The following is a 57,671-nucleotide window of genomic DNA, read 5'->3' as shown; positions in this document are numbered from 1 at the left end:
ACGTTTACGTAAACTGGAGATTGGTAGTTGTTAAATATAAGTAAAAAACATTATTTATCATTGTGTTAACTATTTTCGCTAGGTTATTTTCGGTATTCACCTAAGCTATGTTGCAGATCTGCGACATTAGTCTAATAGATCAGCAACTTATTAAATTTCACTTACTAATCAAGAAGATAACATTAGCGGTGAAATAACTATAAAAATTGACAGCTCAAAACAAGGAAAACTTCTGGTATGGTGTGCAATAACAAAATAAAAATTGAATATATACATGACTGCTGCACTTATTTTTGTCGCTTTGGCGTACATTGGCATCTTATTTTGGTTAGCAAACTGGGGCGATAAGACCACCCCCTTAGCCAAGCGAATTAGCCACCACCCTTTTGTTTACTCTTTCTCCTTAGGTATTTATTGCACCTCGTGGACTTACTACGGCTCTGTGGGCACAGCAGCCACCAGCAGCTGGAGTTACTTGCCAATTTTACTAGGGCCTGCACTGTTGTTTTTTTTCGGACAAGGGTTTTTACGTAAACTAGTACTCGTGAGTAAAAAACAAAATATCACCACCATTGCTGACTTTATCTCAGCCCGCTATGGCAAGCGGCAAACCACCGCCATAATGGTGACTGTAATTGCCTTGCTGGCAACTATTCCCTATATCGCCTTGCAACTAAAAGCACTCAGTAACAGCTTTTTACTACTGCAAAGCGACAACAAAATATCCGGTTCAATGGTGGCGTTATCTGCCACTTTGATCATGGCCATGTTTGCGATTTTCTTTGGTACTCGCAAAGTGGATGTAACCGAATACCGCTCAGGATTAATGCTTGCGGTAGCGTTTGAATCGATGATAAAACTACTGGCTTTAGTGGCTGTAGCTGGTTTAGCTGTGTTCACTTTATATAACTTACCCAGTACCAGCGAACTACAAATTAAAGAATCGTTGTGGCAACACTGGAACAACTTTAACTTTTTGAGCTTTAACTTTATTGGTCAGTCATTAATGGCCGCCGCGGCCATTATCTGTTTACCACGTCAGTTTCACGTTACCGTGGTTGATAACCAAGACAAACGCCATTTATTTACCGCTCGCTGGGCCTTCCCGCTGTATTTATTGCTGACTGCGGCAATGATTTTACCCATAGCTACTGCAGCTATTCACCCTGAAATTGGCAATGGTTTCTCACCCGATAGTTTTGTACTGGCACTGCCACTCATGCATGACAATGTGCTTCTTACCACCTTTGTTTTTATTGGCGGTATATCCGCTGCAACTGCCATGATTGTTGTTGCAACGCTCACCCTCAGTACCATGATCTCAAATGATGTGGTATTGCCATTAATGTTGCGCCGTAAATTCAAACGTAACCTGATCACTAGCAGCTACAAACCACAAATACTCTTGGTGAGACGTTTTACAATTGCCGGTATTTTGATCTTGTCTTACTTTTACCAACAATGGTTTGGTCATGGTAAAGCATTGGCGAGCATGGGCTTAGTCGCTTTCTCACTTGTAACACAATTACTGCCTGCTATTGTGGGCGGTTTATACTGGCGTAAAGGCCATGCTTACGGTGTGTATGCAGGATTATTAGCAGGTTTGATCTGTTGGATACTGTTTTTAATGCTGCCAATACTCGATGCAGGTAACACCCTTGATACAGAGCTACAACAAACGCTGATCACCCGCGGTACTTTAATCGCTTTATTTGCCAATATAGGTTGTTACATTAGCTTTTCATTAGGGGCTGATGAGCGCTTAATCGATAAAATTCAAGCAGCCGCTTTTGTAAACCCTAAAGAGCAAGCGGTACTGGCAAGGCGTTTAAACAAAAATGTAAAAGCCACTGTCTACGATTTTAAAGTGCTGCTGCAAACCTTTTTAGGGATTCAACGTAGTCAACAAGTTCTCGCGCATTTTTCGCTTACCCATCAACTTGATGATAATAATACACACCCTGATCCTGAGTTTATCGCCTACTGCGAACGTGCTTTAACTGGCGTATTGGGTGCCTCCTCGGCGCAAGCACTTATTCACACGGTGGCCTCGGGTAAACGCATGGCATTTGAAGAGGTGGTTAACTTTTTTGATGAAACCACTCAAGCTCTGCAATTTAACCAGAACCTACTCTACACCTCACTAGAAAACCTTAGTCATGGTATTTCTGTTGTCGATAAAGAGCTAAACCTCGTAGCATGGAATAAGCGCTACGCAGAAATGTTTAGCTATCCCGCGGGATTTTTAGAGGTAGGCCAACCAATTGAAGATATTATTCGTTATAACGCAGAGCGCGGTGAATGTGGCCCAGGTGAAATAGAACGCCAAGTAGAAAAACGCGTACAACATTTAAAAAATGGCAGTTCGCATCACTTTATTCGTCATCGTCGTAATGGCTTAGTGTACGAAATGATAGGTAATCCACTGCCCGACGGCGGCTTTGTAACCAGCTTTTCAGATATCACTACTCACATTGCCACACAAAATGCGCTTGAAGAGGTCAATATGGATCTGGAAAACCGCATTGAAGCCCGTACCCAAGAAATTCGTACCATCAATAAAGATCTTGAAGCGCAAATAGAAAGCCGCGTCCAAACGGAGCAAGCACTCACTTTAGCAAAACGTGAGGCAGAACAAGCAAATGACAGTAAAACCCGCTTTTTAGCCTTAGCCAGTCACGATATTTTACAACCCCTCAATGCCGCTCGTTTATACCTTGCTGCCATTGATGAAAAGTCGCTGACTGATAACAATATTAATAACTTTGAAAAGCTCGGCGCCAGTCTCGATTCAACGGTACATTTAATGTCAGCATTATTAGAAATAGCCAAATTAGAGCAAGGTGCAATGGCTCCTACCCCACGTCACTTTAGTATTGATGATATTCTGGCACCACTGCGCAACGAGTACGCTATTTTATCCAGTGAAAAAGGCCTAAAGCTCACGGTTCGCAGTGCACAACATATTGTCCACAGTGATATCACCTATCTGCGACGAATTGTACAGAACTTAGTATCAAATGCGGTTAAATATACCAATTCAGGTAAGGTGTTAGTGGCGTGTCGTAAACGCAAACATCACCTTCGTATTGAGGTTTGGGACACAGGTCCCGGTATTAGCGAGGTAGAGCAAGCAAAAATATTCAACGACTTTTACCGCGTGGAAGCCTCTGACAATAAAGGTGTTGGTCTTGGTTTAAGTGTGGTTAAGCGCATGGTTGATTTACTCTCAATTCGTTTAGATGTGCGCTCAACACCACAAAAAGGCAGCTGTTTTAGTATCGAAATACCTTATGGTGAGAGTCAGTTTGTACAACAAAAACTGGCAACTAACAGTTTGTTTGAACATCGCTCTGCGATGAATATCATCGCCGTTGATGATGACCCTGAAAACCTCAATGCCATGGCAAGCTTATTACAAAAGTGGCAGGCTGATTATCAGTTATTTGATCAAGTAGAAAGCGTGCTGGAATACGCACAAACGCACAGTGCACCGGATGTTATATTAATGGACTATCAGCTTGGTCACGCACATGACGGTATTAGCTTAATAAAAGCCTTACGGGAGATTTGGCAAGCCAATGTGCCCGCTATCTTGATCACCGCAGTGCGTGACGTAGAGCTAAAACAGGCCACAAAAGCTGAGGATATTCATTACTTATCCAAACCAATAAAACCAGGGAAATTAAAAGCACTGCTGAATCACAGTACGTGAAGTGAAAATTTTCAAAGGGATATATACCCAAGCCACCTCAAGATGCGAGCGTCATTGGAATTAAAAGCGGTTTAGGCAAGGCATTGATTGCAAAGAATGGTGATTCCCTTGTTAAAATCAATAACGCAGTATAAATCGCTTTTAAACCAACCCGCTGGGCGTTTCACAGGCACTTACTCTCATCGTTGTTCCTTCTTAAAAGGGACTGATTCTTGCAAAGTAACGCCTTGATATTAAGCACCTGTGAAACGCTGAATTCTGCATATTGAGGTGGTTTGGGTATAAACGCCTCTTAAGTATTTATAAATACTTAAGAGGAATAAGATCATCACTAATCGCATTATAAAAATCAGGCTTTATGGCGTTTAGATCTATCACATCAACTAGGTAGGGTAAGTTTGATTCACTAAACGCATTTTTAAGTTTAAAAATAACGGTGTGTTCAATTACTTTGTTTTTAGCTTTTAAGGCCAAATCTAGATCAGAATAAGTTCTAGCAGTATTTTTAGCTCGAGAGCCAAATATATATACATCTATTCCTTTATCACTTAAATTTTGCTTTTGTAAACAATCTTCTATGATTTTTAAGTGTTGCTGTTCAATCTGCATTTCTACGCTCAAGCTCTGCTAACAGGTGACTGGCATCGATAAAAAAAGCTTTTGCAGCTTGATAGACCTTTTCAGCAACCGCTTCATCATAGGTATGGGAAGTTGTGTTTCGCGCAATATGGTATTCAAACCAAGGAAGAGGGTCATTTATTAGTTGCTTATCAGCGGCTAATCTAAATAAATCTTTACGACTTAGTGGCGCGAGTGTTTCAGCGCCCATGTCTTCAACTAAGTAACGGCGGAGCATCTTCCAAGCAAGCTCATAACTGTATTCAAAACGCTGAATAACACTATCTCGAATAAATTCATTTTTGGGTTGCTGCAACGCCAGTTCTAATGACGAAAGTGCTTTACCAAATGGTGTTAAAATTAACATATCAGCCTCAATTATTTTTTACTAGTTTAATACAGCCAAGCAATTTACCCAAGCACATCTCTATGGTTAGTCTTACTCCTGAGCTTTTGGAACAACCAGCTCAAGCCCACAAGCGATAGCCCTAACCCAATAAATGATACCGCTTTGAGTAAACCAGTTAGGCTTGCCATATCAATTAAAAACACTTTCACTATCACCGCGCCAAGAATGCCTAAACCAACTTTTTGTAACAGCAGCTGCTGTTTCAAATGTCCTGCGACCACGACCAACGCCCCCAGTATTAACCAAATGATCGAGTAACTGTATAGCTCGGCGTCACTGGTTGCTTTATCAAGGTAAATAAAGCCACCCTGCCAGTATTGGCGGATCAATGTATTGATTGCCAATACAGCTAATAAACCAGACCCAAGTAGCACTATTTGGTTCAATTTAACATTTAAAGGTTTAACTAAACTTGCTAACCACGCTACCAGCAGGCTCGGGGCTAACCAGGTGAAAAGCAGCCAGTTAAATAACGGCGTTTCCCCTACATATAGACGTACTAATAACGGATTATCATGCAGTGTTGTGTTTATTAACAATAAGCCCGCTAACCCAGATAAGCTCAGGCCGGCTGTGCGGTATAGCTTACCCAACTGCCCAGCAGTTCGTGCACGATATAAATAAACGCAACCCAGTGCAAGCCAGTTACAGCTAAGTAATACTTGCTCATAAAAGCTTAGAGAAAAAAGCTGAGGATAATGCCCAACCAATTGATAGCTCGTTTCGGTAGTGATAAATAATGCCAAACAATGCAGTGCAGCGCCTTCTAGCCATATTTTCATCTCTGTTTGTTGCCATTGTTTGGCAGCAAACCAAAACAATCCAATAGCAATGGGGTAAACCACTATGCTCCAGTGTAATGCTAAAAAGGTTAAATCGGTATCGTATACCCATGGCGCAAAGGTTAGCCTTGTAAGCACCACGGCGACTAATACTTTAATTGGCCAGTGCGGCATTGGCACTTTGTGACGTTTAACGAGAAAACTAATAACCAACACTTGAATAGCCAACGCAAGCGTTAAACCACTATCGGCAAGTAACATAGTTAAACACAGCGTAATGTTGGCATTAGTACCAAGCCAATAACTAAACTGTTGCCATTGTGTGCGAGCAGCTTGCGCACGCTTAATGAGTACGCCACTGCCCAGAAGCAGTATTACAGTCCATAATGAGTAGGCTACCGCTAAATCTTGCGCTGGGGTTAAAGTGTAAAGCGTAGCAATGAAGGTAAACATACTAAAGGCGGCCACTAAGTGAAAACTTAAACGTTTGTAGTAACGCGCGCCAAAATACAGCCCGTATAAACAAAAACCAATGCCAAGCAATAAACCAAGTCCATAGATATTTTTGAATATGAATAAATGGTCGTGGCTATCAATGTGATAAGCGTGTTGGCTGACTACCAGCAATACGGCAATTAACAGCGCTAGACCTTGCCATAGATCCCAACGGCTATTTTGCAGCACTAAAAATAGCAGCATAACAATTAAACACAGCAGCACAATTTGCCATTGTACACTTGCCATAGAGATTACTATGGTGATCAATAATGGCACCACAATCGCTAACAATAATGGATGATCTGGCTGTAATTTTAATAACCGCTTTAAACTATGTGGCCGATACTCCAATAAACGCAGGGTTAACCCTAAACGCATCATCGCGATTAAACCAATAATTGATAGCAGTGCAAAACCACCTACTAACCAATATTGAGTCGGCTTTATGACACTCAGCGCTACCCAATACCAGCCAATATGCCCTGCCCAAAGTAAATACCACAACCATGACCGTTTTACCTTTTGTGCCACTAACACTGCTGACAAAGTCACCAAGCCAATATACATCAATAATGCCACTAAGTTACCGCTACCAGTATTCACCCAGATTGGCACGCTGTAAGCACCAACAATACCTAACACAGCGAGCAATGGTCCTAAGCGCAGTGCCATAGAACTTGCAGCCAGAGCAATAATAGCCAGCATCACAAAAGCAACTGTTGGGCTTAACATCGCATAACTTGAATAGGCAAGCAGGGTTAAAGCAAAGCAGCTAATAAACCCACCACCTGCCAACGCTGCAGGAACGTAGTTATTAAACCCTTCAAAAACAATACCTTTTCGATGTAAGTATTCAGCCCCTGCAATTAACGTAACACCAAATAAACCACCCAATGTGAGTCGTAATGTTGGCGATAATAACCCCGCATCTAAGCTATATTTCGCTAAAAAAATCCCACCAAAGGCCAACGCGACACCGCCAATCCAGGTCATCCAGTTTTGTTGAAACTGAGTTTTTAATTTATTAACAAAAAGATCAATAGCGGAAGGAGAAGATGGTTTTTCGCGGCCAGTGACTGTTGTTTGCGTTATGACTGCATCTTGTTGTTTAACGACATTGACATGCTGTGATTGTACTGGCTCAACGTGCGATTGTACTGTTTGTGTTGCACTGTGAGCTTGTTGTTGACTGCTCTTGTGAGCTATAACTGCCTGTAGTTGTTTTTTTAAAAGTACAACCTCTTGCTTTAACGTACTGACTTTAGTTAAAGCAACTAAACCTGCAATCGAGCCTGCAACCACAACTAACGATAAAATGACTATGAGCCCTATGACATCATCCATTTTTCAATCCTTGACTACTTTTAATAGTTCCTTATAGCGTAAAGTGTATTGAAAATATACCCAAAAAATCTCAGCCTCACCGCGACAAGGCTGAGATTAATATCAGGCTATTCTACCGAATCAGTAACGGTACGTTCTAGCGTCATTTTATAACCTGTGCTACTTGTTTCATCATGCTCAAGAATTAAGATGTAATTACCTTCTTGGCTAAAGTCCATATCACCCTGTTGCATCAACACAATTTGCTGGCCATTATCTTCATAAAGCACATAGGTAGTATAAATTTCATTATCAACAACTTGGTCTTCTTGGTCGTATTGATCAATGCCATCAATAATATTTTTCGCATCATCAACCGTTTCACCATTGAGAGTAAATACTACATCAACGTTACTAATTTCTTGTCCTGCGTAACTATCTAATAAGTTAACAACTGTTACTTTATGACTGTAGCTACTCGGGGTTAAGCTTTCTTTCACCGTCATCATCCGTGGACCGTAATCTTTGTCATTATAAAAAATGCCAACATTGCTTTGTTCACGCTCAAGAGTCAGTAAAAAGTTATCGACAATTTTGCTACCTGTTTCATCTAACATCGCAATACTGTAGCTGTTAGGATCAAGCTCAATATAGTTAGAATACGTATCGTTAGTTGTTACATCTGTGGTACTGGCTTGTGAGCCTCGCGTTGCACTAAAGCTAACTTGTGAATAATCATCAATGGTATTGATAAAGCGTAATTGCCCCTGCGCATTCTGGTGCTTAAGTGCAGTAACACTATTGCTTGAAGTAACAACATCAAGGGTAATACCGTTTTCTTCGGTGGCGTAACTTGGGCGGATCATCACTACATAGCTTGCCTCGTCATTCAAATACACGGTGGCTGACTCAAACAACACATCTGTGCTACCACTTTGCGTTAAATACAAGGTGTAATAACCCTCGTCAAAGCTTTGTAACGCTAACTCATTTAAATAAGTGGGAGAAGCAATAAGTTCTGCAGTCTCAAATAAGCCATCATCATTTGCTAAATACACGTCGAAACTCAAGTTTTCGCCAACGATATTAAAAAAGCCTAAGTTAGCTGACCCCTCATCACCGCCTGTAGGCACACTTAGTTCACTGAATGTCGGCTCTGAAAAATCGCCATTCATTACCCACAGCTGGGTCATATCATCTTTGACCGTCACTGTTTGCTCGCTGATCGTAATATAGCTGTCATTTGCATCTACATATTCAAAGCTTACATCGTAGCTATTAGTGCTGTAATTATGGCGCGTCGTTACATCACCAAAATCAGTACCCGAACGCTCAGCATCATCAATGAATAAACGCGTGTATGGGCTATTATAAGAGCCATTATATAATTGAATGTAACCACTTTGACTCGAGCTTGAATCGTCACCCGAACACGCAGTTAGAGTTGCAATTAGAGAAGTTGTTAGTGCAGTTTTAAATAAAGGGCCTTGCATGGAATCAATTCCTTATTGTTAATAGTTTGAATTCGACCCTTAACAAAAAGAATAATTCCATGATTTACAAAGCATTACCTCTGCTTACAGTTATTTACGAATTCGTAAATAACTGTACAAATGTGCAAACAATGCACACGTTTAAAGTCCATAAAACAAACAAAACCCTGTACTAGCAGACTGAATTATTGTGACATTTAACGAGTACGTTTAGCGAAGCTAAAATGGCCTTCTTCTATAACTTTACCACTTAAATCTCGCGGCGTAGTATAAAAGCTTACACCCAAATTATTTGCTTGATTATCAAGATTAATATGGCTAAACCCCCAGACAAAACTTTTTGACCACAGCAAATCATACTCAGGGTATTGGCGCTCTTGATACTGTGCAAATGGCGTATGTGTGCCACGCATTTTTGATGCAGCTCCTGAGATGATCAGCGGTAATTTACCAATACTATTACCTGAATCGAACTTTGAGCAATCATCGGTAAGTAACTCTAAATCATGCTCGTGGCCAGCAATATAGCCGTCAGCATACTTACATAAGGTTGGCATCAATAATTTACGAAGCACATGACCTTCGCTGTATTTAGTGCCACCTATAGACCATAAAATATGGTGGCCATAAACCAACTTCCATTTCGCTGTCGAACTTGCAATACCTTGTTCAAGCCACGTAAGTTGGGCTAAATCTTCACCATTTTGAGGCCCTTCATGTTCATCATGAATTTCAAGTTCAGCTGTGCCATTTTCTATCGCTTGTTGTAAATCGCCTTCGCTGCCATCAGGGTTAAGCGGTACTTCATAAAAGGTTTGTCCTGCTAACAACATATTGGTATCAAGTACAAAAAATTCAACGTCGTTGCCCGGTTCACCCATTTTGTAGCTGTAATAACCATTTTCGCCCATAAAAAAATTCGGCTGCTGTGCCATCCACTGGGTTTGCAATGCCACGCCTTTACGCGAGCTTTTCCAATCGTGATTACCTAATGCTGAATACACCACCAAGTTAGGGTCTGCTAGAAATAACGGCTCTAATGGCACATAAACAAGATCATATAAGCGCTTCTGATCGTCTTTACCATCATCGGCATCGGCGCCATCTGGGTAAACGTTATCACCCAACTGAATTGCAAATTGGCAATTTTTGCTTTCACATAACTTAGCCATTGCGATACCAACAGCCTGCGCACCACCTTGCTCCGTAGCAATATCAGTATCTGGGTAAATATAAATAGGCGCATGATCAAATTCATCGCGCGGGCGATAATCTTCTAACCAATCAGCCAGCTCTGCTGCTATAAACTGCTGTTCATTTTTAGGATTGCTGATGTGCTTGGTTTTGGGATAGTCAACATGGTAACCACCATCTCCAAACGCTAAAAATTCAATATTACTCACAGCAGCTGTTGGTGTTGCATCTGTTGTTTTAGACGTACAGCCAACTGTGCCAAGGCAGGCGCTAAGAGCAATGCATAACGTACTTAATTTATTCATAATTCACTCAACAAAAGTAAGCCTGCAATATCAAGCAGGCTCACTGTAATAATATTTAACTAACTGATGCTATAAAGAAGAAAAGGTAAAACCTAGCTCAAAGGTACGTCCATAAGACTCATACTGATAGTTGTAAAGCTTATCACCATGATACAAGTACATAGGCTCATCGGTTAAGTTAGTAGCATTAAAGTACACATTCATAGTGTCGTTGAAATAGTATTTACTGCTAAAGTCCAACTGCATGTGACTATCTTCATAAACCGCCATATCCGCATCATCAAATTGGTAGCTTTCACTTTTATATGATGCGCTTAAACGCGTACTAATGGCATTATTTTCATAACCAACAATGATATTAGCCACGGTATCAGCTTGATTAGGTAGCTTATCATCAGCATCAATAAAGGTACCATTTGCACCAAGCACAAAGCCTGACTTAAAGGTTTTATTCCAGTTAAGCTCTATACCCGTTAATGACGCTTTGCCACCATTCACCATTTGTACTACTTCATCAAAACCATCCCAGTCACCGTTATCTTGTACTTCTTGTTGAATGATGAAGTTGTCGATATCTTTATAGAAAATGCCCGCCGATAACACGCCTATGGTGCCTGGGTAATATTCGATTGAGGCATCTAAATTCATTGATTCGTAAGGGTCTAAGTCAGGGTTACCAACCTCAGCTTTACGCTCGGTTACTTGTACGCCATCCTCTTCACTGGTTTCTGTTTCAATTAGTTGATATGCCGCTGAATCACTAAACGTGGGACGCGCTATGGTGTTGGTATAGGCAAAGCGCGTGACCAATTTATCACTCATGTTATAGCGTAAATTTAGGCTAGGTAAAAAATAGTCGTAATCTTTGCTTACTTGCCAAGGTGTGGTGGTAACCGTTTCAGTATCGTTAATATCATCAACCACTAACTCAACCTGATTGGCGCGAGTCTCAAATTGTGTACCTTCATAACGTACACCCGCAACAACATGTAACTTATCGATATCCATGCTGATCATTGCATAAGCGGCGGTAATATCTTCATTACTAACGTAGCTTTGACCATCTGATTCAACTTGTGACTCGTTACTATTGAAAGCAAATGATTGTTTATTTTCAGCTACAAATTTTTGCAGCGCAGTGCGGTTTAAACCCGGGCCAAAGTCACCTAAGTCATAATCTGGTACAGGTGCGGAGAAATCACTTGCTAATGCTCCTGAAAAATCACCGTCATAAATAGCAACGCGCGCATCATTGCGCTTTTCTCTGTTTTGCTGTTTAAAACCAAATTTAAACTGACCATTATTATTTTGCCAAACAAAATCACGGCTGAAGTCAACTTTAAAACTGATTTCTTGATCATCACTAACGTTATTCATCGCCTCTATTGTATCTAACTCAAATAGGCTTAAGTCATGAGCATCCGCTGATTGGCTAAGTAACGGAACATCAACTTGAGCGACATAACCTAAATCAAACCCAGAACCTGTAAACGCGGCATCAAGTCGATTTGGTTCTTTTTCTTCAGATTTTGAATAGCCGACATTATATTCGATAAACCAATCACTTAATTGATTCTCACCACCTAACACCATACTTAAAATGCTTTGCTCTTCATAACGATCTTTGGTGTTACGTGACATTTCCGCATCAGTGAAGCTAGCACTGCTCACCGTGCTTGCTAATTGCTTACCATCGCTAAATTTATACTCGTTTGATAGGCGATACTCATCATCCGAAAAGTCACTATACAAGGTGCGTAAGTAATATTTATCTGTTGCACCACTGTGCAGGTCTAAATTAAGGGCTGCACCTAAACGCTCGCGTGTAATTTGGTAATGGCGTTGTTCAATTTCTTCTGCACCAAACATGTCAAAATCATCACCAGTCGCAGCGTCTTCAACTTCGAAGGTACTCCAGCCACTTCCAGTTTCAATATTACGCGAACCAAATTCACGTTTAGACCATGAAACCGCTGTAGCAACACCTAAATCAAGGCCGTTATCTAACTGGTAAATATTGGTGTAACTGCCCGATAACTTAGGACTCGTTTTAGATTCTAGCTCGTTATATGAACCCTGCGCGGTAAAGCTATAGCTTTCACCCGCTCTGTCAAAAGCACTCAAGCTTTTCACTTCAATCGAGCCACCAACAGCACTAGCATCCATGTCTGGGGTAACTGTTTTGCTCACTTCTAAACTTTGAATAAGTTCACTTGGTAATACATCCATCGCCACTGAGCGAACACCTGCCTCAGGAGAAGGTACATTTAAACCGTTGACGGTGACGTTATTGAGATTAGGATCAATACCACGAATACCCACAAAACGTCCTTCACCTTGGTCGCGAGCAATAAAGATCCCAGGTAGACGTTGTAGTGCTTCGGCCGCATTTTGATCTGGGAATTGACCAATCGAATCGGCACTGACTACTGACTTTAAATTATCAGCATTTTTTTGTCGGTTAATTGCCCCAGCTTGCCCTGCACTTTGGCCATAAACAATAATGTTATCGATGGCCTCTTGTTGCTCACCAATAATAATTTGCTGTGTAAACACCTGCGAATCCACCACCGTTATTTTTTGTTCTACTGATGGTGCGCCAATGTAGTCAACCACTAAGGTGTACTCACCCGCTGGCAATTTATTAAAAGAAAAAGAACCATCGCGGTTACTCACTGTATTGAGGTTTAACTCTTTCACCGATACTTTCGCACCACCAAAATACACACTTTGGCTGGCATCTGTAATACGACCTTGCACACGACCATCAGCTAATGCAGGTGTTGCATATAAAATTCCACAACACGCTAATGCAATACTCGACTTAATAAAAGGTGACGTTTTAAACGGGTTCATAATTGTTCTCTTGGTTGCTGCTATTGATTATGGTTTTTGTTTGCCAATACGTGGCTGGAGCAACACCCTAAGGGGCAATCATGAAAGAAATATGTCAGTCCCTAACGCAACACTGTAAATTCGTTGCTATTAGGTTTTTTTCAACACTAAAATAATCCCAAATGAGCTAATTCGACCCCCTGCCAAGCTGCATTATTTGACTAAAAGACACGGTGTTTAGCTAAATAAATCACCCATGGTAAAAAATATGTCATCACTGTGAGCTAATCTGACCCTAGTGGTAATAAAGCAGTTTGCTTATTCTGCCAATCAGACATGACCTATCGAGCTCAACATGAATTTATCGTTTTTAAAATTACACCGCTCATTACTACTTATCTTTGTTGTAATGCAAACCAGCGTATTAATCCTAACGCTCAGCTTTGGCCAATATAAAGGCCACAGTGAAGTTGATTGGTTTGATGTCGCAGGTGAAGGTGGCATTACTGCCATGACCCTAGTGTGGATATTTTTTATTCTACTTAGCAGGCCTAAAGGACGAGTTACCAACTTACTATTCGCAGGCCTTGCGATTATGAACCTATCTATGACATTAGATTTTATTGACGAATTTGTCAGCTACAGTGATGAGCAAGCTTGGCTTAGCACTATTGAATCAATTCCCGCCCCTTTTGGCATGATTTTAATGACTATCGCGCTCTATCATTGGCATCAAGAGCAAATGAGTATAAATCAACAGCTGCGCAACCGAGAGCGCTTCTACCGGGAGCACCAACTCAGCGATGCCATAAGCGGCCTTGCCAGTGCCGATTATATGAAAAGCCAAATCAACCGCGAGCTGAATTTATTGCATCATAGTCAACATGGCTTTTCATTACTGATGCTGGATATTGCCCAATTTGATCGCTTTAATCGCCAATTTGGCGATGCCGAAGGCGATAAACTGCTACAAGAGTTTGCGCAAGTGATCACCCTCAATGTCCGCGAACAAGATTTAGTCTGTCGTTACGCCAGTGACTGTTTTATCGTTATGCTGCCTAATACACAACTTGCGATAGCTGAACAACTGAGTTCATCTATTGTCGGCGCATTAGAAGCATTTTCGTTTAACAGCAGCGATAGCACCCTAACTTATAAACAAAAAGTACATACGAGCTTAGTGGCTGCGACAAGCGCAGATTCTACTTCTGGGTTATTAAGTAAGTTACATCAAGGGCTGCTAAAAAATAAGCACTTGCACGAATATTGTCATGAGCAAACTGCGTGAGTACAAACGTGAGTACAAAACTAACTGATGTCAGTTATATCGATACCCCTTGCCAAGGCTTGCAGTCGTGGGCAGCACAGCTGGCTGATTTAGCAAAACACCGTGGCATACACCCAGATAAATTACTCAAAGGCACTAAGTTATTTTATCAAGACTTTGCCGCTGGAACCGCCATAATTAGTGTTGCGCAGTTTTATCAATTGCAAGAAAACTGCCGCCAATTTGATAACCAACACCAGCTTAGTTTTTTACTCGGACGAAAATTGCTCAATAACAACCCGCTATATAGCGCATTTTCGCAGGCGGAAAGTTTATGCTCATTACAAAAAATCCTGATACGTGCTCCTTTGCATGGCTTCAATTTATTTAATGCAACACATAAACATCATCAAGGCCGCCATTACTTTATTATTAACCTCAGCTTTGGGGCAATCAATACCCTAGTTGAGCAGTTTTGCTGTGAATTATTTGCCAGCTTTATAGCCGCAACCTGTAAATGGCGAATAGGTAATAACAGTGACTTAAGTTTTTCGTTTCCCTACCCTGAACCCAAACATATAGAGCAGTATCAAACGAACCTGCAAGCCAATTGCAAGTTCTCGCAACAGTTATTTATGGTCAGTGTCAGTGATGAATTGTACAACAGGCACTTAATCGACAGCTGCCCAAGCTTACTCCAGCAATCTTTAGCATCCATTGGGCAACAACCCCTGCCCGCGAAACCATGGCTACAGGCTGTGCGAGAGTATATTACCAAACACCCACAGCAAAACCTCGAAACCGTTGCCCACTATTTTGCAATGAGCCCAGCCACATTTAAACGCAAACTCAAGCAGCACCACACTCGCTTTAGCACCTTACAAGATTGCATTAACCGCCAAACAGCAGTGTTTAACCTCACCACTCTTGCCCAAAGTAACGAAACCCTCGCAAGCACACTGAATTTTACTGACCTAACCAATTTTCGCCGCGCATTCAAACGCTGGACTGGGACCACACCTAGCAACTTACGTTGTCAACTTAAATCAATGTGAGTAATACTCTATTAAAAGCCCTTGCATTAGTAGCAAATTAACAAATAATGGGAGCTTAGGTTCACGGGATTTGAATGAGGAAACATGAACACAATACTAACTACGCAATGTGCCGATGATGTAGGCTTAATAGCCAAGATCACCGGACTTTGTCACGAGCATAATTTAAATATTACTCGCAATAATGAATTTGTAGATAAAGACGCACAGCGCTTTTTTATGCGCACTGAGTTAACTGGCGTCCCAGCACCGGACTTTTTAAATCAATTACATGCTTTGCTGCCTGATGGCGCGCAATTAGCGCTGCACACTGACGAAAAAACCAAAGTAGTGCTATTAGCAACTAAAGAAGCGCATTGCTTGGGCGGCGTATTACTTAAGCAGTTTGAGCAAGCACTGAATATTGAAGTACTTGCTGTGATCGCTAATTACCCTGATCTTGCACCGCTGGCGAAGGGTTTTGATGTACCGTTTCATGTAGTCAGCCATGAAGGACTGTCACGCGCTGAACACGACCTGCAAGTGGGTGACTTAATTGCCAGCTACAACCCAGATGTTATTGGCCTTGCTAAATATATGCGAATTTTAAGCCCTGAGTTTGTTGGTCGTTTTGACGGTAAAATCATTAATATCCATCACTCATTTTTACCGGCATTTATCGGCGCTAAACCGTACCATCAAGCATTCGAACGTGGTGTAAAAATCATTGGTGCAACAGCGCACTTTGTTAATAATGAGCTCGATGAAGGGCCTATCATCATGCAAGACGTGACACATGTGAATCATGCAAATACTGCAGAGATGATGGCTAAAATGGGTAAAGACGTTGAAAAAACCGTATTTTGTAAAGCGCTACAATTAGCCTCTGAGCATAAGCTATTTATTAATGGCAACCGTACCGTGGTGTTTAGTTAGGTTTTATTCGCGAGTAAAAATGAAGAGGCCTATAGCCTCTTTATTTTTATTATTCAACGCTCTTACATTGTAATTATTATGCTTGCTCAATCGGTTCGAGTTGTAACTTGGCTGCAATGAGCACTGCTTGAGTACGGTTATACACCCCAAGTTTACGGAATATTGCGGTAATGTGTGCTTTGATTGTTGCTTCTGAAATATGCAGTTCGTAGGCAATCTGCTTATTCAATAAGCCTTCATGTAAATATTGGAGTACTTTGTATTGTTGTGGGGTAAGTGAGGCAACTTGAGCGGCAATTTCTTTATCTTCGTTTGTTATGCTCGCCACTTTATCTTTTAGTTCGCTAGGTAGCCATACATCACCATCGAGTATTTGATTAATTGCACCAGCAATATCATCGGATGATGACGACTTAGGAATAAATCCCATCGCCCCGTAACTCATGACCTTTGAAACAATATTAATATCTTCACTACCCGACACTACGGCAATGGGTAAACTTGGGTAATCTTCGCGAATGCGAATTAAGCCGTATAAGTCGCCACTACCTGGCATATGTAGGTCTAGTAGTAAGATGTCTAAATCTTCTTGTTCGCTTAGCACCTGCAGTGTCGTTTCAAAATTTTCAGACTCGAAAACGTCTAAATCGTCAAACTTTGCAGTTAATGCCCCTTTTAGTGCTTCACGGAATAACGGGTGGTCATCCGCTATTAAAAACTGACTCATGGTTCACTCCTAATGAATTCGGCTGCCACCTATCTAATAGCTGACAGCCGATATACTACGTTTAGAATCAACTTCTAATCAAGTTTTTAACGCATATTTAACGATTTAATCGGTTTTCAATTAATTCATCAACCACACTTGGATCGGCAAGTGTCGAAGTATCTCCTAACTGCTCGTGCTCATTTGCAGCGATTTTACGTAAAATACGGCGCATAATTTTACCAGAGCGCGTCTTAGGTAAACCCGGTGACCATTGGATCATATCAGGCGATGCAATTGGGCTAAGTTCTTTACGCACCCAATTACGTACTTCTTTGGTTAATTCATCACTTACCGTTACACCTTCATTTGGCGTAAGGTATACATAAATGCCCTGACCTTTAATATCGTGCGGGTAACCCACCACAGCGGCTTCAGCTACTGCTTCGTGAGCAACCAATGCGCTTTCGATTTCAGCTGTGCCCAGACGGTGACCAGATACGTTAAGTACGTCATCAACTCGGCCTGTGATCCAGTAGTAACCATCTTCATCGCGACGACAACCATCCCCTGTAAAATAAACACCAGGGTATGCTGAGAAGTAAGTTTGTTCAAAACGTTCATGATCGCCGTAAACTGTGCGTGCTTGTGATGGCCAACTATCAAGAATGACTAAATTGCCGTCAATTGCGCCTTCAAGTGTATTACCTTCTGCATCATAAAGTGCAGGCGCAATACCAAAGAATGGACGTGTTGCTGAGCCTGGTTTCATATCAGTCGCACCTGGTAATGGTGTGATCATAATGCCACCAGTCTCGGTTTGCCACCAGGTATCAACAATTGGGCAATTGCTCTTACCAATATTCTCGTAATACCAAGACCACGCTTCAGGGTTAATTGGCTCACCAACTGAACCAAGTACACGTAAGCTATCACGGTGTGATGTTGCCGTTGGCTCATCGCCTTTAGCCATCAATGCGCGAATTGCAGTAGGTGCAGTGTATAAAATAGTCACTTTATGTTTATCAACTACTTCACCCATACGCCCTGCGGTTGGGTAGGTTGGTACACCTTCGAATAATACTTGTGTACAACCGTTTACTAACGGGCCGTATGCAATATAGCTGTGGCCTGTGATCCAGCCTACATCGGCACTACACCAAAAAATATCATCTTCTTTTAGATCAAATACATATTCATGAGTCATAGATGCGTAAACTAAGTAACCACCCGTGGTATGTACAACACCTTTAGGCTGACCCGTTGAGCCTGACGTATAAAGAATAAACAGTGGATCTTCTGCATTCATCGGCTCTGGTGCACATTCAGCAGCTTGATCAGCGACTAAATCATGCCACCACACATCATGCTCATGCCACTGTACGTCGCCACCTGTTAACTGATGAACAACAACGTGTTCTATCGTTGTTACTGACTCTTGCGCAACCGCTTCATCAACATTGGCTTTTAGTGGCACTGTATTACCTGCACGACGGCCTTCGTCAGAAGTAATAACAATTTTAGCGCCAGAATCTTTAATGCGGTCAGCAATTGCTGATGGTGAAAAACCACCAAATACCACAGAATGAATCGCCCCTAAACGTGCACATGCTTGCATAGCATAAACAGCTTGCGGTGACATAGGCATGTAAATAGCAATACGATCGCCTTTTTTTACACCGAGTTTTTTCAAACCATTGGCAAATTTAGCCACTTCGTCATGTAATTGCTGGTAAGAAATATGTTCGCTTTGTGAAGGGTCATCTCCCTCCCAGATCAGTGCCGTTTTATCAGCTTTGGTAGCAAGGTGACGGTCAATACAATTGTATGACGCATTAAGTTCGCCATCTTCATACCAACGAATATCAATATGACCTTTATCAAAAGAGGTGTTTTTCACTTTGGTATAAGGTGTTGACCAATCGAGACGTTTACCGTGTTCGCGCCAAAAACCTTCTGGATCATCAATAGATTGCTTGTAAAGTGTATTATATTTATCGTTATCAACTAAGGCTGCATTCTTGATATGTGCAGGAACTGGATAGATACTTTGTGACATACTCGTCTCCATTTTAATTACTTGCCTAAGGCCTCCCCCAAGGATCACTCAGCATAGCGAGTGAAAGTATTAGACCTTAGTTGTATTATCTTTGATTTATTTCTATGTACCCATACATACTTTCAAATATTAATATTTTGCACTATTAATACAAGGTGTTAATGATGAAGTTACGTTACAAGATACCTTGCCACCTTAGTCTAATAGACCAATAGGTAATTGAGTAAAAATCATACTTAATCAAAAGTGGTATCACAACATAATTACAATAATGCAACAAGTAGCCCAGAATAGGATTTTGACTATGACAACTAAAGCAACACTATTAAAGACACTTACCGCAACTGCCGTATTGTGCGCACTAACAGCAACAGCTCAAGCCGCAACTATCGGTGGAACTGATGTTACTTATGGCGGTTATGTAAAGCTCGATGCAATGTGGAGTGACTACTCTGACGGAGTGCCCGCAGGTGGTAGTATAGGTCGTGATTTTTATATTCCTAGCACAACACCTGTAGGTGTCGATGTTGATAGTGATCCGGTATTTGATATGCATGCCCGTCAATCACGCTTTTTCTTAGGCACTGCAACTAAACTAGACGATGGAAAAGAAGTAAAAACCAAAATTGAAGTCGACTTCATTGCATCAGCCCCTGGTGGTGATGAGCGTGTAAGTAATTCATACGCACCGCGTATTCGCCAAGCATTTATTACTTATGATGGTTGGTTATTTGGTCAAGCTTGGTCAAACTTCCAAAATGTGGGGGCATTACCAGAAACTTTAGATTTCATTGGTCCTGCTGAGGGCACCGTGTTCGTTCGTCAAGCACAAGTGCGCTATAGCACTGGCAACTGGTCTTTCTCATTAGAGAATCCAGAAAGCACTATCACCACTCAAGGTGGTGCACGAGCAACGATAGATGACTCAACACTCCCTGATTTTACCGCACGATATGGGATGAAAGCTGATTGGGGGGAATTTGTTGTTGCAGGCCTTGCACGCCAACTTACTTATAAACAAAATGGTTTAGATGCCGATGAAACTTCATTTGGTGTCAGTGCGTCAGGTAAAGTTAACTTCGGTGAAAACAACCTCAAATTTATGCTTACTCAAGGTAAAGGACTAGGTCGTTATATTGGTGTTAACGTTGCTCACGGTGCTGTATTAAATGGTGATGAACTTGATGCAATTGATTCGACATCAGGCTTTATTGCATACCAACAAAATTGGAATAGCCAGTGGCGTTCAACATTTGTTTATTCATTCTTTTCAGCGGATAACAACACCGACTTATTGGCCATTACCGGCGACCCAACAAAATCAAGCCAAAGCTACAGTGCTAACATTCTTTACTCCCCGGTTAAAAAGCTTACCTTTGGTGCAGAGCTGAAACACGCTGAGCGTGAAGTAGAAAGCGGAAATGATGGCGATATGGATCGCTTACAGTTCTCTGTAAAATACGCATTCTAAACGAATAGCACATTTTATTACTTCCTTAAGCGGCCTAGGCCGCTTCAGATTGACGATAAACCCTGCTTTTTTGCAGGGTTTATTATTTTTGAGCAGCCGAAGGCTGCGATCGCGATATTTTTCTGTTGTTATTATTATTCTTTGCGTTTTAGTGCTGATGTGACTTTTCTTGAATTTACCGCCGTATGACGGGGTCTTAGAGGGATTTTGAGATTTATTACGCTCATCTTAGGCTAGGCTGCCTTCATTAACGCCATTTTCTTCATATTCTGACAGGCTGCTGCCAATAAGCATTGCGCACTGACATTCTTTATTCCTCTGTATCTACAATAACGGTGCCCATGATGTTGTTTTGCATCCGCGAAACTTCTTTCGACTGTTTCACCTCGTCGTTTGTATCGTTTTTTACCCCATTCACTCAGCCGTATTTCATTTGCTGCCAAGCGGCCTAGGCCGCTTTTTTTTTGCTCCGCAGCCTTTATCTGATGTTCTCCACTTAAGCTACAAACATAACGATTACGACTCACTGAGCAACTTATACCAATCGACTTAAATATTTAACCATTCTAGCGGGCTAAATAAAGCGCTAACTGCGTTATAAATTTTTCATGTAGAACAACTACATATCAAAATTTATGCCTTGTTATCACTCCATTTATCTGTCGCTATAAATGATCAGTAACTTAACACGATTGGTATTAGCGGCCTCTGTAGATTGGCTATTGGTAACAAAAATACACAAAAAAGCCACTAAACATACATTTAGTGGCTTTTTGACAATTAAGCTCGGGTCAAAGCGGGCTTATTTCATGTAGTTAAAGCTCAGCACCATCCGCTAATAAAACATCTTCATTATCATCTGGCTTAATGGTCGCTTTTAGTAACAGCATGTCACGTAACTTGCCTTCAATTTCATCAGAGATCTCAGGGTTTTCTTTCAAAAACTTAATTGAATTTGATTTACCTTGACCAACTTTACTACCATTATAGCTGTACCAAGCACCGGCTTTTTCAACTAGCTTATGCTTAACACCTAAATCAATTAGTTCACCATGTTTAGAGATACCTTCGCCGTACATAATGATAAATTCAGCTTGTTTAAACGGTGGTGCAACTTTATTTTTTACCACTTTAACGCGGGTCTCATTACCCACGACTTCATCGCCCTCTTTCACAGAACCAATACGGCGAATATCTAAACGTACTGAGGCGTAGAATTTAAGAGCATTACCACCCGTTGTGGTTTCTGGGTTACCAAACATAACACCAATTTTCATACGGATTTGGTTAATGAAAATACATAAAGTGTTAGAGCGTTTGATGTTACCGGTTAGCTTACGCAATGCTTGCGACATTAAGCGTGCTTGTAAGCCCATGTGTGAATCACCCATGTCGCCTTCAATTTCTGCTTTTGGTGTAAGTGCTGCAACAGAGTCGACAATAACCACATCAACAGCGCTTGAACGTACTAACATGTCACAAATTTCAAGTGCTTGCTCACCGGTATCTGGTTGCGAAACTAGTAGATCATCAATATTTACACCTAATTTTTGTGCGTAAATTGGATCAAGTGCGTGCTCAGCATCTACGAATGCACAGGTTTTGCCTTCTTTTTGTGCTTCTGCGATAACTTGTAGTGTTAGCGTAGTTTTACCTGATGATTCAGGACCATATACCTCAACAATACGACCCATAGGTAAACCACCTATGCCTAATGCGATATCAATGCCCAGAGAGCCTGTTGATATAGCATCAATATCTAATGCTTTGTTGTCACCCAATTTCATAATTGAGCCTTTACCAAATTGACGTTCAATTTGAGATAAAGCAGCGTCCAACGCTTTTTGTTTGTTATCGTTCATTTTACTCTCCAAATCCGGCTAATGCAGACAAGTATACTGTATGAAATCACAGTATCAAGTTAATTTTATCAATTTATCTTTTCAATAACAGTTTTTAAAGAATAAACAATAGCTTGCAATCTAACCTGCGCTCTATCACCTGCAAATATCTGTTGGCTCGGATACTGTTTATCGCCAATCTGAATACAAAACCACACTAACCCGACGGGTTTTTCTTTACTGCCGCCGCCTGGACCTGCCACCCCCGATACTGCAACGGAAATATCAGCTCCAGCCGCTTTACAGGCACCCGCTGCCATTTGCAAAACTGTTTGCTCGCTCACAGCCCCATATAAAGCTAAGGTTTGCTCATCGACACCTAGTAAATCTTGCTTGGCTTGATTACTATAAGTGACAAATGCGCGATCTATATAAGTTGAGCTGCCTGGGGTATCTGTTAATGCATAACTTACTCCTCCACCAGTACATGATTCAGCACTAGTGATCCACAAGCGTTTATCCGTTAAAATAGCGCCTAATTGCGCAGCAAGTGTTTTAATCTCTTGATGTAATTCCATATTCAGCCTTTGGGTAAATACATGTCGTTCGATCTTTATGCACCACACACTATAAATCAACAAACGCCAATGATGCAGCAGTATCTAAAAATAAAATCGGAGCATCGTGATATTCTACTGTTTTATCGCATGGGCGACTTTTATGAGCTATTTTTTGATGATGCTAAGCGCGCAGCGCAACTGCTCGATATTTCGCAAACGCACCGCGGTAAAGCTGGCGGAGATCCTATTCCAATGGCCGGCGTACCCTATCACGCCGTAGAAAACTATTTAGCCCGCTTGGTACAAATGGGTGAATCAGTCGCAATATGTGAGCAAATAGGCGACCCTGCAACGAGCAAAGGCCCCGTTGAGCGTAAGGTGGTACGCATTGTCACCCCAGGCACAATTTCTGATGAAGCATTATTACAAGAACGCCAAGACAATTTACTAACCAGTGTTTGGCAAAGTAAAAAAGGCGTGTATGGCATCGCTTACTTAGACATTAACTCAGGTCGTTTTAATATTGTTGAAGTACATACTGAGGAAGCGTTTAGTTCTACTTTACAACGCTTAGCACCAGCCGAACTACTTTATAGTGAAGACTTTACTAACTTTCATTTAATTGAACATATTAAAGGTATTCGTCGACGCCCTGAGTGGGAGTTTGATTTAGACACAGCCCAGCATTTGTTATGTGAGCAATTTGGCACTAAAGATTTAATCGGTTTTGGCGTTGATAAAGCAAAAACCGCATTGGTTGCAGCTGGTTGCTTAATGCAATATGTCAAAGATACCCAACGCATTGCTTTACCACATATTCGTGCCATCACTTTAGAGCATAATGAACATGCGGTTATTTTAGATGCCGCCACACGTAAAAACTTAGAGCTGACCGTCAATCTATCCGGCGGATTTGAAAACACCCTAGCACAAATACTTGATAAAACAGCAACGGCAATGGGATCGCGGCTATTAAAGCGCCGTATTCATACTCCAATACGATCCAAGCCTGAGCTAAATGCGCGCCTTAATGCCATTAGTGCCATTATTGATGTACAACTGTGTGGCGAGCTACATGAGTCGCTCAAACAAATAGGCGATATCGAGCGCGTTATTGCTCGCTTAGCCTTGTGGACCGCCCGCCCGCGTGACTTAACCCGCCTGCGCAGTGCACTACAAGCCCTTGCACCATTACACCAATTATTAGCCGATGCTAGCGATCCACGTATTAGCCAAATTATCGCGCAATCACCAGAATTACCTGAGTTACAACAATTACTCGAACAAGCCGTCATTGAAAACCCACCGGTATTAATTCGTGATGGCGGCGTAATCGCCCCTGGATACAATAATGAACTCGATGAGTGGCGATCATTAAGCCAAGGTGCAACTGATATACTCGAGCAGCTTGAACAGCGTGAACGCGAACGTACTGGTATCAGCACGCTCAAAATTGGCTATAACCGTGTACATGGCTTCTTTATTGAAGTTAGCCGTGCCAATGCACACTTAGTACCGGCAGATTATATTCGCAGGCAAACACTTAAAAATAATGAACGCTATATAATTCCAGAGCTTAAAGAACATGAAGACAAAGTATTAGGCAGCCAATCAAAAGCACTCGCACTTGAAAAGCAGCTGTACGAACAATTGTTTGAGTTTATAGCGCCGCACATTGAGCAGCTACAAATTATGGCTGCCGCACTGGCTGATTTAGATGTGCTGAATAACTTAGCTGAGCGCGCTATTGCACTTAATTACGCCAAACCAGAACTTTGTGATAGTGACGATATCAGCATCAAACAGGGGCGCCACCCAGTTGTTGAGCAAGTCATGAAAGACCCATTTATAGCCAACCCTGTAGAACTTAATGCACAACGCAAAATGTTGATTATCACAGGGCCAAATATGGGCGGTAAATCAACTTATATGCGTCAAACGGCTCTCATTGTGCTCATGGCTCACATTGGTAGTTACGTGAGCGCAGACAGCGCTAAAATAGGTAATATTGACCGCATATTTACACGTATTGGTGCCAGTGATGATTTAGCATCAGGGCGCTCAACCTTTATGGTCGAAATGACAGAAACAGCCACCATTTTAAATAATGCCACGGCGCAATCGCTGGTATTAATGGATGAAATAGGCCGTGGCACCAGTACTTACGATGGTCTGTCTCTCGCCTATGCGACAGCTGATCATTTAGCGTCAAAAATATCAGCTAAAACATTGTTTGCAACGCACTATTTTGAACTGACAGAACTTGCCGAGCAACAAGCTGGACTGGTCAATGTTCATCTAGATGCCATAGAGCATAACGACACCATTGCTTTTATGCATACCGTGCTTGATGGCGCTGCAAGTAAAAGTTTTGGCCTACAAGTAGCGGCTCTGGCTGGCGTGCCAAAAGCAGTTATAAAACAAGCAAAACAAAAGCTTAAAATGCTCGAGAATCATCAGCCAGTCACCGCAGACATCAATGCCGTGCAACCTTCATTATTCGAAGCTGAGCCGTCGCAAGTAGAAACCCAGCTTGCTGAAATTGATATTGATGACTTAAGCCCGCGCCAAGCTCACGCGCTACTTTATAAATTAAAAGCCTTACTTTAAGATAAGAAAAAACCACAAAAAAAGCTGAAGAGTTTTGCTCTTCAGCTTTTTAATAATTATTTTCTGTGTGTGTTTTGTGTCTATTACTACTGTGCTAGTCGTTATGAGAACTGATCAAATAAGCTATCAGTACTTAATCCTTCATGCTGTAAAATATCTTTTAAACGACGCAGCGCTTCAACTTGAATTTGTCTTACTCGCTCACGTGTTAAACCAATCTCACGGCCAACATCTTCAAGCGTTGACGGCTCATAGCCTAATAAACCAAAGCGACGCGCAAGCACTTCACGTTGTTTAGGGTTTAACTCACCTAACCAATCAACAATATGCTTATTAATATCATTGTTTTGTACTTCGCCTTCTGGACCAAAGCCTTTTTCATCGGCAATAATATCAAGTAATGCTTTATCATTTTCGCCACCAATTGGCGTATCTACAGAAGTAATTTTCTCATTTAAACGCAGCATTTTAGTTACGTCTTCAACGGGCTTATCTAAAGAGGCGGCAATTTCTTCGGCAGTCGGTTCATGATCAAGCTTTTGAGTTAACTCACGAGCAGTACGTAAATAAACATTCAATTCTTTTACAACATGGATTGGTAAACGAATGGTGCGAGTTTGATTCATGATGGCACGTTCAATGGTTTGACGGATCCACCAAGTAGCATAGGTAGAAAATCTAAAACCACGCTCAGGGTCAAATTTTTCAACAGCGCGAATTAAGCCTAGGTTACCTTCTTCAATTAAATCCAGTAGCGCTAAGCCTCGATTATTATAACGGCGGGCAATTTTTACAACTAAACGTAAGTTACTTTCAATCATGCGTTTGCGGGAGGCTTCACAGCCTTTCAACGCTTTGCGGGCAAAAAACACTTCTTCTTCAGCGCTCAATAATGGTGAAAAACCAATCTCTCCTAAATAGAGTTGAGTCGCATCTAAATTTTTAGTTATTTCCTCTTTAGCAAATATTTCATCATCTTTATCGACGTCATCTAATAATTCAGAAGCAGCATCGTCTACCACTATATCATCAAATTTATCATCAACCGCGTCTTTCGTTTTCTCTATTTTTGCTGTGTTACCCATGAGCGTACCCTCAAGCAAATAAGTGATCTTATATCACTATGATCAATACCCGATAGCTAAGGCAAATACTTTTCGGGATTAACAGCCTGTCCTCGATAACGGATCTCAAAACGTAATGCCGTCACGTCAGAATCTGAACTGCCAATCTCTGCGATTTTTTGCCCAGCTTTCACATCCTGTTTTTCTTTCACTAATAACTTAGAGTTATGTGCATAAGCACTAAGATAATCATCATTATGTTTCAAAATGATTAAATTACCGTACCCTCTAAGTGCATTTCCCGCGTATACGACTGTTCCTTGTGCGGCAGCAACCACAGCCACACCTTTTTTATTAGTAATCTGTAAACCTTTGTAGCCATTTTCTTTAGTTGAAAACCGCTGTGTTACAGCCCCTTTAGCAGGCCAAGACCAATGTACCTTTCCTGAAACCAAACTGTTGGTATTACTAACTTTTTTACTGGCTTGTTTTTGAACATACTCTCGTTGTTTTGGCTGATCAAGCTCTTTTTTTAATTTTTTGTTATTTTTTTGTATTTCTTTTGTAGACTTTTTACTCGAATTCGTATATTTTTTCTGCTTTTTCGTTTTTATTGATGGTTTTTTAAACGAAATAACTTGACCTGGATGGATCATGTAAGGAGCTGGAATATCATTGTTTTTTGCCAACATGCGAAAATCTTGTTGGGCGCTGAAAGCGATTGAGTAAAGTGTATCGCCTTTTTTACAACATAACGATCGCCATTGATGTTCACTTTACTGGTATAAGGCTTAACAGAAGTATTTAAACTACTTACTGGAGCTGGCGCTTGACGAGAAGAGCAAGCACTGAGCAAAACACTTGTAAATAAAGTAACATAGAAAATGTACCGGCTATTCATAGTGTTTTGCTCCTTGTATTAATAATTGTGGTTTTTAACGCTTAACGTAGTAAAAAGTACGCTACCACCACTAAAATCACTAATCCCCAGCCAAGTGCTTCTACATATTGACGTAATTTTTGCTCCATTTTTACTCCTCCCCACTTCATTAGTGCTGAGACTAAAAAGAATCGTGCGCCACGCCCAACCGCTGAAGCTAATAGAAAAGGTAGGAAGGCCATTTGTAAAAGCCCCGCACCAATAGTAAATACCTTATAAGGTATTGGTGAGAAGCCAGCTAAAAACACCACCCACACACCATAATCTTTAAACCAACTTAGGGCAGTATTAAACTTTTCCTGCCAACCCATTTGCGCAATCAAAGGCTCGACAACAGGCTCAAATAACCAAAACCCTAATAAATAACCAAATACCCCACCAAGTACTGACGCAACCGTAGCAAAGGTAGCGTAACGCCATGCTTTACTCGGTTGTGCAAGCGACATAGGCGCAAGCATAACATCCGGTGGAATAGGAAAAATAACTGATTCAGCAAAACTCATCCCTGCTAAATAACGCTCTGCGTGGCGATGTTTCGCCCACACTAATGCCATATCATACAACTTGGTAAACAATTTCAAAGTGACTTCCTATTCAATATCGCCAGGAACCAAAGGTACAAACCTAACTGGCGCAATAACATGTTGAGTAAATTTTTCGCCTTCGCGCACAACCATAACCAGTTGTTGTTCTTCATTTCCTATTGGTGCAATCATCACCCCGCCATCACTGAGTTGCTCAAGTAATGCTTGCGGTACCTGCGATGCAGCAGCAGTGACAATAATGCCATCAAATGGGGCTTGCGATTGCCAACCTTGCCAGCCATCGCCGTGCTTCATAGACACATTATAAAGATCTAGATTATGTAAACGGCGCTTAGCTTGCCATTGTAACGCTTTAATTCGTTCCACCGAAAATACTTTTGTAAAGGTTTTAGCCAGTATCGCCGTTTGATAACCAGAACCAGTACCAATTTCGAGTACTTTTTCACGTACTCCCGCTAAACGCAGCAGCTCCGTCATCCTCGCAACGATATAAGGCTGCGAAATTGTTTGACCTTGGCCTATTGGTAATGCCGTATTTTGGTAGGCTTTGTGTTTAAGCACATCATCAATAAACAAATGCCGAGGAATGTCAGCAATGGCACTAAGTACCACACTATCTTCAACTCCTTCACGCTGTAATAATTCGGCCAGCGCGCGCGCACTGCGAGTATAATTAGCCAGCACCATTGATCTCCATTGTTTTCAGCCAATCACTTACCGCAGCTAAGCTGTCTTTAGCAGTCATATCGACACTTAATGGGGTTACTGAGGCATAACCATTATTAATTGCGAAAAAATCAGTGCCCTCACCAGCATCACTTTCAGCGCCCAAAACACCATACCAATAAATATCACGCCCCCAAGGATCTTGTTGTTTTGTCATGGTTTCGGCTTTGTGGCGAGCCCCTAGTCGGGTAACTTGCACGCCTTTAAGCTCTGCTAGCGGAATGTCTGGTACATTGATATTAATAATTTGATCTTTCGGTAATGGATGTGAAGTCAGCTCTTTAATAATACTGACTGTCACTGCCGCAGCCGTTTCAAAGTGTTCCCCTTCTTTAGAGCATAACGATACAGCCACGGCTGGTAGGCCTAAATGACGACCTTCTGTTGCTGCGGCAACAGTGCCTGAATATAACGTATCGTCACCTAAATTTGCGCCATGATTGATTCCCGCCACCACTAAATCAGGCTTTTCATTAAGTAACTCATTCACTCCTAAATGCACACAATCAGTTGGCGTGCCATTGACAGAAATAAATCCATTATCAAGTGTGGTTGCTCGCAGTGGATTCATAAGCGTCAGAGAATTGCTCGCACCACTACAATTGCGGTCAGGTGCAACCAAAGTAACATCAGCAATTTGCGTTAATGCTTGGTATAACACCGCAATCCCTTTTGCATTTACGCCATCATCATTACTTAACAATATTTTCATTTTCAGCGTCCTTTTCTTTATAAACACGGGGACTTGCATCGGTGTAATCCACCAGCTCACGTAACAGCGCCGTGGCAAAAGTACCTTTAGGTAAAGCAAAGCTTAATTTAATGGTGGTGTCATCAATCGTTGTAACGGTTAAATCTTGTGGTATCAAACGCAGCATTCTCCGCTCGTTTTTAAGCCCTAGCTCACCAAGTCCTTCACACCATTGTTTATAAGGTTCCAACCATATTTTTTCTTGCTCAGTGAGGCCTTTTTCACTTTTACCAACCAAAGGTGCAGACATCATAATATCGCCAGAGGCAAGCCGTGCGATATTCTCATCGCTAATTGCATCCTCAAAAAATGCATTACTACCACTGAGCATAAATACTTCACGGTGCATAGTTTTAGCTAAACCATGCTCAGCAACGCGCAAATTCACAATTTGATTAAATACATAAGAGCGTGCCGCAGAGATAATTAAACCGCGTAACTTTTTATCGCGAATACGCTCACCAGCAAACATTCGCTTGGCCATTTCAAGATTATGACCATCGTGACCAAAACGTTGCTCACCAAAGTAATTAGGTACACCTGCACGTACAGCATTAATTCTACAAAGGATATCTAACGGCTGTGTGACATTTCTAAGCGTAATAGTAAATTTATTTCCTTTGTGACAGCCCGTACGTAATTTACGGTTATGACGCTGCTGGGCAATAATAAATACGGAATCACTATTTAATTCGGTAAAATCAATGTCTTTTTTAATCGGCACTGGCACACTAAACCATTGGCTACAGACACCATGACGATCTTTCATTCCTGCGTAACTTACATCTCGTGGTGAAATCCCGGCTTTTTGGGCAAGTAATTTAGCAACATACTGGGTGTTTTCGCCCTTTTTTACCACTTGTAAACATACATGTTCCCCACTACCAGTAAACTCTATACCTAAGTCTTCATCGACCATAAAGTCTTCCGCTGTGGTTTTAAAGTCGGCCTTAGATAATGGCGCACCATATAAGTAATTTAACTCACTCATAGTGATTGATTACTTAGTAAACTTTTACTCATAATCACCACGGCATGACTTGATATACCTTCTTTACGGCCTTCAAAACCCAGTTTTTCAGTGGTGGTGGCTTTTACGTTTACTTGGCTAATTTCTGCATTCAAATCAGCCGCCAAGTTAGCACGCATCGCTTGAATGTGTGGCAGCATTTTAGGCGCTTGTGCCACAATCGTCACATCAGCATTGCCCAGCGTATAACCTTGCTGTTTGGCTAAATCAACAACATGACGCAATAAAATACGGCTGTCGATATTTTCATACTCACTGGCTGTATCTGGAAAATGTTTGCCAATATCGCCCATTGCCAATGCACCTAAAATAGCATCACATAACGCATGAATAGCCACATCACCATCGGAGTGGGCTAAAAAACCTTGTGGATAAGCAATTTTTTCACCACAAATGGTTAACGGGCCTTCGCCACCAAATTTATGAACATCAAAGCCGTGGCCAATTCTAATCATGGTGTATTCTCACTGTGTTGTTTTTGGAGTAAAAAGTTGGCTAAATCTAAATCTTCTGGGGTAGTTATTTTGATATTATCACTGCGTCCCGCAACGAGCTTTACAGGCTTATTTGCCCATTCGATTGCGGATGCTTCATCGGTGATCGTCACTTGCTGGGCAAGCGCACTTTGTAGGGCCTGCATTAAATCATGATACTTAAATAATTGCGGAGTCAACGCCTGCCATAAATCATCACGAGGTACGGTTTGCTTACTGTGTGTGCCACCACGTTTAATAGTGTCTTTCACTTTACTGGCTAAAATGCCACCTTCATCGGCATTTATACACTCAGTTAGTAAGCGCTCAATATCAGTAAGCATAACCAAGGGTCTTGCCGCATCATGCACTAACACCCAATCAGGTGGGTTAGCAGCTAACGCTAATAAACCGTTAAGCACTGAGTCGGCGCGCTCTTTGCCGCCGCTTACACGTATAATACGGGGATCAATAAGCCCAAGAGAATCAAAGTACGGATCATCATCACTCACCGCTACGACAATGCTACTCGCTTGTTTCAATTGTGCTAATTTAGCCAGTGTATGCTCAAGAATAGTTTTGCCTGCTAAACGTATATATTGCTTAGGCGCAGAATGTTGCATACGACTTCCCACACCGGCGGCTGGGACTATAATGGCAAGAGTATAATTAGTTTTCATTTAGTTGCTGTCCAGGTAAAACACGGATAAATGTTTCGCCAGGTTTGATCATCCCCAACTCATTGCGAGCGCGCTCCTCCACCCCTTCTTGACCTAATTTTAAATCTTCGATATCTGCTTTAAGCACTTTATTACGTTTTATCAGCTGGGCATTAGTATCTTGATGGGAGGTAACCGCCGCTTTTAAACGACTATAATCTTGTACCCCATTGTGGCCAAACCATAACCGGTATTGTACAAATAACGCTAAACACAGTAGCGCAAGTTGAAACAGTCGCATTAAACACTCCTTGATTTTACTCTACCAGTACAAATTTATAATGCACTTAAGGCAACTGGTATTAAATTTTTTTAACTCGAACATGAGGGCGTTTTAAATTACGCCAATTGATATTACCTGCTAACAGCATTTCTCTCAGAGATAAGGTTCGTGGTGTTGTACGTTTATCAAAAGACCACTGATGACCGCAACATGCAGCAGCCATTGTTGCTTTTGTAGGTTTTAATAACACTACAGACTGCCCCTCTAACGGCTGCCCTTGGTCATCAAACCAACCATGTTCATTACAATGAAGTTTATTGTCGCTTACTTGGTCGATGCTGTCTATTGCAACGCGGGTTTGATTTGCGCGATTAAGTAACAGCGGCACAATTAGACCCACTTTTTTATGTTGCTGGTAAAAATCATCATTACTTTTTTCATTTGGTGGCTGCAATTTTTGCTTATCAAGCCAACTACCATTATGGGGATCTAACTGAAAAGGAACCTGGCCATTAACTACAGCAGCTGCGGCACGCTCGATATAAAAAGGAAGGCTTTTTAATCGTTTGCGTAAGCGTTGCTCATTAGGTTCTGCAACTAACAAAGCAATTTCTCGCGCATAGAAGGCGTTACACAGCTGTGTATATAGCACACGCTGCGCATCAGATTGCCAAATATCGACTTGTTGAAAGGGGTCGCTTGCAGCCAACGATTACACTCAAAAACATCTAGTTGCTTGTTTTATAGCACAGTATTGGCTGCTTTTTAAGCTCTGTTACTTAACGCTAGCCTTTATACCTAATTTTGCATCACCCGTTGCTAAAAACTGCACTACTTCATTACGTTTTTTACCAAGCAATAAACTGCCATCAGCTAAAAACATAAAATTCTGCCAATTGCGTTTAAACACATCAAAACTGGTTTCAATGATATTGTCACGGGCCATACAAAAATAGATGGTGGTGTTTGCTTGCCAATCAAGGTGAGCTAGAATTTCAGTAGGTAATTGCTCTGCGCCTTCTTCCCACGCAGCTTCCCAAGGAACTATTTGCGAGAAATTATCATCATTGCCACACCAATCGGTTTTTTCAAAAAAATCAGGGTGATCATGTTCACGGCTTACCATAGTGCTCCATAGAACAGCTGCACGCTCATGGCTCATAGGTTTAATTAAAGCAAGATCTTGCTCTGATACGGGCGCATCTTGATGGCGAAAAACCCACGCTTTCTTGTAATCATCTAACGATATATAGTTCATAATATTGGCAAATTGGTTAGCATTAAAAGTGCAGCGCAAATTATACAAGAGATCAAAACATGACTACAGCAATAAAACCACTTTCCCTTAAATCAGGCATATACCAACATTACAAAGGCCCTAAATACAAAGTTTTGTACATTGCCACCCACAGCGAAACCGACGAACAGCTGGTAATTTATCAGGCCTTGTATGGTGAGTTTGGCATGTGGGCACGCCCATTAAGTATGTTTAAAGAAACGGTTGAAAAAGACGGCCACGTTATTCCTCGCTTTGCATACCTTGGAGAGGTCGAGTAACTATGGCATGATAGCCTTATTTATTACTGCTCAGACCAGACAGGTATTTACGTGCAATTTAATTCTACAGATAACTACATCGCAAGTAATTCGTTAAAACAAGCGGTTAATGCGGCTATTTTGCTTGAAAAGCCACTATTAATAAAAGGCGAACCCGGTACAGGTAAAACCATGCTAGCCGAAGAGTTAGCTAACAGCTTAGATACCCGCCTTATCCAGTGGCATATAAAATCAACCACTAAAGCACAGCAAGGCTTATACGAGTACGATGCAGTATCACGCCTGCGTGACAGTCAACTCGGTGATGAGCGCGTGCATGATATTGGTAACTACATAGTAAAAGGCAAACTTTGGCAGGCATTTACCTACGGCGAAGAGCACAATAAACGCCCGGTATTATTAATTGATGAAATAGATAAAGCCGACATCGAATTTCCAAACGACTTGCTACTAGAGCTGGATAAAATGGAGTTTCATGTTTATGAAACTGGCGAAAGAATTGTAGCTAAGCAGCGCCCTATTGTGATCATCACTTCAAATAATGAAAAAGAATTGCCCGATGCATTTTTACGCCGCTGTTTTTTCCATTATATTGATTTTCCATCGAGCGACGAGATGCAGCAAATTGTTGATGTTCACCACCCGAATGTAAAACAAGATTTAGTGCGCCAAGCGCTGGAAGTATTCTTTAACCTTCGTGACGTTAACGGCATCAAGAAAAAACCGTCCACCAGCGAGTTACTTGATTGGCTAAAACTGTTAATGGCTGAAGATATCGACGCAAAAACCCTACATGATAAAAGCCAAAAAGGTGGCCTAATGCCAATGTTTGGTGCGCTACTAAAAAATGAGCAAGATATCAGCTTAATTGAAAAACTAGCCTTTATGAGTCGTCGTTAAGATGTTGATTGCGTTTTTCTTCAAATTACGAGAGTACCGCTTACCTGTAAGCATGCGTGAGTTACTTGATTTAATCAACGCGCTGAAAAAAGGTGCGGTATTTGCTGATGTTGACGGGTTTTACTATTTGGCCCGCACTATCATGGTAAAAGACGAAACCCACTTTGACCGCTTTGACAAAGCCTTTGCTGATTACTTTAGCGGCATTGCCGATCTCGACTTACTAGAGAGCCTAAAACAGCAACATGACTTACCTCATGATTGGCTGCGCAAAGAGTTTGAAAAACACTTAAGCGATGAAGAAAAAGCACAACTTAAGGCCATGGGCGGCCTTGATGAGTTAATGAAAACCCTAAAAGAGCGCTTAGAAGAACAACAAAAGCGCCACGCAGGCGGTAATAAATGGGTGGGCACAGGCGGTACATCGCCCTTTGGTGCGTATGGTTATAACCCAGAAGGCGTACGGATTGGTCAGGACGGCAACCGTAACCGCCGCGCTGTAAAAGTGTGGGATAAACGCGAATATAAAAACCTCGATTCTGATCGTGAAATAGGTTCGCGCACCATAAAACTTGCGCTTAAAAAACTGCGTAAATTTGCCCGTACTGGCGCAAGTGACACCCTAGATTTAAACGAGACCATTCGCGCGACCGCCAAACAAGGCGGCATGCTTGATGTAAAAATGGCGCCAGAGCGCCATAACGCGGTAAAAGTGTTAATGCTGTTTGATATTGGCGGCTCAATGGATGATTACATTCACACTTGTGAAGAGCTCTTTAGCGCCGCCCACAGCGAGTTTAAACACTTAGAGTTTTACTACTTTCATAACTGCCTGTACGAACACGTTTGGCAAGACAACCAACGCCGCCACTCAAACATCATCGACACTATGACGCTGATCAACAAGTTCACCAGTGACTATAAAGTCATCTTTGTAGGCGATGCCACCATGGGCCCGTATGAAATTGCCTACCCCGGCGGCTCTGTAGAGCACTACAACGAAGAGCCCGGCAGCGCATGGCTTGCTCGTATCACCAATCACTTTGACAAAGTAGCGTGGCTCAACCCACAACCGGTTGAACACTGGCGCTATTATCAATCAATTGATTTTATAAAGCAGCTGATGGATAACCGTATGTACCCACTGAGCTTAGATGGCATAAGTAATGCAATTAAGGAATTAACATAAATGCGAGATTATAGGGGCTAGGTGCTAAAAATACCAACTTACAACTCAGCTATATGATTCAATGTTTCAGGGTGCGCTGCGGCCTTGCTCCCAGTTTTCAAGGGTTCTTGCTGAGGTATGTAACAGGCTTGCAAATACACCGCGTGACATATTAAACGTTTCGCGAATATTAATGATTTCATCGGGTGAAATGGCGGGGTTATTTGCGTCATTCATAGCATAAGTGAATAAGGTTAGCTTGCCTTGTGCATGCGCTTAAATGTACGCAAATTACGTGCACCTATCAAGTTAACACTATGACGCGATATAAAATCGCTGCTACGAGATGGGTGATATTTCGTAGGCGCGGGTTTACCCCGCGCAATTAAAATTTATTCACAAAGAGGTTATGAGGCGCTGCGCTTTTAGAGAAGTAATTGTAAAAATAGGGCTTTGGTAGTGGCTAGGTGCTGGGGTGTATTCGGAGTTCGTTGCTCGAAGCCCGCGGCATTTTTTTCTCATTTACGCTCATTCACTTCTCCTTGTGCAAAAAAGTCTTTAAGTGACGAAAGCCAGCCACGAGGTAAAGTCGCTACATGGCTTAGTAAAAATGAAAAACGCGAGATCTCTCTCGCGTTTTTATATTTCGTTTTAGTAATTTTGATAATTACTTATCTTGCTTTTGCTCATCGCGGCTGCGTTTTTTGTCACCTTTTTTATGACCTTTTTTACGCATGTGTTTTTTAATTTCTTCATACTTTTCACGTTGCTCGGCATTTAATACCTGCCAAACTTGATGTTGCGTTTTTAAGTTAATTAAAGCAAATTGCTCGCCTTTAGCTTGGCGCTTCGCTAATAACTCTTTGGCTGCGGCTTCATCAAATGACGGCATATCTAATAATGCTTTCATTTGGGCTTTATGTGCCTCACGTTCTTGCTTCATAGCCTCTTTATCAGTACCACGAAGTGCTTTAAATTGCGCTTTTTGCGCTTCAAAAATTGTTTTCAACTGAGTTTGTTGTTGCTCAGTCAAATCAAGCTTTTTAACGCCACGTTCAGACAATAAAAAACGCGCTTGTTTATGTTCAATAGAGTGGCCTTGTTTATGCTGCATGCCTTCTTTTGCTATTACAGCGCCAGTGCCTAAGGTTGCTGTCGCTAATCCACAAATTAATACTAATTTAGAAACTTTACTTGAAATAGTCATAATAATTACCTTTGGTTGGTTGCGAACTTACTGTGTATTCAGTTGTTATGTTCACTATAACGCCCCCAATGCAAAGCAACGCAAAGCAATGTAAAGGTTGTGTAAAGGTTCACTTTTAAGCACATTAAGGCGTAAAATAAAGTTATTCCAGCGTGGTTAAGGCGAGCAAATGAAATTATTAATGATTGATGATGATACCGGTTTATGTGAGTTACTTTCTGAGTATTTAACTGCGCAAGGGTTTCAAATTGAATGTGTACACGATGGCGAACAAGGTTTAAAGCAAGCGCTTGAGCATGAGTATGCACTAATTTTACTTGATGTGATGCTACCTAAACTGGATGGCTTTGAAGTACTTAAACAGCTAAGACAAAAAAAATTAACACCTGTGATTATGCTAACCGCCAAAGGTGAAGACTTTGACCGTATCTTTGGCCTTGAACTTGGCGCCGATGATTACATTCCTAAACCATTCAACCATCGTGAGTTATTCGCACGAGTTAAAGCAATTACGCGTCGTATTGAGCACATTACTAGCTTAACTAATCACAACTCAAATAAACTTAGTGTCAATAATATCGTTATTAACTTAGCAGCCCGCGAAGCATCGGTAGATGATCATCCATTGAGTCTAACTGGCACTGAATATGAAGTACTTGCTTTATTGGTTAAGCACGCTGGCGAAGTGGTGAGTAAAGAACAAATAAGTGAAGAAGTACTTGGAAGGCGTCTGGCTTCTTTTGACCGCTCTATAGATATGCATGTCAGTAATATTCGCAAAAAAATTGCCGAATTTAATAGTGCTGAACGTATTAAAACCATGCGAGGAACCGGCTATGTCTTTATCCAAGGAGAATAGCGCCCCCCGTTTAGCTTGGCTGAAACATCCGAAACACTTTTTATTTTTTAAAATTTTTGTGTGGTTTTGGCTGACAGTTATCGGCACGATCACTGCGTTAGTATTTTTAAGTAACATTGCAACCAATCAAGTGAGCAATGAAGATTTACATGGCCCTATGCTAAAAAACCTGCAATACACAGCAAAAAGCCTTGAACGTTCCGTAGTAAAGCATGAAAAACCCGTTGTTGAGATTTTAATGCACCCACGTTTAGCCAAACGTAAATTATTGTACTTAAATTCAGATCAACCTGAGCATTCATTGAGTAGTCGGACACCGCCAAATGAGATTGATCTAAGTCTAATTAATTTCACTAAAAGTATGCCGCCACAAGTTATTTTTACTGAGTATTACCAAGCATTTGGGCCAATAAAAATAGACCTTCCAGAAGGCACATTTTATTTATACGAAATCGACGAAAATCACCAAACGCCATTTATTGTGCGCTTGAAACTAATGCCGATTTGGTTAAAAGTGGTTATTGCACTTCTTGCTTCATTAATATTAAGTTTTATATTTAGTCGTAACCTAATTGCACCGATTAATCATTTAAAACAAGCCGCGATTAAACTGTCCAATGGTGATCTAAGCGCCCGCGCTAACATAGATCCAAACAGGCAAGATGAGTTAGGTGTGTTAGGTCGTGATTTTAATAGTATGGCGAGTCAGTTAGAGCAACTCATTAGCGCACAAAAACGCTTATTAGCTGATATATCTCACGAATTACGTTCACCGTTAACGCGTTTAAAAATGGCGACAGGCCTTGCGCAAATGCAAACCCCAGAAGAAAACCAAACTTACTTATTACGTATTGAAAAAGAAGCTAATCAACTTGATAAAATGATTGCCGATGTTTTGCAAGTATCGCGCCTTGAGGCGAAAAGCCAAGCACTGTCATTACATGAACAATCTTTACAAGTGATCATAGACCACGTGTTAAATGATGCTCAGTTTGAAGCGAAACAAAATAACAAACAACTGCTTATTCTAGGCCAGCTGAATGTTGATATTCGTTGCGATGAGAGCTTAATTGCCAGCGCATTAGAAAATGTATTACGTAATGCGATAAAGTATGCAGTGCATACAATTACCTTATCGATGAGTTTAAGTGATGCGATTTATATTGAGATCAGTGATGATGGTCCTGGCGTTGAGCCACAAAATTTAACTAAGCTATGTGAGCCGTTTTTTCGTCAATCAGATGCACGAGATAGAACCAGCGGTGGTACTGGGCTTGGTTTAGCAATCGCTAAAAACGCTATTGCCGCCCATGCTGGCAGCTTAACACTGCATAATAGTGAACCTAACGGGCTCTGCGTGCGCATTGCCTTACCGTTAAATAAACAAAAATAAGAATGCGCCCTATGTTTTACAGTACAGAGTCAGATTTACTCGCGCGACAGCCTGAAATATCGCAATTTTTTGCGCAACAGGTGAATAAAGCACTGCTGACGACGACAAATGGTGATTTATATTATGGTTATGCGATACCGGAACAGCCCAAAGCCGCTATAGTCATTAGCTCTGGGCGTATAGAAGGGTTAGATAAATACCAAGAGCTGATATGGGAGTTATTTAAAAATAATTACGCTGTATTTATTGTCGACCACCAAGGACAAGGGCGATCTTATCGGGCGCTTGCAAACCCGCATAAAGGCTTTGTGAATAAATTTACTGATTATGCAGATGATTTGGCACTATTTGACAGTCAAATTGTGAATACTCTTTACCAAGGTAAAAAGGTCATGCTCGGGCACTCAATGGGCGGAGCGATTGCAGTGGACTTTCTCACTCGATTTAAGCATAACTACAGTGGTGTTTTCCTGTCTGCCCCCATGTTTGATATTTACACCAAAGGCACACCAAAACCACTTGCTAAACTTGCCGCACGTACAGCGTGCTTATTAGGCTTTAACCAGTGTTATGCACTTGGTCAAACTGATTATCTAGCATACGATTTTCTGAATAATGATCTAACGAGTAGCGAGGTCCGCTATCAATTGTTTAGACAAACCTATCACAGCGACAGCATATTGCAATTAGGTGGCGTCACTTATGGCTGGTTAAATGCTGCGTTTGGCTTTATGGCGACTCTTGAGCAACAACAGCTAACGCTCCCCGTTTTTATTGCCAGTGCTGAAAACGATACGGTTGTCGATAACCAAGCTCAAATTGCGTTGGTGCATCGTCAAAACAATGCGGTTTTACAGACGTTTGCTGGTGCAAAACATGAGCTACTGTTTGAACAAGACACCATTCGCCAAGCCGTACTTAGCCGCTTTTATCAGTTTTGTGACTCACTAAATTGAGAGTTTGGCTGACTCAACGACATGGGATCTTGGTGGATCAAAATATCCATTTCACAATTAAACTCTTGTTGGATCATTGCCACCACTTCATCAGCAACGTAATGTGCACGGATCAAAGGCAGTTGATCTTCAAGTTCTAAATGCATTTGAATAAATTTAACTTTGCCGCCTTGCCGAGTACGTACGTCGTGTACGCCAAAAACATCGTTATGACTGTTGGCAATTGATACTATGCTGGCTTTTTCTTCATCTGGAAGTTCTTTATCCATCAAGTGATCAGCACTTTGTGTTGCTATATCCCAGCTGTTATAAAGAAGGTAGCCAGCAACGCCAATAGCAAAAATAGGGTCGGCGTAAAGCATGCCATTTTGTGCCAGTAATATTGCAATCAATACCGCGGCATTTAAAATTAAGTCACCTTTGTAGTGCACTGAGTCCGCTTTGATCGCGATAGATTCGGTATGCCTTATCACTTTGGTTTGTACATATACCACCACCAGCGTACAAGCAATGGCAAAAATACTGACCCACACACCCAGCATCGAATGGTTTAATACCACAGGGTTAAATAAGCGCTCAATACCATGAAACGCTAATAAACAACCTGAACCAGCAATAAAGGCTGCTTGACCTAACCCAGCTAATGCTTCAGCTTTACCGTGACCAAAGCGGTGATCGTCATCTGCAGGGCGCAGTGCATAACCTAACACTAAAAAACTCATCGCTGAGGCGGTAATATCCATCAAAGAGTCTGTAAGTGAGCCAAGCATGGATGCTGAGCCCGACGCAAGCCATGCCCAACATTTAGCCGCAATCATCAAGCTCACCATAACCATGGTAACAATACTGGCGGTTTTCACCCAAAACTCATAACTACGTTGATGCACGCTTTTGCCTATGTTTTAAACTGTTTGATTAAAATCAGTATATCATTTTTTTTCGCTGTTTCGTGTATACTCTCGAACGTCAAAATGTAGATCACCAATAAGGCTCGTTATGCTCGATATCGTTTTATACCAACCAGAAATTCCCCCTAACACAGGGAATATTATTCGTTTGTGCGCAAATACAGGTTTTGCTTTGCACCTCATCGAACCACTGGGCTTTGAGTGGGATGATAAGCGCGTCAAAAGAGCGGGCCTTGATTACCATGAATTTAGCCATGTGCAACGCCATGCTTCGTTCGAGGCGTACTTAGCAAAGTGCCAACCAAAGAAAGTATACGCGTGTACGACTAAAGGTAGTCAATTCCACCACCAAGCAAGCTATGAAGCGGGTGACTGTTTAGTATTTGGCCCAGAAACACGTGGCTTACCGGATGAATTAATTCAATCATTACCAAATGAGCAACGTGTGCGGATCCCAATGCAAGCCAATAGCAGAAGCATGAACTTATCCAATGCGGTTGCTGTGTTTGTTTATGAATCATGGCGTCAGTTAGGTTTCCCTAACGCTCAGTAAACACTGCAAATAAAGCGCCCATTAGGCGCTTTAGCTCCCCCTTTAAGGCTAAAATGCCACTGCACTTACTGTAATAAATTTCACGCTTGACGATTCGCAATTTATTTATTCATGCACTATTCTAAATAAGTTCTTTTTAAACTTATTCAATGGATTGCAATGCGGTTTATACTTAAAACATGCTGCTTTATCAGTATGTTCTTTTTTGTAAATGTAAACGCCAGTATGGTGGATGAAATAAACGCCAACGCGCTTTCTATACCTGCCATTAACGACTTTACCCAAAGCCCGACTAACACATTTTGGCTCGCAACTGAAAAAGGTTTATTTAGCTACGATTCTACGCACCTGTTTAGTAGTCACACACCGCCATTTTCAGCATTTGCAACGCTTAATGTTTTGCAGGTAGCCGCTTATAAATCATGGTTATTAGTTAATACAGAGCAAGGTTTAAGTTTAATAGATCTAATCAGCAATCAACTAATTCAACTAACCGACAGCCCATTAAAGCAACAGATCTTTACCACAGATCATGGCTTTTATTTTCTACATTTAGGTCAGATTTACACAATAAAAAACGAAAAGCTTCATTCTGCCTATGCTTTTTCTGAACAAATTGTTGAGCTTGCAGCTGGGTTTAACAACAGTTTATGGTTACATTCTGGCGGGAATGCGGCCAGTCGCTTTGATACAGCCAGCAACGCAATTATCTCTCGGCTCAGCGCACCGGCTGACATTACTCAGCTAAGCCCAAGTCAAACATCAACCGCACTCGTTATTAGCACCTCAAATGAACAACATTATCTATTTAATAACACCCACTCATTAGAAACAATAAAACTCAATCACACCAATGTGCAACACCTAAACTTCTTTCAAGACCACCTTTACTATTTACATAATAATCAAGCTTATAAATATGATTTAACAACCAAAAGCAGTAAGCCTTTATTTTATAATTCTCCGGCGCATTTTTTATCAATAAAACAAAACAATGAACAACTGTGGCTGCAAACCAACACTAAAAATTGGGTGAGGCTTTATGCAATGCAAATTATTGCAACGCCAATTACCGAGAGTCCAGCGCCAAGAATACAGCAATATTTCAAAATGCTGGCCCAAATAGATAACTTTTCTAAAGGTAAAAAAGTACTCAGTATTTATTATTTACACGAAGACAAGTGGGCAATAACAACCTCTAACGGGTTGTATTTATACAGTGCTCGCACCCAAGCATTTGATTTATTACTACCAGAGCAAGCAAATGTGCTGCACTTCACAGCACCGACAACGCTATGGATAGCAAGCAAAAAACAGTTAATCAATTATGATTTTGCAACTCAACAACATAATTTTTCGCTGCCAGTTAGTAACATAAATGCTTTCACCCCCCTCTCTGATACACAGTATTTAGCAAGTAATAACCAGCAGTTATTTTATATTAGCGATCAACAAGCAATTCCCTTAGCGCTAGACACCACACACCCCCTTGGCGAGATCAGAGATATTTTTTATCAGCGTAATTCATCAAGGCTTTGGCTTGCGACAAAAAACGGTTTATGGCAAACCCCCGTAGACTCAGCACTGACAACAAAAAGCGTACACTTTAATAAAGTCAGCATGTTTGACACTACTGCCATCTACGAAGCTCCACTTGATACACTCTGGATAGTCGATTCTCAAGCAATCAAACTCTACACTCCCAGTACTAATGTATGGGTTGAAAATGCGACCCACAGCATGGCTGCAAATATAGATGATTCAATTAGCCAGCAGCAATTGCCACAAGCTCAATTTACCGTAAGCTACCGCGATAAAATAATGCTGTTCGCGCCTCAAAATACCAGTATTCTTCTTGAAGTACATGCAACACAATCAATACCGCAAAATAATCTATTTTCAATCAGTCACCTAGCGTTACACTATCAAGAAAATGACCAACACTATTATCACTTAGCGACGAATGCGCTGAATGTGCAACAACCGCTAAAAGGTGTATCCGTTTGGTTCACCAGTGATAGTAATTTACCCATGCGACTGTCTTATCGACTCGATCCTAATGGACAGTGGCTGCCACTACCAAGCTCTCAATCTATGCTGTCGCTCACAGCTGATCAAAAAAATATTTACCTTGAAGTTAAAAACCTTAATCAAGTAAATAGCGAGCCATTAGTGTTACTAATAAAACAAACGGCTTTAACCCTACCTAACTGGTTTAATTATTTAATTTTAACGACTATTTTTATTATTTTATTACTACTTGTTATTTATAAACTAAAAAACGGTGCGAAACACAATTTAGCTAATGCATTAATGGCGCAATCTAAAGACGCTATTTGGATTGCCAACGAAGACTTTCAAATAACAGATATAAACCAAGCTTTTACAACCATTTGTGGATTCACCCTAGCTGATGTTGTCGGTAAAAAGCCAAAGGCATACACAGTCGAAGGCCGAGACAAAAAACTAGAAAGTCTTATTCGTAATGATTTGGAAACCGATGGCTATTGGTCAGGAGAAATCTGGAACTTGCGCAAAGACGGGCAACCTTATGCGTTAGACTTATCGATAACCAAAGTAAAAACCCCTAACCTGCGTAACAGTAGCGCGCATTATATTGGCTTATTCTCCGATGTAACTGCCCGGAAAAATAATGAACGGGCCATGCTAAAGCTCACCACCCGAGACTCTGTTACTGGGCTATCTAATCGTACTATTTTTATTGAATCTGTTAATAAAGCCATTGCCAGTTGTAATAATAACTTCCCTGATCTACTAATAATTTTTATCGATTTAGATAATTTCAATAAAATAAATGAGTCCCTCGGTCATGCAATTGGAGATGAACTATTAAAAGAGGTTGCAGGTAGACTCTCTCGCAATCTTGACTCTGGTTATACACTCGCCCGTTTAGGCGGTGATGAATTTGCTATTTTGGTGCCACCTTATTTATATTCAGGAATGACTATCTTTTTCGCGAAAAAGCTTGCCGATAAAATCCTGGCACAGTTTCAAACTCCGTTTATGCTTGATGGCATAGAGAGCTTTATTTCAGCTTGTTGCGGCATTGCTGTCTATCCCGAAAACGGCTATAGCAGTGAAGCACTTATGCGCTGCGCCAATAGCGCGCTTAACCACGCAAAAAAAATGGGTCATAACAATTATCAGTTTTTTGATAAATCTAAACACACCATAGACTCAAATGAGCTCAATAAAGAAAGTGCGCTATTTAGAGCCATTGAACATCAAGACTTTCAATTGTTTTATCAAGTAAAATATAATGCTGACAAAAATCAAATTCATGGCTTTGAGGCATTAGTTCGCTGGCCACAAGTTGACGGTAGCCTTATTAGTCCTAGCGAGTTCATACCGCTAGCAGAACAAAATGGGGCGATAATTCCATTAACATTATTACTAATGAAACAATTATTTAAACAGCTTGAATTATGGCGTAATCAACGAGTTAACTTTGGTAAAGTAGCAATTAATATTTCTGCATTACATTTTCAGCAAAGCAGCTTACTTGAAACACTTACCGAGTGCTTAACAAACTATGATGTACCGGCTCGCTGTGTAGAGTTAGAAATAACCGAAAGCGCCATGATGGATAACCCTGAGTTTGCCCAGCAACAAATGAATCGCTTAAAAGCGCTTGGCTTCACGATTGCCTTAGATGATTTTGGCACAGGACATTCATCACTTGGCTATTTAAAGCGCTTTCCTATCGATACCTTAAAAATTGACCGTTCTTTTATTAAAGATATTATTGATAGCGAACAAGACCGAAATATCACCGCGACGATTATACGCCTGGCTAAATATTTAAAAATCGATGTAGTTGCAGAAGGCGTTGAAACGAAAGAGCAAGCTTATATGCTGCATGTAATGGGTTGTAATACCATGCAAGGTTATTACTATAGCCGCCCGCTACATGCTGATAAGGTTGCGGCTTTTATTGAAAAAAATAATCAGCGAAAACACTCTAGTTTGGGCAATGACTAAACGTGAGTTGTTGTCAGCGTAATGATTAGCACAACGCTGACACTCATGCTTATTCTGATTTTTGCTCACGGCCTAATAACGCCATAGCCGCTTCTTTCACGTCTTTATTTTCATAAAGTACCTGATAGATTTGCTCTGTAATTGGCATTTCAATGCCTGTACGCTGAGCAAGTAAATACACCTCTTTGGTGTTGCGGTAACCTTCGACCACTTGACCAATTGACGCTATCGCCTGCTCAACCCCCTCACCTTTGCCTAGTGCTAAGCCAAAACGACGGTTACGGGACTGATTATCAGTACAAGTTAGGATCAAATCGCCTAACCCAGCCATGCCCATAAAGGTTTCAGATTTCGCGCCAAGTGCACAACCTAAACGGCATAATTCAGCTAAACCACGGGTGATAAGTGCTGTTCTAGCATTAGCACCAAAACCAAAGCCATCAGACATTCCCGCACCAATCGCGATCACATTTTTAACTGCACCACCAAGTTGAATGCCAATAAAATCATTATTGTTATAAACTCGGAATGAGCGGCCACAATGCAATAAATCAGCAAGCTGTTTTGCAAAGGTGGTTGATGTTGACGACACCGAAACAGCGGTAGGTAACCCCATTGCCATTTCTTTGGCAAAAGTCGGCCCAGAAACAACCGCCAATGGCACATCATCGCCTAGCTCTTGTTGGGCAACCTCTTGCAGTAACCGACCAGTATCGGGCTCTAACCCTTTGGTTGCCCACGCCACTTGCGCACCATCAAGTAATGAAGGCTTTATTTGCTGCAATGTGTCGCCAAATGCATGGCTTGGTACTACAACCAAAATAACTTGGCTTGTAGTAACAGCGGTGTGTAAATCGGCTTCTAAGTGTAAAGTATCAGGAAATGTGACATCGGGTAGGTAACGTTGATTTTTCCGCTCAGCTGCAAGCGTGGCAACGTCATCGCTATTGCGCCCCCAAAGTGTCACATGGTGACCATTTCGGGCTAAACAAATAGCAAGGGCGGTGCCATAAGACCCCGCCCCTAAAACTGTAACAGCTGAATTGGCTGTATTCATCAATTAAGCGTCTGCAGTTGCCTGTTCAGCTTGCGCTGCACGTTGCTGCATATATTGCGCGAATAACGCGTCAAAGTTAACAGGTGCAAGGTTAAGCTGCGGGAATGTACCACGGTTAACTAAGTTAGATACCGCCTCACGCGCATATGGGAAAAGTACATTTGGACAGAAAGCGCCTAGCATATGTGCAAGTTGTACTTCTTCAACTTCTGCGATAGTGAAAATACCCGCTTGCTGAATTTCACATAAAAACGCTGTTTCTTCACCGATAGAAGCAGTAACAGTGAGTGCTAATACAACTTCAAATACACCTTCGTCTAGTTTGTTAGAACGGGTATCAAGATCAAGTTTAACTTCAGGTGTCCACTCTTTTTGGAAAATAGCAGGAGAATTAGGCGTTTCAAAAGACACGTCTTTAGTGTAAATACGTTGAATAGTAAATTGTGGGCCTGTTTCTTCTTGTGCTGCTACGTTCTGATTTTCTTCGTTCATAATAATTCCTAACTTTTAATCGTTTTTATAATAAATATTTAAGCGTTCAACTTAGCATCAAGTTTACCTTGTGCTTCAATCGCCATCATGTCGTCACAACCGCCGATATGCTCATCATTAATAAAGATTTGCGGTACTGTGCTCGCCCCACCTGCTTTGGCGATCATTTCATCACGTAGCTCAGGCTGTACACCGATATCTATATTCTTATATTGCACACCTTTACTGGTTAACAATGCCAGTGCTCGTTGGCAAAAAGGACAATACGCTTTGGTGTAAAGAACAACATTACTCATAACAATTCCTCTAACGGCCTAACTAAGTAAATTAGCGACCTGTTGTCGTTGGTAGACCGGCACTTTGCCATGCCCCCATACCACCTGATAATACATATACTGATTCAAAACCAGCTTTATGCATGGCGGTTGCAATACCTGAGGCAGTCATGCCTGTGGTGCATACCAATATAATGGGTTTACTCTTAGACTTTTCAAGGCTTGAAAAGTCAGATTGTTTAGCTTTTTCAGGGCTAAGGTGCTCAGCGCCTGCAATACGACCATTATTAAATTCTTTTTGGGCACGTATATCTACAACTAGACCGTCTTCACGGTTAATTAATAACGTTAATTGTTGCGGATTTATTTGACGAATTGCTGAAAACTTACTTTTAAACCAACCGCCAACAATGAGTGCAACCAAAGCAACCCACACTAAACTTAATATCGGATGATTACCGACAAATTCAATATATTGATCCATGCGTCTTCCACTATGAAAATTGTCCCGCGCCTTTAGCGCTGGGGTTAAACGTAAGGGCAATGCCCTAGCCACGCAAGTATACGTGCTTGATTAGAAATTACCAGAGAGTGAAATATTTTAATATGCGCCTTTGATTGCTGATCATAACGATAAAACACGGTATGCTTAGCTTAAACAGGAGCTAATTTTCAGGAACCAAAATGACACAACATAAAAAACCTCTCGTATTAATGATTTTAGATGGTTGGGGATACCGTGAAGATGCACAAAGTAATGCAATTTTAGCGGCTAATACCCCAGTTTTAGATGAACTTTGGGCAACTCGCCCGCATACCCTAATTTCTGGGTCGGGTTTAGATGTTGGTCTTCCTGATGGGCAAATGGGGAACTCAGAAGTGGGCCACGTCAACCTCGGCGCAGGCCGTGTGGTTTATCAAGACTTTACTCGCATTACTAAAGCAATAAACGACGGTGAATTTGCCCACAACCCCGTGTTAGTCGAAAACATAGATAAAGCGGTCAATGCCGGTAAAGCCGTGCACTTAATGGGCTTGTTAAGTCCAGGCGGTGTTCATAGCCATGAAGATCATATTGTCGCTGCTATCGAGTTAGCAGCAGAACGCGGTGCTAAAGAAGTGTATTTTCATGCATTTTTAGATGGTCGAGATACCCCACCACGCAGCGCAAAAGCCTCAATTGAACGTGTTGAAGCTGTGTTTAGTAAACTAGCTTGCGGTCGTCTTGCATCTATTATTGGTCGCTACTACGCAATGGACCGTGATAATCGCTGGAATCGGGTTGAGCAAGCTTATGACCTAATGGTAAGTGGTATCGCACAGCATAGCTACGATAATGGTGTTGATGCATTAGCTGCGGCCTACGAACGCGATGAAAACGATGAATTTGTAGCAGCAACAGCGATTACAGATAACGACCAACAAGCGGCACAAATCAATGATGGTGACACGGTTATTTTCTTAAACTTTAGAGCTGACCGCGCCCGTGAAATGACCCGTGCATTTGTTGATGCAGACTTTGATGGCTTTGCGAAGAAAAAAGCCCCTCAGTTAAGCGGCTTTGTCATGTTAACCGAGTATGCAGCTGATATTGATGCACCTGCCGCTTTTTCTCCTGAGCCACTTAATAATGTACTTGGCGAATGGTTTGAAAAACACGGTAAAACGCAATTACGTATTTCTGAAACTGAAAAATACGCACACGTTACGTTCTTTTTTAGTGGTGGTCGTGAAGATGAATTTGAAGGCGAAACTCGCGAGCTTATCCCATCTCCGCAAGTTGCAACATACGACTTACAACCTGAAATGAACTCAGAAATGCTTACCGATAAACTGGTTGAAGCAATCAAGAGCGGTAAATACGACGCTATTATTTGTAACTACCCAAATGGTGACATGGTTGGTCACTCAGGTGTATTTGAAGCTGCTGTAAAAGCCTGTGAAGCAGTGGATCACTGTATTGGCCGTGTTGTCGCAGCTTTAGAAGAGTTTGGCGGTGAGGCACTTATTACTGCCGATCATGGTAATGCTGAGCAAATGGCAAACCCTGCCACAGGCCAAGCACATACCGCTCACACCAGTGAACCTGTGCCATTCATTTACGTTGGCCGTGATGCAACCCCAAGTGAAGGCAAAGCTTTAAGCGATGTTGCACCAACCATGTTGCATCTAATGGGTATGGAGCAGCCAAGTGAAATGACTGGCACACCGATCATGACTTTGAAGTAAACCATGAAAAAATGTGTTAAACAATTAATTGTTAGTACATTAATTATGTCTTCATTAGTGGTCGCTTCGGCTACCGCTAATGAAGATCGTACTAAAAAAGATCTCAGTGAAATTCAAAGTGCATTAAAGCAAAGTCAAGCAGAGTTGGCCGCCCAGCGTAAGGACATCGCTAAATCACAAAAAAGCCTACAGCAGCATGAACTCGATATCGCTAAAAACGCCAAAGCACTGAATATTGCAGAGCAGTCAATTCGCGATACCGAAAAACAACAAAAACAACAACAGCAACAAGCTGATGCGCTTGAGAAAAAGCGTAAAGAGCAACAGCAAGCACTTGCAGCACAAATTAAAAGTGCTTACATGTCCGGCGGGCACGACTATTCAAAAATGCTGCTGAATCAAGAAAATACGGCACAAGTTGAGCGCACATTAAGTTATTACAACTACCTTAACAAAGCCCGTATCGAACAAATTGAAGAATTAAAAGCCCTACTGCTCGAAATCGAAGTGGTACAAGCTGAACTGGAAAAAACTAAACTCCATTTAACTGCCTTACATAAAGAGCAAGCCAATCGTCATCAAGCATTAGTTGCAGCACAACAGCAGCGTAAAGCAAATATCAATGAACTAAAAACCAAACTTAGCTCTACAAAAAACGAGATTGATTACCTAAAAGAAAACGAAAAAACCTTAGTCACAACCCTGCAAGAGCTTGAAAAAGAAAAAACGCAAAAGGTTGAACTGCTCGGCTTAGCGAAAAGCAAAGGAAAACTAGACTGGCCAACAAAAGGGAAAATAGAACATAGTTTTGGACAACGCAAACACGGTGGAATTGACTGGAAAGGCGTGTTAATTGGCGCACGAGAAGGCAGTAACGTGCAAAGCGTTCACAACGGTCAAGTAGTATTTGCTGATTGGCTAAAAGGCTATGGCTGGGTAATTGTACTGGACCATGGCGACGGTTTTATGAGTTTATACGGTCATACGCAAACCCTGTTAAAAGACGTTGGCGATATGGTTCGTAAAGGTGACATCATCGCCTTAGTGGGACAAAGCGGCGGACAAGCAAATTCTGGTCTATACTTTGAAATACGCCACAAAGGACGCGCAGTAAACCCTGTAAAATGGTGCAGACGCATTTAAGTGATTAAACAGCTGCACCCCGTTGGGAGCAGCTGATGCCACATACACAATACAAAATAAAACCGTTACAGCATTATGCTATAACGCGTGCCTATATCTGTTATCTGCTATTAATTAGTGTTTTCTTGTGCCTGAGTTTTAATAGCTTTGCCCTTACCAATGTAGGTGATTTAAAAAGCCAACAAAAAAGCGAAATCCTATTTAATATCCACGCCTATTATGTTGAAGATTTAGCACTGCAACAAAGCTTCGAAAGCAACCAACAATTTGAAGCCTTACTAGCGCAACTCGATCCGTACTCTAAATACCTTAATGAACAAGAGTTAGAAGCGCTATTTAGTAGCACTAACGGGCGCTACACAGGGCTTGGTATAGAGGTAAAACAACAAGATCAAAAAATTGTTATTATCAACACCATTAACAACTCCCCTGCAGCCCTCGCTGGCATACAAAAAAATGATGTGGTACTTGCTATCAATCAACAACCGATAGTTAATAAAAACATTGACCAAGTTGCACAAATGATTAAAAGCAGCGACACCGCATCAGTCATCTTAACAATTGAGCGAGCGATGCAAGCAATGGATTTTGATATTATTCGCTCTGAAATTAACATAGAGAGCGTAACCAGTTCTTTATCAAGCTTTGGAATAGGCTACTTAGCAATTAATAGCTTTAGTAATCACACCTTACACGATGTAGCACGGCATATAACCGTGCTACAAAGTAATTATGGCTCAGCCCTTTCGGGGTTAGTGATCGACTTACGCGACAACCCAGGCGGCACATTACAAAGTGCCGTAGCAGTCTCGGATCTGTTCTTACAAAGCGGTACCATAGTCACCACCAAAGGACGCTTTTATGATGCAAATCAACATTATCGCGCCAAGAAAGGGGATATCCTCAATGGTGCCCCCATTGCGGTGCTGATCAATGAAAACTCAGCCTCAGCAGCAGAAATCTTAGCCGCGGCATTAAAAGACAATCACCGTGCTACGTTAATCGGTAGCCAGTCTTTTGGTAAAGGTTCTGTACAGTCGCTGATCCCACTTGGTAATGGTAATACAGCCCTAAAACTAACCACCGCAAGATACTTCACTCCGTCAGGGCAATCAATTGATGGTGTTGGCGTGACCCCCGACGTGGCGATTAATCAATCAGGTCTTTCACAAATAGATAAAGTAGTTATAATAAAAAATGAACAAGGAAGCGACGATCCGTTATGGCAAAATTCAGACGTAACCGATCCTCTGTTATTAAAGGCGCAGCAGCTATTAACGATGAAATAAGTGTTGTAGCTCATAAAAAAGATAATAAAAATTATAAACGTGAAAAAACTAGCTTGGCTATTATTGGCTATTTGCAGCTTACCCGCTGTTGCGGCAGGTAAACAAATAGCCATCGTGATTGATGATATTGGTAATCATCAACGCGACCTCGAAACCTTAAATTTACCAGGTAAAATATCGTTTTCGATTTTGCCTCATACCCCCTATTCACAAATTTTTGCTCGCTTGGCCAGTCAATCAGATAAAGAATTACTGCTGCATATTCCTATGCAAGCATTGGATAACAGTAAAGCACTTGGCCCAGGCGCACTCACCAGCGATATGAGCAAAGAACAATTACAGCATACACTCGGTAATGCCCTTGCCACACTGCCACAAGTTAAAGGCGTGAATAACCACATGGGCTCAGCACTTACTCAAGAAAGCCAGCCCATGAAATGGACCATGGAAGTGCTAAAGAAGCGCAACCTGTACTTTTTAGATAGCCGCACGACCGGCTTAAGCCAAGCGCAAAACGTCGCTAATTTATATGGTGTGGAAAATGTTGGCCGTCACGTGTTTCTTGACAATATTATTAGTGAACAACAATTACAATTTCGTCTCAACGAACTAAAGTATAAAGCCGAGCATTATAGCTTCGCCATCGCAATTGCCCATCCTTACCCTGAAACTATCGAGTTTTTACAGCGCAAACTCCCCGAACTGGAACAACAAGGCTTTGAACTCGTGCCGCTATCACAGCTAGTAGAGCGTAAATATATACAACTCGCGCAGGCCGAGAGTAAAGGAGTGAGTGCGAGATAAAAGCGGTCAGCGGTCAGCGGTCAGCGGTCAGCGGTCAGCGGTCAGCGGTCAGCGGTCAGCGGTCAGCGGTCAGCGGTCCGGTCGGTCAGCGGTCAGCGGTCAGCGGTCAGCGGTCAGCGGTCAGCGGTCAGCGGTCAGCGGTCAGCGGTCAGCGGTCAGCGGTCAGCGGTCAGCGGTCAGCGGTCAGCGGTCAGCGGTCAGCGGTCAGCGGTCAGCGGTCAAATTTTAAGTTGAAAGCTACAAATTGCAAGGGAAAAGGTATTTTAGATTTTAGATTTTAGATTTTAGGTTTTAGATTTTAGATTTTAGATTTTAGATTTTAGAAAACAGAATAGTCCATCGTTAAATTAGCCACGTAGGTTGTGGTTGAGAGCAACGAAACCCAACGATGTAAGAATAAAATTGAGTAACGGTGTAGAGCTGTGAGAAGCAAACGGTCGATCAAACTCATTTTTGGTACATAAACGCGTTATAGACGAAGGACAGCTGTGTGCCATTTGCAGACGGTCAGGAGTTATAATGTCTGAAGTAAAGATTTGCCGTAAGCAACTTGCTTAACAGCCACATCGACAGACGAAGTAAACGGGTTTGTTTATTGACTTTGAATTGACCGTCAATTTAAAAAACGGTCAAAAAGAATACTAGTGCCTATTGACAGAGTTAAGGCTCATATGTGTTATACGGCTATTTACCACCAGCTATATCAACAAATGTACCTGTAATAAATGATGCTTCATTTGATAGAAGAAATGCAATAGAAGAAGCAACTTCATCAGGTGTACCACCTCGTTGTAAAGGTATTAATGATTTAACGCGCTCAACTCTATTGGGTTCCCCGCCATCGCCATGCATCTCAGTATAAATAAAGCCTGGACGTACACAGTTTACACGTATGTTTTGATTAGCAACTTCAAGCGACAAACCAATTGTTAATGTATCTATAGCTCCTTTTGAGGAGGCATAATCAACATATTCACCCGCAGATCCTAACCTTGATGCAGCCGAAGATACATTAACAATTGCACCACCATTTTTCATTCTATTGATTGCTTCACGTGAACACAAAAAATAACTTGTGACATTTGTCGTTAGCACTTTATTAATTCTTTCAGCTGTCATTTCTGACACTCGCATTTGCGGTAACAATATACCAGCGTTATTTACTAAGTGAGTAATTTGACCTAATGATTTATCAATAGTATTAAATAGACGGATTACATCATCTTCTTTTGAAACATCCGCTTGTACAGCTATTGCTGTACCACCACCTTTTTCAATGTCCGAAACAACCTTAGCTGCCTCAATTTTATTAGAAATATAATTAACGCAAACAGCATAATTCTGTTTTGCTAAATATTTAGAGGTTGCAGCACCGATCCCTCGACTTCCGCCTGTCACTAATACTATCGGATTCATCGAAACTCCATTTGCCGTATAAAAGCGTATTACTGAGAATTCCCGTTAACACTCAATGTGTCGATTTCCAGAATTATCAAAATACGATTTTACTAATTTAATTATTAATAACTTACACATAGCCTAAAGGAATTACAATTGTTTAGACTCTCCTATAACCGAGAATTGATTATTTATTCATTAACACTTTGAATGCCTGCTTTGCTCAAAGCAGCCATTAGAGTATTTACCCTAACTTGTTTTGGGGCAGAAACGAGTTACGTCTGAAGGCCTGATTTTGGCACTGAGCCGTACTTCGGTAGAGGGCTGACTTTAGACAGCCGATAATGCAAAATACTGGCGCTAATTGGTTGGGTACTTTTCGTTGGGTTTCGCTGCGCTCAAACCAACCTACGTTGATAATTATAAAGCGCAGCGCCTCTAAACCTCTTTGTGAATAAATTACTTTAAGCTCTTTTCTATAATGTTTCGCAACAGGGAAAGAAAATAACGGTGGCCACGTTTGCCACTTAAAACTTTCTCGTGCTTATGACTTATCGCTTAAAACTTATAACTTCCCTTAAAGCAAAAAGCCCCGCATTTTCATGCAGGGCTTTAATAATTTTACAAAGCTGATATTAGCTCATTGCTGTTTGTAGCTTTTTCATCGCTGTTTTCTCAAGCTGACGAACACGCTCTGCTGATACGCTGTATTTTTCAGCAAGCTCTTGCAGTGTTGCTTTTTCATCAGACAACCAACGAGCGCTAACAATATCTTGTGAACGTTCGTCTAAGGTTTTTAAAGCACTAAATAAACGTGTATGCGACTGTTCTTGCCACTGCTGTTGCTCAACTTCCTCAGCAAGGTCGTTGCTGCCATCTGTTAAGTATTGCACTGGTGAATAAGTGCTTGTTGGCGCGTCATCGCTGTCGTCACCGGTTAAATCAAAGCCCATGTCTTGGCCGCTCATGCGCGATTCCATTTCACGTACTTCTTTTTCACTTACACCTAGCTCGTTCGCTACCGTAGCAACTTCAGCCTGGTTAAACCAACCTAAACGTTTTTTGTTCTTACGAAGATTAAAGAACAGTTTACGCTGCGCTTTAGTGGTCGCAACTTTTACGATACGCCAGTTTTTCAGCACGAATTCGTGAATTTCAGCTTTTATCCAGTGCACTGCAAATGAAACCAAACGTACGCCCACTGACGGGTCGAAACGCTTTACAGCTTTCATCAGGCCAATGTTACCTTCTTGGATCAAGTCTGCTTGTGGCAAACCGTAGCCTGAATAACCTTTAGCTATATGTGCCACAAAACGAAGGTGAGACATGATGAGTTGCTTTGCAGCGTTAAGATCGCCATCTTCCTGTAAGCGAGTCGCCAACTCTTTTTCTTGCTCAGCATCTAGCATAGGTATAGTGCTTACCGCTTGAAGGTAGCCGTCCATACTTGCGCTTTGCTGTCCAACTGTGAGTGCCATTGCGTATAAATCTTTACTCATTTTTCACCTCGGTGATAAATATTTGAAACCATCTTAGCACTCTTTGACCTAGAGTGCTAACTTCAACTTAAAACTTTTTTTAGATTGAAGCAAGTGGTTTTTTCGTGTTTTTTTATTCTACTTTAAATGCCTGAATAAGCGATGAATTCTAGCTTTGCGGTCAATTGGTTATAAGAAGGTGATTCCCCATAACCAACTGAATCAATGATTATAATCAACAATTGTTACACTTTATCGGGTTCAATTTCTTTAATATAACGATTAACTGATAAATATGAACCTATAAACCCTAAGCTGGTCGCCAATAGTACTAAAGCACCAAATTCAGCAATACTCAAACCAATTAAATTAAAACTGGTTTGATATACGCCAGCAACTTCTGATACTGCTGAACCGAGCCACCACATCATTAAAGCGACACATATAAATGCAAACAAACCACCTATAATACCATACCAAATACCCGTCCATAAAAATGGCGCATGGATAAAGGTATTAGTCGCCCCTACTAACTTCATCACCTGGATCTCTTCTTTTTTATCCATGATTGATAAACGGATCGTATTACCAATAATTAAAGTAACCGATGTTAATAATAATAAGGCAATAGTAATGACGCTTTCTTTTAATAAACTTAACAATGCGTTTAAGCGCTCCAGCCACGCAATATCTAACTTACCAAAATCAACCTCTCGCTCTGCTTCAAGCTTTTTTAATAACGTTTGCGCTGCGTTTGGCTGACGATGGCGTGAAGTGGGTGTCACAATAACTACATCAGGTAAAGGGTTAGCGTCTAAATACTCAAGTGCTTGGCCAAAACCAGACACTTCTTTGAATTCAATGAGTGCTTTTTGCTTTGAGATAAAGGTGACATTGTCTATTTCAGGATAGAGCGCTAATCGCTTTACTAGCGTTTGCGTTTCTTGTTCACTCATGGACTCTTTAACAAATAATGAGATCTCTGCCGCTTCTTCAAAACCACTACTTACTTGCTGGACATTTTTAACGACTAAATACAAGGTTGCGGGTAATGTTAAACTCAAGCCTAGCACAGCAATGGTCATCATTGATGCCATCGGCGTACGCCACATTTCACCTAAACTATGTATACCTTGGCGAAAGATGTTCAACACAAAGAAATAGCAGGCTGCAAATAATGATTTTTTAACACGCTCATTTTGGCTTTTTCGACCTTTAAATAACAAGCTCATAGTGTTGCCTCTGCCAAAGGATCTTGGCTCATACGGCCATCCTTTAGTGTTAAACTGCGGTATTTCATTCGCGAGATCAGCCCTAAATCATGAGTCGCAATAAGCACTGTCGTACCATGTTTATTAAAGTCTTCAAACAAGCGTAATATATCCATTGATAACTCAGGATCTAAGTTACCTGTAGGCTCATCGGCAAGTAATAATGGTGGAGAGTTTACAATTGCACGGGCAATCCCCACACGTTGCTGTTCACCGCCAGAGAGTGTTGATGGATGGCATTTAACTTTGTCTAGCAAGCCGACTTTATCGAGCGCACCATGAACACGCTTTGCAATTTGTTTATGATGCGTACCTTCGATGATCAAGGGCAGAGCAACATTATCAAAAATAGTATGGCGCTCTAATAAGCGATGGTTTTGGAAGATGATCCCAATATCACGTCGGACATAAGGAATTTGCCGAGATTTAACCGCGTTTAAATCAACACCATTAATAAAAACATGCCCCGCAGAAGGACGCTCCATTAAACTAATAAGTTTAAGTAAGGTACTTTTACCTGCGCCACTATGGCCGGTTAAAAATGCCAGTTCACCGGGTTTAACATGGAAACTAACTTTTTCCAGCGCTCGATGACCACCGGGATA

50 protein-coding genes and 2 pseudogenes (1 of these 52 only partly in view) are annotated in these 57,671 nt (G+C 41.4%); 19 read left to right on the top strand and 33 right to left on the bottom strand.

What is annotated here, in order from left to right:
- Positions 1-274 precede the first annotated feature (274 nt).
- Positions 275-3,715 carry a PAS domain-containing hybrid sensor histidine kinase/response regulator gene (locus PHAL_RS0111360; RefSeq protein WP_016708530.1) on the top strand — a complete coding sequence of 1,147 codons (3,441 nt, stop codon included), beginning with the start codon at positions 275-277 and terminating at the stop codon, positions 3,713-3,715.
- Between the two features lie 300 nt (positions 3,716-4,015).
- On the opposite strand, the gene PHAL_RS22995 is transcribed toward PHAL_RS0111360, so the two are convergent.
- The 6 genes from PHAL_RS22995 to PHAL_RS0111330 form a co-directional block, all read right to left on the bottom strand.
- Entirely contained in the window at positions 4,016-4,324 is a 309-nt protein-coding gene (locus tag PHAL_RS22995; RefSeq protein ID WP_016708528.1) for a nucleotidyltransferase family protein, read from the bottom strand.
- On the bottom strand, positions 4,314-4,700 hold the full coding sequence (locus PHAL_RS0111350; protein WP_016708527.1) for a nucleotidyltransferase substrate binding protein: 387 nt from the start codon (positions 4,698-4,700) through the stop codon (positions 4,314-4,316). Before PHAL_RS0111350 ends, PHAL_RS22995 begins: the two co-directional genes overlap by 11 nt.
- Positions 4,701-4,744: 44 nt before the next feature.
- Positions 4,745-7,366 (bottom strand): DUF2339 domain-containing protein, encoded by a 2,622-nt coding sequence (locus tag PHAL_RS0111345; RefSeq protein ID WP_016708526.1) that lies wholly within the window; start codon positions 7,364-7,366, stop codon positions 4,745-4,747.
- A 107-nt stretch (positions 7,367-7,473) separates the two neighbouring features.
- Positions 7,474-8,838, bottom strand: a complete 1,365-nt coding sequence (locus PHAL_RS0111340) for a hypothetical protein (RefSeq protein ID WP_016708525.1) — start codon at positions 8,836-8,838, stop codon at positions 7,474-7,476.
- Between the two features lie 197 nt (positions 8,839-9,035).
- On the bottom strand, positions 9,036-10,337 hold the full coding sequence (locus PHAL_RS0111335) for a metallophosphoesterase (protein WP_016708524.1): 1,302 nt from the start codon (positions 10,335-10,337) through the stop codon (positions 9,036-9,038).
- 69 nt (positions 10,338-10,406) lie between these two features.
- Positions 10,407-13,193, bottom strand: a complete 2,787-nt coding sequence (locus PHAL_RS0111330) for a TonB-dependent receptor (RefSeq protein WP_016708523.1) — start codon at positions 13,191-13,193, stop codon at positions 10,407-10,409.
- A 334-nt stretch (positions 13,194-13,527) separates the two neighbouring features.
- On the opposite strand from PHAL_RS0111330, the gene PHAL_RS0111325 reads away from it, so the two are divergent.
- From PHAL_RS0111325 to purU, 3 genes are all read left to right on the top strand, one after another.
- Complete coding sequence (locus tag PHAL_RS0111325; protein WP_016708522.1) at positions 13,528-14,460, top strand: GGDEF domain-containing protein; 933 nt, start codon at positions 13,528-13,530, stop codon at positions 14,458-14,460.
- Between the two features lie 8 nt (positions 14,461-14,468).
- Positions 14,469-15,494 carry a helix-turn-helix domain-containing protein gene (locus PHAL_RS0111320; protein WP_158217505.1) on the top strand — a complete coding sequence of 342 codons (1,026 nt, stop codon included), beginning with the start codon at positions 14,469-14,471 and terminating at the stop codon, positions 15,492-15,494.
- A gap of 84 nt (positions 15,495-15,578) precedes the next feature.
- Entirely contained in the window at positions 15,579-16,409 is an 831-nt protein-coding gene (gene purU / locus PHAL_RS0111315; protein WP_016708520.1) for a formyltetrahydrofolate deformylase, read from the top strand.
- A 76-nt stretch (positions 16,410-16,485) separates the two neighbouring features.
- On the opposite strand, the gene PHAL_RS0111310 is transcribed toward purU, so the two are convergent.
- Both PHAL_RS0111310 and acs read right to left on the bottom strand, forming a co-directional pair.
- The gene (locus PHAL_RS0111310) at positions 16,486-17,136 is read right to left on the bottom strand and encodes a response regulator transcription factor (protein WP_016708519.1); all 651 of its coding nucleotides are present in this window, start codon (positions 17,134-17,136) and stop codon (positions 16,486-16,488) included.
- A gap of 97 nt (positions 17,137-17,233) precedes the next feature.
- Positions 17,234-19,174, bottom strand: coding sequence for an acetate--CoA ligase (gene acs / locus PHAL_RS0111305; protein WP_016708518.1), 1,941 nt, complete (start codon positions 19,172-19,174; stop codon positions 17,234-17,236).
- Positions 19,175-19,478: 304 nt separating this feature from the next.
- Here acs and PHAL_RS0111300 point away from each other — a divergent pair, with 304 nt between their 5' ends.
- Positions 19,479-20,645 carry a DcaP family trimeric outer membrane transporter gene (locus tag PHAL_RS0111300; protein ID WP_016708517.1) on the top strand — a complete coding sequence of 389 codons (1,167 nt, stop codon included), beginning with the start codon at positions 19,479-19,481 and terminating at the stop codon, positions 20,643-20,645.
- 233 nt (positions 20,646-20,878) lie between these two features.
- Here PHAL_RS0111300 and PHAL_RS0111295 read toward each other — a convergent pair.
- The 3 genes and pseudogenes from PHAL_RS0111295 to PHAL_RS0111285 form a co-directional block, all read right to left on the bottom strand.
- Positions 20,879-21,082: pseudogene (locus tag PHAL_RS0111295) on the bottom strand (transposase); the annotation flags it as partial.
- A gap of 378 nt (positions 21,083-21,460) precedes the next feature.
- A complete protein-coding gene (gene recA, locus PHAL_RS0111290; protein WP_016708515.1) occupies positions 21,461-22,507 on the bottom strand; it encodes a recombinase RecA in 1,047 nt (348 codons plus the stop codon).
- A gap of 68 nt (positions 22,508-22,575) precedes the next feature.
- Positions 22,576-23,064: a CinA family protein gene (locus PHAL_RS0111285; protein ID WP_016708514.1), complete on the bottom strand. Its 489-nt coding sequence runs from the start codon at positions 23,062-23,064 to the stop codon at positions 22,576-22,578.
- A 21-nt stretch (positions 23,065-23,085) separates the two neighbouring features.
- Between PHAL_RS0111285 and mutS the strand changes: the two genes are divergently transcribed.
- Complete coding sequence (gene mutS / locus PHAL_RS0111280; protein ID WP_016708513.1) at positions 23,086-25,656, top strand: DNA mismatch repair protein MutS; 2,571 nt, start codon at positions 23,086-23,088, stop codon at positions 25,654-25,656.
- A gap of 101 nt (positions 25,657-25,757) precedes the next feature.
- Here mutS and rpoS read toward each other — a convergent pair whose 3' ends face one another.
- From rpoS to PHAL_RS0111225, 11 genes and pseudogenes are all read right to left on the bottom strand, one after another.
- Complete coding sequence (gene rpoS, locus PHAL_RS0111275) at positions 25,758-26,741, bottom strand: RNA polymerase sigma factor RpoS (RefSeq protein ID WP_016708512.1); 984 nt, start codon at positions 26,739-26,741, stop codon at positions 25,758-25,760.
- Between the two features lie 56 nt (positions 26,742-26,797).
- A pseudogene (locus PHAL_RS22990) lies at positions 26,798-27,621 on the bottom strand (peptidoglycan DD-metalloendopeptidase family protein).
- Between the two features lie 41 nt (positions 27,622-27,662).
- Entirely contained in the window at positions 27,663-28,241 is a 579-nt protein-coding gene (locus PHAL_RS0111265; RefSeq protein WP_016708510.1) for a YqaA family protein, read from the bottom strand.
- Between the two features lie 9 nt (positions 28,242-28,250).
- Complete coding sequence (locus PHAL_RS0111260; protein ID WP_029216121.1) at positions 28,251-28,889, bottom strand: protein-L-isoaspartate(D-aspartate) O-methyltransferase; 639 nt, start codon at positions 28,887-28,889, stop codon at positions 28,251-28,253.
- Entirely contained in the window at positions 28,879-29,643 is a 765-nt protein-coding gene (gene surE, locus PHAL_RS0111255; RefSeq protein WP_016708508.1) for a 5'/3'-nucleotidase SurE, read from the bottom strand. Before surE ends, PHAL_RS0111260 begins: the two co-directional genes overlap by 11 nt.
- Entirely contained in the window at positions 29,624-30,673 is a 1,050-nt protein-coding gene (gene truD / locus PHAL_RS0111250) for a tRNA pseudouridine(13) synthase TruD (RefSeq protein WP_016708507.1), read from the bottom strand. The genes surE and truD overlap by 20 nt, the downstream gene beginning before the upstream one ends.
- Entirely contained in the window at positions 30,670-31,167 is a 498-nt protein-coding gene (gene ispF, locus PHAL_RS0111245) for a 2-C-methyl-D-erythritol 2,4-cyclodiphosphate synthase (RefSeq protein WP_016708506.1), read from the bottom strand. The genes truD and ispF overlap by 4 nt, the downstream gene beginning before the upstream one ends.
- On the bottom strand, positions 31,164-31,865 hold the full coding sequence (ispD, locus tag PHAL_RS0111240; protein WP_016708505.1) for a 2-C-methyl-D-erythritol 4-phosphate cytidylyltransferase: 702 nt from the start codon (positions 31,863-31,865) through the stop codon (positions 31,164-31,166). Before ispD ends, ispF begins: the two co-directional genes overlap by 4 nt.
- Positions 31,855-32,145, bottom strand: coding sequence for a cell division protein FtsB (gene ftsB / locus PHAL_RS0111235; protein WP_016708504.1), 291 nt, complete (start codon positions 32,143-32,145; stop codon positions 31,855-31,857). The genes ispD and ftsB overlap by 11 nt, the downstream gene beginning before the upstream one ends.
- Before the next feature lie 61 nt (positions 32,146-32,206).
- Positions 32,207-32,836, bottom strand: coding sequence for a hypothetical protein (locus PHAL_RS0111230; RefSeq protein ID WP_016708503.1), 630 nt, complete (start codon positions 32,834-32,836; stop codon positions 32,207-32,209).
- 66 nt (positions 32,837-32,902) lie between these two features.
- The gene (locus PHAL_RS0111225) at positions 32,903-33,385 is read right to left on the bottom strand and encodes a DUF2947 domain-containing protein (RefSeq protein ID WP_016708502.1); all 483 of its coding nucleotides are present in this window, start codon (positions 33,383-33,385) and stop codon (positions 32,903-32,905) included.
- A 59-nt stretch (positions 33,386-33,444) separates the two neighbouring features.
- Here PHAL_RS0111225 and PHAL_RS0111220 point away from each other — a divergent pair, with 59 nt between their 5' ends.
- The 3 genes from PHAL_RS0111220 to PHAL_RS0111210 are packed head-to-tail and all read left to right on the top strand — an operon-like array spanning position 33,445 to position 35,773.
- Entirely contained in the window at positions 33,445-33,684 is a 240-nt protein-coding gene (locus PHAL_RS0111220; RefSeq protein ID WP_016708501.1) for a DUF1653 domain-containing protein, read from the top strand.
- Between the two features lie 51 nt (positions 33,685-33,735).
- Positions 33,736-34,584 (top strand): AAA family ATPase, encoded by an 849-nt coding sequence (locus PHAL_RS0111215; RefSeq protein ID WP_016708500.1) that lies wholly within the window; start codon positions 33,736-33,738, stop codon positions 34,582-34,584.
- Position 34,585: 1 nt separating this feature from the next.
- The gene (locus PHAL_RS0111210) at positions 34,586-35,773 is read left to right on the top strand and encodes a vWA domain-containing protein (protein WP_016708499.1); all 1,188 of its coding nucleotides are present in this window, start codon (positions 34,586-34,588) and stop codon (positions 35,771-35,773) included.
- A gap of 66 nt (positions 35,774-35,839) precedes the next feature.
- Here the strand turns inward: PHAL_RS0111210 and PHAL_RS24025 are convergent, their stop codons facing one another.
- Both PHAL_RS24025 and PHAL_RS0111200 read right to left on the bottom strand, forming a co-directional pair.
- Complete coding sequence (locus PHAL_RS24025) at positions 35,840-35,989, bottom strand: helix-turn-helix domain-containing protein (RefSeq protein WP_016708498.1); 150 nt, start codon at positions 35,987-35,989, stop codon at positions 35,840-35,842.
- Positions 35,990-36,419: 430 nt separating this feature from the next.
- The gene (locus tag PHAL_RS0111200; protein WP_016708497.1) at positions 36,420-36,959 is read right to left on the bottom strand and encodes a Spy/CpxP family protein refolding chaperone; all 540 of its coding nucleotides are present in this window, start codon (positions 36,957-36,959) and stop codon (positions 36,420-36,422) included.
- Between the two features lie 169 nt (positions 36,960-37,128).
- Between PHAL_RS0111200 and PHAL_RS0111195 the strand changes: the two genes are divergently transcribed.
- The 3 genes from PHAL_RS0111195 to PHAL_RS0111185 are packed head-to-tail and all read left to right on the top strand — an operon-like array spanning position 37,129 to position 40,167.
- On the top strand, positions 37,129-37,818 hold the full coding sequence (locus PHAL_RS0111195) for a response regulator (RefSeq protein ID WP_016708496.1): 690 nt from the start codon (positions 37,129-37,131) through the stop codon (positions 37,816-37,818).
- Positions 37,796-39,211 (top strand): ATP-binding protein, encoded by a 1,416-nt coding sequence (locus PHAL_RS0111190; RefSeq protein WP_016708495.1) that lies wholly within the window; start codon positions 37,796-37,798, stop codon positions 39,209-39,211. The genes PHAL_RS0111195 and PHAL_RS0111190 overlap by 23 nt, the downstream gene beginning before the upstream one ends.
- Positions 39,212-39,222: 11 nt before the next feature.
- Positions 39,223-40,167 carry an alpha/beta fold hydrolase gene (locus PHAL_RS0111185; protein WP_016708494.1) on the top strand — a complete coding sequence of 315 codons (945 nt, stop codon included), beginning with the start codon at positions 39,223-39,225 and terminating at the stop codon, positions 40,165-40,167.
- Here the strand turns inward: PHAL_RS0111185 and PHAL_RS0111180 are convergent.
- Positions 40,143-41,054, bottom strand: coding sequence for a cation diffusion facilitator family transporter (locus tag PHAL_RS0111180; protein ID WP_016708493.1), 912 nt, complete (start codon positions 41,052-41,054; stop codon positions 40,143-40,145). The two genes, PHAL_RS0111185 and PHAL_RS0111180, sit on opposite strands and share 25 nt — an antisense overlap.
- A 109-nt stretch (positions 41,055-41,163) precedes the next feature.
- Here PHAL_RS0111180 and trmL point away from each other — a divergent pair, with 109 nt between their 5' ends.
- Both trmL and PHAL_RS23600 read left to right on the top strand, forming a co-directional pair.
- Positions 41,164-41,628 carry a tRNA (uridine(34)/cytosine(34)/5-carboxymethylaminomethyluridine(34)-2'-O)-methyltransferase TrmL gene (trmL, locus tag PHAL_RS0111175; protein ID WP_016708492.1) on the top strand — a complete coding sequence of 155 codons (465 nt, stop codon included), beginning with the start codon at positions 41,164-41,166 and terminating at the stop codon, positions 41,626-41,628.
- A gap of 159 nt (positions 41,629-41,787) precedes the next feature.
- The gene (locus tag PHAL_RS23600) at positions 41,788-45,630 is read left to right on the top strand and encodes an EAL domain-containing protein (protein ID WP_016708491.1); all 3,843 of its coding nucleotides are present in this window, start codon (positions 41,788-41,790) and stop codon (positions 45,628-45,630) included.
- A 49-nt stretch (positions 45,631-45,679) separates the two neighbouring features.
- Here the strand turns inward: PHAL_RS23600 and gpsA are convergent, their stop codons facing one another.
- The 4 genes from gpsA to PHAL_RS0111150 are packed head-to-tail and all read right to left on the bottom strand — an operon-like array spanning position 45,680 to position 47,938.
- Positions 45,680-46,687 carry an NAD(P)H-dependent glycerol-3-phosphate dehydrogenase gene (gpsA, locus tag PHAL_RS0111165; RefSeq protein WP_016708490.1) on the bottom strand — a complete coding sequence of 336 codons (1,008 nt, stop codon included), beginning with the start codon at positions 46,685-46,687 and terminating at the stop codon, positions 45,680-45,682.
- A gap of 3 nt (positions 46,688-46,690) precedes the next feature.
- Entirely contained in the window at positions 46,691-47,179 is a 489-nt protein-coding gene (secB, locus tag PHAL_RS0111160) for a protein-export chaperone SecB (RefSeq protein WP_016708489.1), read from the bottom strand.
- 38 nt (positions 47,180-47,217) lie between these two features.
- Positions 47,218-47,475 (bottom strand): glutaredoxin 3, encoded by a 258-nt coding sequence (gene grxC, locus PHAL_RS0111155; protein WP_016708488.1) that lies wholly within the window; start codon positions 47,473-47,475, stop codon positions 47,218-47,220.
- 31 nt (positions 47,476-47,506) lie between these two features.
- Positions 47,507-47,938 carry a rhodanese-like domain-containing protein gene (locus tag PHAL_RS0111150; RefSeq protein WP_016708487.1) on the bottom strand — a complete coding sequence of 144 codons (432 nt, stop codon included), beginning with the start codon at positions 47,936-47,938 and terminating at the stop codon, positions 47,507-47,509.
- Between the two features lie 200 nt (positions 47,939-48,138).
- On the opposite strand from PHAL_RS0111150, the gene gpmM reads away from it, so the two are divergent.
- Genes gpmM through PHAL_RS24770 form a run of 5 tightly spaced genes read left to right on the top strand, consistent with a single transcriptional unit; the run spans position 48,139 to position 53,148 of the window.
- Positions 48,139-49,683, top strand: a complete 1,545-nt coding sequence (gpmM, locus tag PHAL_RS0111145; protein ID WP_016708486.1) for a 2,3-bisphosphoglycerate-independent phosphoglycerate mutase — start codon at positions 48,139-48,141, stop codon at positions 49,681-49,683.
- A gap of 3 nt (positions 49,684-49,686) precedes the next feature.
- Positions 49,687-50,826, top strand: a complete 1,140-nt coding sequence (locus tag PHAL_RS0111140) for a murein hydrolase activator EnvC family protein (protein ID WP_016708485.1) — start codon at positions 49,687-49,689, stop codon at positions 50,824-50,826.
- 35 nt (positions 50,827-50,861) lie between these two features.
- The gene (locus PHAL_RS24420; protein WP_016708484.1) at positions 50,862-52,115 is read left to right on the top strand and encodes a S41 family peptidase; all 1,254 of its coding nucleotides are present in this window, start codon (positions 50,862-50,864) and stop codon (positions 52,113-52,115) included.
- A gap of 39 nt (positions 52,116-52,154) precedes the next feature.
- The gene (locus PHAL_RS24415; RefSeq protein WP_016708483.1) at positions 52,155-52,919 is read left to right on the top strand and encodes a divergent polysaccharide deacetylase family protein; all 765 of its coding nucleotides are present in this window, start codon (positions 52,155-52,157) and stop codon (positions 52,917-52,919) included.
- On the top strand, positions 52,909-53,148 hold the full coding sequence (locus PHAL_RS24770; protein ID WP_016708482.1) for a hypothetical protein: 240 nt from the start codon (positions 52,909-52,911) through the stop codon (positions 53,146-53,148). The genes PHAL_RS24415 and PHAL_RS24770 overlap by 11 nt, the downstream gene beginning before the upstream one ends.
- A 455-nt stretch (positions 53,149-53,603) precedes the next feature.
- On the opposite strand, the gene PHAL_RS0111120 is transcribed toward PHAL_RS24770, so the two are convergent.
- From PHAL_RS0111120 to ftsE, 4 genes are all read right to left on the bottom strand, one after another.
- Positions 53,604-54,335, bottom strand: coding sequence for an SDR family oxidoreductase (locus PHAL_RS0111120; protein ID WP_016708481.1), 732 nt, complete (start codon positions 54,333-54,335; stop codon positions 53,604-53,606).
- Positions 54,336-54,952: 617 nt separating this feature from the next.
- A complete protein-coding gene (gene rpoH, locus PHAL_RS0111115; protein ID WP_016708480.1) occupies positions 54,953-55,816 on the bottom strand; it encodes an RNA polymerase sigma factor RpoH in 864 nt (287 codons plus the stop codon).
- Positions 55,817-56,040: 224 nt separating this feature from the next.
- Complete coding sequence (ftsX, locus tag PHAL_RS0111110; RefSeq protein WP_016708479.1) at positions 56,041-57,027, bottom strand: permease-like cell division protein FtsX; 987 nt, start codon at positions 57,025-57,027, stop codon at positions 56,041-56,043.
- A protein-coding gene (gene ftsE / locus PHAL_RS0111105) for a cell division ATP-binding protein FtsE (RefSeq protein ID WP_016708478.1) crosses the window boundary here: on the bottom strand, positions 57,024-57,671 show its 3' portion. 30 nt of this gene lie beyond the right edge of the window; only the last 648 of its 678 coding nucleotides appear in the window; its start codon lies off the right edge, out of view — the gene reads right to left on this strand; its stop codon occupies positions 57,024-57,026. The genes ftsX and ftsE overlap by 4 nt, the downstream gene beginning before the upstream one ends.

Source organism: Pseudoalteromonas haloplanktis ATCC 14393 (assembly GCF_000238355.1).
In the GTDB taxonomy this organism is placed as follows: Bacteria; Pseudomonadota; Gammaproteobacteria; order Enterobacterales; family Alteromonadaceae; genus Pseudoalteromonas; species Pseudoalteromonas haloplanktis.
This window is presented reverse-complemented; position numbering and strand designations above follow the sequence as displayed.

What these genes read in the sequence shown, in the direction of transcription:
- PHAL_RS22995 (WP_016708528.1), bottom strand. Translation starts at nt 4,324, where the DNA reads ATGCAGATTGAACAGCAACACTTAAAAATCATAGAAGATTGTTTACAA.
- surE (WP_016708508.1), bottom strand. Translation starts at nt 29,643, where the DNA reads ATGAAAATATTGTTAAGTAATGATGATGGCGTAAATGCAAAAGGGATT.
- PHAL_RS0111360 (WP_016708530.1), top strand. Translation starts at nt 275, where the DNA reads ATGACTGCTGCACTTATTTTTGTCGCTTTGGCGTACATTGGCATCTTA.
- PHAL_RS0111285 (WP_016708514.1), bottom strand. Translation starts at nt 23,064, where the DNA reads ATGGAATTACATCAAGAGATTAAAACACTTGCTGCGCAATTAGGCGCT.
- grxC (WP_016708488.1), bottom strand. Translation starts at nt 47,475, where the DNA reads ATGAGTAATGTTGTTCTTTACACCAAAGCGTATTGTCCTTTTTGCCAA.
- PHAL_RS0111335 (WP_016708524.1), bottom strand. Translation starts at nt 10,337, where the DNA reads ATGAATAAATTAAGTACGTTATGCATTGCTCTTAGCGCCTGCCTTGGC.
- purU (WP_016708520.1), top strand. Translation starts at nt 15,579, where the DNA reads ATGAACACAATACTAACTACGCAATGTGCCGATGATGTAGGCTTAATA.
- PHAL_RS0111340 (WP_016708525.1), bottom strand. Translation starts at nt 8,838, where the DNA reads ATGCAAGGCCCTTTATTTAAAACTGCACTAACAACTTCTCTAATTGCA.
- rpoS (WP_016708512.1), bottom strand. Translation starts at nt 26,741, where the DNA reads ATGGGTAACACAGCAAAAATAGAGAAAACGAAAGACGCGGTTGATGAT.
- PHAL_RS0111300 (WP_016708517.1), top strand. Translation starts at nt 19,479, where the DNA reads ATGACAACTAAAGCAACACTATTAAAGACACTTACCGCAACTGCCGTA.
- PHAL_RS0111185 (WP_016708494.1), top strand. Translation starts at nt 39,223, where the DNA reads ATGTTTTACAGTACAGAGTCAGATTTACTCGCGCGACAGCCTGAAATA.
- PHAL_RS23600 (WP_016708491.1), top strand. Translation starts at nt 41,788, where the DNA reads ATGCGGTTTATACTTAAAACATGCTGCTTTATCAGTATGTTCTTTTTT.
- PHAL_RS0111200 (WP_016708497.1), bottom strand. Translation starts at nt 36,959, where the DNA reads ATGACTATTTCAAGTAAAGTTTCTAAATTAGTATTAATTTGTGGATTA.
- acs (WP_016708518.1), bottom strand. Translation starts at nt 19,174, where the DNA reads ATGTCACAAAGTATCTATCCAGTTCCTGCACATATCAAGAATGCAGCC.
- PHAL_RS0111120 (WP_016708481.1), bottom strand. Translation starts at nt 54,335, where the DNA reads ATGAATCCGATAGTATTAGTGACAGGCGGAAGTCGAGGGATCGGTGCT.
- PHAL_RS0111150 (WP_016708487.1), bottom strand. Translation starts at nt 47,938, where the DNA reads ATGGATCAATATATTGAATTTGTCGGTAATCATCCGATATTAAGTTTA.
- PHAL_RS0111190 (WP_016708495.1), top strand. Translation starts at nt 37,796, where the DNA reads ATGTCTTTATCCAAGGAGAATAGCGCCCCCCGTTTAGCTTGGCTGAAA.
- PHAL_RS0111195 (WP_016708496.1), top strand. Translation starts at nt 37,129, where the DNA reads ATGAAATTATTAATGATTGATGATGATACCGGTTTATGTGAGTTACTT.
- PHAL_RS0111225 (WP_016708502.1), bottom strand. Translation starts at nt 33,385, where the DNA reads ATGAACTATATATCGTTAGATGATTACAAGAAAGCGTGGGTTTTTCGC.
- gpsA (WP_016708490.1), bottom strand. Translation starts at nt 46,687, where the DNA reads ATGAATACAGCCAATTCAGCTGTTACAGTTTTAGGGGCGGGGTCTTAT.
- ftsX (WP_016708479.1), bottom strand. Translation starts at nt 57,027, where the DNA reads ATGAGCTTGTTATTTAAAGGTCGAAAAAGCCAAAATGAGCGTGTTAAA.
- trmL (WP_016708492.1), top strand. Translation starts at nt 41,164, where the DNA reads ATGCTCGATATCGTTTTATACCAACCAGAAATTCCCCCTAACACAGGG.
- secB (WP_016708489.1), bottom strand. Translation starts at nt 47,179, where the DNA reads ATGAACGAAGAAAATCAGAACGTAGCAGCACAAGAAGAAACAGGCCCA.
- mutS (WP_016708513.1), top strand. Translation starts at nt 23,086, where the DNA reads ATGTCGTTCGATCTTTATGCACCACACACTATAAATCAACAAACGCCA.
- PHAL_RS24420 (WP_016708484.1), top strand. Translation starts at nt 50,862, where the DNA reads ATGCCACATACACAATACAAAATAAAACCGTTACAGCATTATGCTATA.
- PHAL_RS0111210 (WP_016708499.1), top strand. Translation starts at nt 34,586, where the DNA reads ATGTTGATTGCGTTTTTCTTCAAATTACGAGAGTACCGCTTACCTGTA.
- PHAL_RS0111310 (WP_016708519.1), bottom strand. Translation starts at nt 17,136, where the DNA reads ATGAGTCAGTTTTTAATAGCGGATGACCACCCGTTATTCCGTGAAGCA.
- PHAL_RS0111350 (WP_016708527.1), bottom strand. Translation starts at nt 4,700, where the DNA reads ATGTTAATTTTAACACCATTTGGTAAAGCACTTTCGTCATTAGAACTG.
- PHAL_RS0111220 (WP_016708501.1), top strand. Translation starts at nt 33,445, where the DNA reads ATGACTACAGCAATAAAACCACTTTCCCTTAAATCAGGCATATACCAA.
- truD (WP_016708507.1), bottom strand. Translation starts at nt 30,673, where the DNA reads ATGAGTGAGTTAAATTACTTATATGGTGCGCCATTATCTAAGGCCGAC.
- ftsB (WP_016708504.1), bottom strand. Translation starts at nt 32,145, where the DNA reads ATGCGACTGTTTCAACTTGCGCTACTGTGTTTAGCGTTATTTGTACAA.
- recA (WP_016708515.1), bottom strand. Translation starts at nt 22,507, where the DNA reads ATGAACGATAACAAACAAAAAGCGTTGGACGCTGCTTTATCTCAAATT.
- rpoH (WP_016708480.1), bottom strand. Translation starts at nt 55,816, where the DNA reads ATGAGTAAAGATTTATACGCAATGGCACTCACAGTTGGACAGCAAAGC.
- PHAL_RS0111140 (WP_016708485.1), top strand. Translation starts at nt 49,687, where the DNA reads ATGAAAAAATGTGTTAAACAATTAATTGTTAGTACATTAATTATGTCT.
- ispF (WP_016708506.1), bottom strand. Translation starts at nt 31,167, where the DNA reads ATGATTAGAATTGGCCACGGCTTTGATGTTCATAAATTTGGTGGCGAA.
- PHAL_RS0111330 (WP_016708523.1), bottom strand. Translation starts at nt 13,193, where the DNA reads ATGAACCCGTTTAAAACGTCACCTTTTATTAAGTCGAGTATTGCATTA.
- PHAL_RS0111345 (WP_016708526.1), bottom strand. Translation starts at nt 7,366, where the DNA reads ATGGATGATGTCATAGGGCTCATAGTCATTTTATCGTTAGTTGTGGTT.
- PHAL_RS24025 (WP_016708498.1), bottom strand. Translation starts at nt 35,989, where the DNA reads ATGAATGACGCAAATAACCCCGCCATTTCACCCGATGAAATCATTAAT.
- gpmM (WP_016708486.1), top strand. Translation starts at nt 48,139, where the DNA reads ATGACACAACATAAAAAACCTCTCGTATTAATGATTTTAGATGGTTGG.
- PHAL_RS0111325 (WP_016708522.1), top strand. Translation starts at nt 13,528, where the DNA reads ATGAATTTATCGTTTTTAAAATTACACCGCTCATTACTACTTATCTTT.
- ispD (WP_016708505.1), bottom strand. Translation starts at nt 31,865, where the DNA reads ATGAAAACTAATTATACTCTTGCCATTATAGTCCCAGCCGCCGGTGTG.